Source organism: Streptomyces sp. NPDC056486 (assembly GCF_042795295.1).
Classification (GTDB): domain Bacteria; phylum Actinomycetota; class Actinomycetes; order Streptomycetales; family Streptomycetaceae; genus Streptomyces.
In genome coordinates, this window is record NZ_JBHTSF010000034.1 from 1 (window position 1) to 57093 (window position 57093).

The following is a 57093-nucleotide window of genomic DNA, read 5'->3' on the forward strand; positions in this document are numbered from 1 at the left end:
AGTGCAGCCTCTCGGCTCAACCGCCCCTCCCGCCCCGCAATAACAGGAATACAAAATCAGCATGACTCGCTATGAAACAGGGCGAAACGCTCAGTCAGTTTGAGTGCGGTGAGGTGCTCGGTCAGTGAGGGCCGCGGCCGGTGGTCCATGCCGACCGGCTCGCCGAGGAACAACAGGTCGGGCCGCAGGTCGGCTTCGGTGTGCCCGACGGGCTCTGCCTTCATGGAGGCCAGGGCCCGCCGGGGCGGCACTCCGCATTGGATATGGGCATCCACCCGCCGGAGTCGACCTGATGGCCACTGACCGAACGGTGCCGGTCCCTTGTGGTGGTGATGAGTCTCCTCATCAATCGGTCGACTGATCAACAGCCGCATCCCCCGCCTCTCTGCGCCAGTGGGCCAGGTGGTGGCGGGCGGTCAGGGTGTCGGGGTGGCCCTTGCCCAGTACCCGCACCTTGTCCGCCAGGAGTTCAGCGAGTGCGGCTGCGGCACCGGCCGCATCCCCCGCCTTCCCTCGCCAGTAGGCCAAGTTGTGGCGGGCGGCCAGGGTGTCGGGGTGGTCGGGGCCCGACACTCGCAGTCTGTCGGGCAGGAGTTCGGCGAGTGCGGTCGCGGCACCGGCCGCATCCCCCGCCTCCCCCCGCCAGTAGGCCAGACTGTGGCGGGTAGCCAGGGTGTCGGGATGGCCTTCGCCCAGTACCCGCCCCCTGTCCGCCACGAGCTCGGCGAGTGCGGCTGCGGCACCGGACGCGTCCCCTGACCGCCCTCGCCAGTAAGCCAGGTGGTGGCGGGCGGTCAGGGTGCCGGGATGGTCCTCGCCCAGTACGCGCACCTTGTCCGCCAGGAGTTCGGCGAGTGCGGCCACGGCACCGGCCCGGTCCCCTGCCCGCCCTCGCCAGTGGGTCAGATGGTGGCGGGCGGCCAAGGTATCGGGGTGGTTGAGGCCCAGCATCCGCACCCTGTCTGCGAGCAGCTCGGCGAACGCGGCCACGGCACCGGTCGCATCCCCCGCCTCCCCCCGCCACCGGGCCAGACTGTGGCGGATGGCCAGGGCATCAGGATGGTTGGGGCTCAGTATCCGCACCCTGTCCGCCAGGAGTTCAGCGAGTGCGGCTGCGGCACCGGCCGCATCCCCTGCCCGCCCTCGCCAGTAGGCCAGGTGGTGGCGGGCGGCCAGGGTGTCGGGGTGGTCGGGCCCCCACACTCGCAGTCTGTCGGGCAGGAGTTCGGCAAGTGCGGCTGCGGCACCGGCCGCGTCCCCTGACCGACCTCGCCAGTAGGCCAGGTGGTGGCGGGCGGCCAGGGTGTCGGGGTGGTCGGGGCCCAGATGGCGGGTCGTGATCTCCACCAGCTGCTGCAAGTGGGCCGTGGCGGCGCTGGCCTGGCCGCTGTCGCCGAGGCTATGGCCGAGGCGGTACAGGACCACATGGGCGTCTGGCCGGTACAGGGCGTCGTGGGCGTGGCGGGTGAGGGCGTCGGTGTTGGCGCGCAGGGTCGGGGTGAGGGCGGTGTCGCGTTCGAACTCGGGCCAGGCGGCCATGAGGGCATCGGCGGCGGTGCGGGCGTACTGGTCTTGCTGGTCGGGGGTGAGGGTGTCGCGGGTGGCCCGTTGGATGAGCTGGTGGACGCGGACAGCCTGGTGGGGTGTGTCAGGGGTGTGGTCGATCAGGCTGAGCCGGTGAAGGGCGCGCAGGGCGCGTACCGCGTCCGGACGCGAGACGGGGCCTGGTCCGGCGGTCGGATCGGGGACGGGTGTGGTGCGGTGTGCGGCGAGGTGGGCGCGGGCCACCTCGCCGGTGAGCACGTCCTGGGGAATGCCGTTGGCGTCCAGCAGGGCGGCCAGGTGGAGCAGGGGCCGGGCCAGGCCGGCGGGGCGCAGTGTGTCGGCACGGGCGATGGACAGGGACCAGACGGCAGCGAGGGCGAGGGCCTGCTCGTCGGGCAGTGCGTCCGGGGCGAGGTCGGTGAGTTTCGTGGCGCGGTCGGCCAGCAGGTCGCGGTAGGCGGCCGCGCTCTCGCCGGAGTCGACGAGGTAGGCAGCGGCCTGCGCCAGGGCCAGGGCCAGATATCCGAGATCGGCGGCCAGGGCGCTGAGCTGATCGGCGGGCTCGTGGCGGTCGTGCGCGGCCAGGGAAGTGGTGAGGTAGGAGAGGGCTTCGGCCTGGGAGAACAGGCCGACCTCTACCAGGTGGCAGCCTTCCCCCTTCAGAGCGGCGTCGCGGCGGCGGGTGGTGACCAGGGTCCGGCCGTACGGGCCGGGCGGCGGCCACAGGCCGTGCAGGTCCGCTGGGTCGGCGACATCGTCCAAAACGATCAGCCACCGGCACGGCAGAGCGCCGGACTTGGGGGTCAGCCAGGCCAGGAAGGAGCGGGCGGCCTGCTCGGGGTCGTCGGGGTCGGCCCGGCACAACTCGATGCCGGCCTGCGCGTATCCGCTCACGACCGGCGAGCGGCCGCCGGCGGTGACCCAGAGCAGGACATCGAGGCCGCCGGCCTCCCACGCGGTACGGGCGTAGTCGGCGGCCAGCTGGGTCTTGCCCACCCCGCCCATCCCGGTCAGCACCTGGCGCAGCACCACGGTGCCACCGCCGTCAACCGCCGCCCGCAGCCGGTCCGCCTCGGCGCGCTGCTGGAAAGACTGCGCCCGGGAGGGGATGACACCGACCTGGTGCGGCCACCCCGCGGGCACCCGTGGTGCGGCATGCCGATGCTGGTGCATTCCCCCGACGACGGTGCCTGCGGCCTGGGCGCCGCTGGTCGCGGTGATGATGCTGGCACCGTCTCCGCCGGGGTGGGGCGGGATGTCGGGCGGGCTGGCGCCGGCCGGTCCGCTCAGCCCTGCGGCGGATCCGGCAGGGAAGGGGGGCCGATGTGCGCCCCTCCATGGATCACACCGCCGGCGATCGAGCCATGGTCGGCGTGGATGTCCACTGTGTTCGCAGCCAGCCCGCCTGCTCCGGCCATCACGCCGGACTGTGGGGCGTGATGGGCGAGCAGGCTGCGCAACTGCTCGGCAGCCCGCTCCCGCTCGGCAGCGTCCAGGCTTTCCAGCAGGGTCTCCATACGGGTCTGCCAGACGACCTCCTGGCGGTTGCGGGTCCGCTCCGCCTCGCCCGGATCGCTGGCCTGCACGCAGGCCGCGGTCTGGTCCAGGCGGTCCAGTTCGGCCTGCTCACGGTGCGCATCGCCCCGGCCGAACCAGTGCGCCACTGCCTGCCGCAGTCCCGTCCACGCATCCGTCCCCGCCGCTGACACCAGTGCCGTGCCCCCGGACGCGGCCAGCGCGATCAATGCCTGATCAAGCATTCCCGGGCCCCCTTCGCCCATGCCGTCACCGCGAGCGTAGCGCCCGGACAACCGCCGCACAGCCTCTGCAACAAGGACGGTGCGTCGAGGGATGCCCTGGTTCAGGCTTGCCGTTTGCGGTTGGAGATCGGAGACGCGGGAGGCTTTGGCAAGACCACGCTCGCCGAAATGATCTGTGCCAGCCCTCGGGTACTCAGCGGAGATCACGTCCGTCTTCGTGACGAAAGTGCTGTTGACCGCAATCGTGTTCGCGGTGTTCTGGGTGCCCGCGTGCTCGATAACCAGGTTCTCAATCAGAAACTGGACGTCGTAGATGAACCCGGGGTCGAGCTGATTCAGCACCGTACGGTAGGCGTCGGCGGCGAGATTGGCCTTGTTCAGTGGCCACATGACGATGTGCGGGCCGTGTACTGCAGGTGACCCGGGAGTCCATCCGTAGGCGCGGATATCCGCCGTCCCTGCAGGAGATCGGCGCGTCCGCCGATCTCACCAGTACCTCCTCGGGTATCCCGCCGGTGGGCTGACGAGCATGTCTCTCGTCTGCCGTGTTTCTATGCCGGTCAGCTGGTTGGGTATCCAGCAGCCGTCTGCAACGGCGGTGTTGCCCACCTGAAGCGGACCAAGAGGATCGCTTACGTGGTGCTGTCCCGTCGCGGACGGCTCGCTTGACGGGGACTCCCTGTAGCTACGCCGCGATCTAGCCCCGCGTTCTCGCCGGTCCTCAGCTGCCAAGTAGCTTCTTGACTCTCACACCGTGTCAGGCGGTCAGCTCGGAGACATCATGTTCACCATTGGAGACTTCGCCCGGCACGGCCGCGTCTCAGTCCGGATGCTGCGTCACTACGACGCGACCGGCCTGCTGCGCCCGGCCCATGTCGACCCTGCCAGCGGATACCGCTACTACACCGCTGCCCAGCTCGCCCGCCTCAACCGGATCATCGCGCTCAAGGACCTCGGATTCACCCTCCAGCAGGTCCAGGACATCGTGGACGAGAAGGTCGCCGCCGAGGAACTGCGCGGCATGCTGCGGCTGCGACAGGCCGAACTGGAGACCGCCATGGCTGTCGCGCGAGCACGGCTGGTGCAGGTCGAGGCGAGGCTCCAAGCGATCGAGAGCGAGGGCCACATGCCCACGAACGACGTTGTCATCAAGAGCGTCCCCACCGTCCGGGTGGCGGAGCTGACCGCGACCGCCGCCAGTTACCAACCCGAAGACATCAGCCCGGTCATCGCGCCGCTCTACGACGAGCTGTTCCGGTGCCTGGGGTCTGCGGGCATCACCCCTACGGGCCCAGGTGTCGCCTACTACGAAGACGCCCCGGAGGGTGGCGGCAGGATCAGGGTCCACGCCGCCGTCCAGGTCTCCGCCCCTCTCCAGGACGGCGCCTTCCGCATTCTCGACTTGCCGCCCCTCGTCCAGGCCGCGACCATCGTGCACCGCGGTTCGATGGACACCGTGCTCCCCACCGCCCAGACCCTGGCCCATTGGACCGATGCCAACGGCTACCGGGCCAATGGCTACCCCCGCGAGGTCAACCTTGAGTGCCCCGAGAACCGTGACCACTGGGTGACGGAACTGCAGGCACCGGTGACCCAGACATGATCCATCGCACCCGAGCCTGACCTGTGATCACCTTCGGGCGGCGGCGAGACCGGTGAGGTCTCCCGCTGCCCGACCTCAGCCTTGACCTTCTGGTAGCAGGTCAGGGCGGCGAGGAAGCGTGAACCGGTTCGCTCGTATCACGCTTCCCGCACCCGATCGGCCACCGGTCAGCAGCCACGACGCCTGACGTCCGAGGCGGGGGTGGGTACTTGCAGAACGCTCCAGATCGTCGGTAACGCTACTGAGGACGACGCCAGGCCCTTGCACAACTGGCACCTGCTGGACCGAAATACACGCAGCGCAGGACGCATTGCTCTGGCGTCCTCGGTACCACCTCTGCCCGGCGAGCAGGGAAGTGTGCTCGACTGGTCTCGCCGGCGTTGAGTAGTAGCTTCAGCGTCGCTTCGGCGGGCGTGGCCGTCGCGTCGTGGCGGCCTACGCGGCCTACGCGGCCTCAGAGGAGCCGACCGTCACGGTGGAGCTCGAGAATGGCCGCCAGGTGACGATCGCCGGTGTATCGCCCGATGAGGCGCAGCGGTTGGTGGAGCAATTGCTCGACAGGCGGTAGGGGTTCTGATGTCCAGGCTCCCTGTGCCCGAGCGGTCTCAAGCGCCATTCATCGGCGTGGACAGTTTCGCTTCCCTGGAAAATCTGCCGGCCGTGGGCAGGGACCTGTCCACTCTCGCCGGTCTCTTCCCGGTGACGCGCGGGGCCTGGGTGCCTCCCGCTGCCACCAGTTGCTCAATCCCGCCTCGATGCAGGAGGTGGACGAGGTAAGGGAGTGAGGTCGGTCGGACGGCCGTTGGTTGCGTGCCTGTTCGGGCATTTCGGGCGGGTGTCAGTGGGTTCTGCGATCGTGTACGTCGTGGATGAACTCGTGGAACGCGTTGATGCGCAGGATCGTGCGCTGGGGGCAGTCAGTCGACGGGACGCTGTTCGGGAGGGCTGGCTGCACCGGGTTGGCGTGGTGGTGTGCCGCGATGGGCAAGGTCGCTTTCTCGTCCATCGGCGTGCCGAGCAGCTGTCTCGTTTCCCGGGGCACTACGAACTCGGTGTCGGGGGCGCTGCGGGAGTCGGCGAGTCCTACGAGCAGGCGGCTGCCCGTGAGCTCAGTGAGGAGCTGGGGGTGCGGGCGGCAGTGTGCTTTCGGTTCAAGTTCCTCAACCGGGGTGGGCTCAGCCCTTACTGGCTTGGAGTGTGCGATGCCGTGCTTCCGGAGATCGGCGCCCCCGATCCGGGAGAGGTGGCCTGGCACGGATGGCTGACCGAGACCGAGCTACGGCGGACTCTGCAGCAGTGGACCTTCACTCCTGATAGTCAGGAGGTTTTCGGTCGGTATCTCGCCTGTCGTGCTGAGTCGGCGCTTTCGCAGCAGCGGTGCTCATGAGCTGAGTGAGAGGGACGAAGGCGCTGGTCGTTCCGAGCTCCCTGGGGGTTGGGCCGGCGGGGCGGATGCTGTAGACGCCGCCCGACGGCCGTGCGACCGCGTCGCCCTCGCCGTCGGACTCCAGCGCGTCCCCGAAGCCGGGCTCCGCTCACGGCCCGCGCCAGAGATTGGCGAAGGCCGCGTTCTCGATGGTCCGCCTCTGGCGTACGGCCTCCAGCTCCATCACCGCGTCGTGGACGGCGGCCAGCACGGTCGTCACCGCCTCGTCATCGAGGTCGGGCTCATCGTCGGATCGTTCGTCGTCGATGCCCACGAACGAGGCGAGGGCGGCCAGGACGGGTTCCTTCTCTTCCCAGCGGCCGACTGCACGGCGGCGCGCGGGCGTATCGACCGGCTCCACGCGTTGCGAGCCGAAGGGCAAACGGCCGCTTCGCTGCGGCTTCAGCTCATCGTTCTCCTCCAGGGCTGCCTGGTACGCGGCCGAGAGGTCTCGGCCCCGGCGCCACAGCCAGTCCTCGATCCGCTCATAGGGCGCCTGCCGAGTGAGCCCTGCCGCAGCCTCGCCCATGAACCGATCGTCCAGCATCGGCTGTCCACCCGGCACGATGCGGTCGCCGTCCACGGCGACCGCCCCCGCACCGATGAGATCGATCAGCTCGGCTCCCGCCAGTGCGAGGGACAGGTCGCCCTGTCCCACGGAATGCTTCAGGTCCATGGCGATGATGAACAGGTCTTTCGCCGTGGTCATGAACGGCTCCCCTCAAAGACATCGACAAAGGTGCGCCCCCACCAACAGGGCCCGCGTCCGAGGCCGGCCCGGCGGCGGGGCGACTGCCACCACCAGTATCGCCCCGCCCGCGCGGCCGAAGCCTTGCCGAAACCTTTTCGCAAGGCGGCGGGAGTCAAGGACTCCTGTCGAAAGTGGTGGGCTTGACCTGGCCAGAAGTCAGGGTCGTGCACGAGGCCACCGGGTAGCGGAGCGCGGTGAGCCGCGTAATCGCATGCGATAAACCTGGCGACGTCGGCGATCATTCCCGGGATACTGGTCGCCCATGGATGAGGTCAAAGTCGTCGTCGCCCATTCCGAGCGCGCGACCCTGCGCGTCGGTGACGTGTTTCTGAAAGTGGACGCCGATCAGGCGCGCATCGACGTCGAGGTCGAGGCGATGTCCCTCGCGCCGGTCCCGGCCCCGGAGGTCCTGTGGCGCAAGCCGCCCGTGCTCGCGATCGCCGCACTCCCGGGGACGACGCTTGGCCGCCTCGGCGGGCCGTCGACCGGGTCACCGGCGGCGTGGGCCGCGGCGGGCGCCATCATCCGGAAGCTGCACGACGCGCCGCTGCCGTCCCAGCCCGGCAGGGCCGGACGGAGCATCGTCGCGCTGGCGGCGGAACTCGACGACGAGTGCGAGTTGCTCGTGACGCATGGCGTCCTGCCCGCCGACCTGGTCACCCACAACCGCCAGGTCGCCCAGGCCGCACTCCGGCCGTGGACTCCGGCCTTCACGCACGGCGACCTGCAGATCGCGCACGTCTTCGTCCACGGCGACGAGGTCACCGGCATCATCGACTGGTCCGAGGCGGGCCGGGGTGATGCCCTGTACGACCTCGCCACCTTCACGCTCGGACACGAGGAGCACCTCGACGACGTCCTCGCCGGCTATGGCACCGACATCGACCTCGACGTGATCCACGCATGGTGGTCGTTGCGAAGCCTGCTGGCAGTTCGCTGGCTGATCGAGCACGGCTTCGACCCCTTCGCGCCGGGCTGTGAGGTCGACGTGCTGAGATCCCGGATGTGAGGCTGCTCGGGCCCGACTGCCGTGAGTGCGTTCTGACGCATCGAGCAGGCCATCCCCTAGGCCGCACCGCCTGCGCTTACTCCCGACAGAGTGCGGTGCGGAGCCGACGCCGCCAGATGACGGCGTAGCCGAGGGGGACAAACGCGTGGTGGATGCGTCGCGGATCTCCCAGCGGATGCGCAAGCGGCGGAACCAGTGCAGCAGCGCGACCGCTCCTTCCATGACGCAGCGGAACACGCCCAGGCTGGAGCCCTGCCCGGTGCCGCGCCGGGCAGGGTGCGGGGTGATCTGGAACCGGCAGGCGAGTGCGAGCACCGGGACGGACGACTGCTCGTCCTCACCGCCCTCCCTCCCCCTTGGCGACAGGGTTCTAGATCACGGCCCGGCCGGGACGATCGCTTAGGCACTTAGGCGTTCCACTCGCTCTCGCCGTGGCGGAGGAGCATCAGCTTGTACGGTGCGTCGGCCGTGCCCTGGGTCCCGGGGCCTGCTGCGACCGCGTACCACTCCCGAGACCGGCACTTGGGTGTCGGGACGCATGAGTTGCGCGCGAGATCGAGCCGCCCTTGAGCCTTGACTCGACAGTTGAGGTGTCTTGGACACGCAGCGGGCGCTCGCAATCTGCTATTCCGCTGTCCACTGCACCATCCAGCTGTCGTTCAGCACGGAGATGACGTGCTCGCAGTGGGCGACGAAGGCATCGTCGTTTTCTGCACCGGGCCCATCCACCAGGAGCCATCGCTCCAGGGCACGGCGCAGCGTATCGGCCGTGACAGCGAATTCCGTCTGCTGGTAGGCGTACCTGGCGGCTAAGCCATGGGCGCCGACAGCGATGGTGGCCGCACCCGCGACGGCCACCCAGGCTGCCGCCTGATCCACTCCGAATGCTCCTGCGAGGGCGCCCAACAGCGCACCTGTCGCACCGAGCGTGAGCTCCGCGGCGCGGACCGCCGTGACGCGGCGACTCATCTGTCGGGCCTTGGGCGTGTAGTACGTGCGGATCTGCTGTTTCAGACGGAACTCGGTGTACGACGGAACGTCCGTCACAGCGGGGAGTGTGCGCGCGGCGGGCTCGATACCCACGGTGTACGGGAGCAGGTGGGCCGCCGCTTCGCGCAGTTGTTCCACACGCTCGTGGAGCACGCGGCCAGCATCCGGGCCCCGATAGGGTGTCACGCCTGCCAAGCATATGTAGGCCTCGCTCTTGAGCGCCTCGCTCACGGAGCGCAGCAAGGTCCAGTCCCGGACCCGCGCAGGTCCGGCATTCCGGGAGCTGACCGGAACCAGGCCTGTCGCAAGTGCCGCGCCGAAGGCAAGTGATCTCCCCAACGTCGCGTTCCAGGCCACGGTCTGGGATGCAGCCGTGCCGAGGACGGCCCCGGCCAGAACCAGAATCAGGGAGGCGATTCTGGCTCGGCTGATGACAGCTTTGAGTCGGTCCGCCGCCTGGGACCACACACTTTGCTCGTCCCACAGGGACGCTACGGTCGCCATGGCGGCGTTCTCTCCCGTAGCGGCGTGACCACCTCAGTCGGGGGCGCCCTGTCCGGACGGCAGGTCTGGGCACGTGCGCTCGTAGCCGGTTCCCGGCACATACTGCCTCCACTCGGCCACGGTGAGATTCCGTTTGACCAACCGGCACCCGAACTCACGCCATGCCGTGAAGGTGCGATCCCAGATCCGTGCGACGTCATCGGCTCCCGCGGAGGCGATCCGCCTGCCGTCCGGACTGAACGCGACCGCGTAGACCTCCCCTCGGTGTCCTGCCAGCACCGGGCCCGCGGGCCGGCGCGTCGCCACCTTCCACGTGCGCACCGAACCATCGTCACCTGCCGCGGCAAGCAGGGTGCCGTCCCGGCTGAACGCCAGGGCTTCCACCCCACCGGTGTGCCCGGTCAGCGTGGTGCCGTGCGGCTTCCCCGAAGCCACGTCCCACAGGCGGACGAGGCGGTCGGCGCTCGCGGTGGCCAGCAGCCTGCCGTCCGGGCTGAACTCGACGTCGGTGACCGCGTTGGCATGCCCCGCCACCGGCTTTCCGTGGGGCCGGTGCGTGGCCACATCCCACAGTCGAAGGGTCTGGTCGCTGCTCACGCTTGCCAGCAACCTGCTGTCCGGGCTGAATGCCACCCCGTTGACCGATTCGCCGTGCCCGACGAGCGGCTTCCCGATGCGTCGGCCGGTGGCGACTGACCACAGGCGCACCTTTGTATCGCCGGCCGCGGTGGCGAGCATCCGGCCGTTCCGGCTGAACGCCACGTCCATGACCCCATCCTGATGGCCTCTCAACGGTTGCCCGTGCTGTTTCCCCGAGGCCACGTCCCACAAGCGCACCGTGTTGTCCAAGCTCGCACTGGCCAGAAGCCTTCCGTCAGAGCTGAATGCCATCCGGTACACGGGACCGCCGTGGCCCCGCAACACCCGCGCCTGCGCGGGGGCGGCGGCGCGCGTTCGCCAAAGGCGCACCGTCGCGTCGTCGCCGGCGGTGGCGAGCAGAGCTCCGAGGGGGCTGAACGCGACACCGTTCACATCGCCCCGATGGCCGCTGAGGGGCCTGCTCACCGAGTACGCCGGGGCGACATCCCACAGCCGTGCGGTCCGGTCCCAGCTGGTCGTGACGAGCCTTCTGCTGTCGGGGCTGAAGACCACCTGATTCACCAGATGGGTGTGCCCGATGAGCGGCTGGTCCAGTGCCTTTCCGGACGCCGGGTCCCACAACCGGACCTTCGCGTCTCCTCCGGCCGTCGCAAGCCGCCGCCCGTCGGGACTGAATGCCGCGGCCCAGATATCGCTGCCACCGTGACCGCTCAGCCACCGTTTGTGGTTGCCGGTCCTGACATCCCACAGGCCGGCCCTACCGTCGGCACTCGCCGTGACGACCGTCCGGCTGTCGGGGCTGAACTCCACTCGGCGCAGCCAGTCGCGATGACCGGTGAACACCCGCGCCTGGCGCGGGCGGTCCTCCCCCAGCTGCCACAGGCGCGCAGTCTTGTCCCAGCTCGCGGTGGCGAGCCACCGGCCGTTCGGGCTGAATGCCACTCCAGTAACCACGTCCCGGTGCCCTCGGAGCGGTGCGCCGCGCGGCTTCCCCGTAGCGACGTCCCACAGTCGGACGGTGCCGTCCATGCTCGCCGACGCGAGCAGCTCCCCCTCGGGGTCGAACGCCAGGTCCTGCAAGGCACCTTGGTGCCCTCGGAGCGGCGCACCATGCGCTTTCCCTGTGGCAACGTCCCACAGCCGGACGGTGCCGTCCCGGCTCGCTGTCGCCAGCAGGCTTCCGTGAGGCTGGAAGGCCACGTCCATGACTGCGCCCGTATGTCCGACCAGCGGCTTGCCGTGCCGCGTCCCCGACGCGGTGTTCCACAGGTGTACGGACTTGTCCCAGCCGCATGTCGCGAACAATGTGCCGTCCGGGCTGAACGCGGCTCCCTGCACCTGATGAGAGTGGACCATCAGCCGGGAGGCGTGCGTTACGCGCGCGAGGCCGGTGATCAACCCGGCTGGCAGCTGTGGCTGGGCCCGGTCCCCTTGTGCTACGTCCAGACTCTGCAGCCCCAGCAGAATGGCCAGGTCGGGCTGGCCGTCCACGAGGATGTTCGCCTCGGTGCCGAGCTTGTCCGACAGTGCCAGCCGCGCGCGGGAATCGGCGCGCTGATCGCTCAGGTAGGCGAGGCCGCCGGCGAGGAGGGTGAGGGCCAGCAGGGCGGCGAGGCCGGCCAGCAGCCTGCGACGCCGACGTTTCGAGCGCTGCGCGATGGCGAGTTCGCGCGCCGCGAGAGCCTGCCCGGCGCCGACGAACTGCCCCTCCAGCGGGCCGAGTTCCGCCGGATGCCCGGTCGCCCAGTTCACGAAGGCGGCAAGTCGGCCCCCGCGCAGGAGATACGACTCGTCCTGGCCGCCGCGGTCCCAGTCGGCCGCCAGCCGCTCGAGTTCCGACCGCAGACGCAGCGAGTGGCGGGAGTCGTCGATAGCTTTGCGCAGCGGGGACCATTGGCGCAGCAGCGACTCGTGGGCGACCTCGACCGCGAGTTCCTCGCCGTCGGTGACACCGCGGACAAGCAGCCGGGCCTCGACGAAGATGTCCACGACGTCCTGTTCGTCGGCGGCCAGTGTGCTGTACGGCAGGCGTCTGCGCGTCGGCTCCTGATCACCCTCGACCGCGGCGAGCTTCAGAAGGGTCGGCAGAACGGCATCGCCCCGCCCGCGCCGTGTCAGCTCGTCGAGAAGCGAGTCGGCACGGCGTCGCAGGGCGCCCACCACCCCACCCACCGCCTCATAGTCGGCAACGGTCACCATCCCCCCGCCGCCACTGCGTATGTAGAGCTCACGCAGGGTGTACGCAAGCAGAGACAGGGCGTCTCCGCCCGCGGTCTCCTCGACCATGCGCGCGATCAGTCCAGGGGCGAAGTCCAAACCGGCCTGCCGCGCGGGGCGTTCGATGACTTCGGGCAGGCGGGGACGGCTGAGCGGTTCGACGGCGACTGTCTCGTCGATCGCCTCGGTCAGGCCGGCCCGCTCCGGGCTAGTGGTGAGGAACTCCGAGCGCACAGTCGCAACGATCCACAACGGACTCTCTTCGTGTAACGCGCCGCTCAGGAGTCGCAAGAAGTCGTGCTGCTCCGCGACACCACTGCGGGTGAGCAGTTCCTCGGCCTGGTCGAGGACCAGGAGCACGCTGCGTCCTTCGCCCCCGGTCTGCGCCAGCTCTGTCGCCAAATCCACCAGCGCCTCGGAGCCCTGCTGCAGCGCCCGCTCCAGGCCGGCGACGGAGCGGGCGAGGCCATGAGCGGCGAAGCCCTCCACCAGGCTGCCCGCCAGATTCCGAGTGGGATGCCGGCCGGGACGGAACGGATGCAGTACGTCCCATAGATGGTGCCGACGGTGCAGGCGTGGCAGTAACCCCGCGTGCAGCAAAGAGGACTTGCCGCTCCCAGAAGGGCCGATGACTGCCACGAAACGGCCGGCACCGTGTTGCAAGGTGGGCTGCAACAGTTCCAGCAGCCGCTCGGTCTCGCCGGTCCGCCCGAAAAAGACACCCGCGTCTTCGGGCGCAAAAGGCTCCAGTCCCGGATAAGGGGAACGGGTGACGTCCCAGGCGAAGGAGTCTGCTGCCTCGAATCCCGCCCGTCGTAGGTCTGCCACGAGGCGGTCCAGGGCAGAGTCGCCGTCCGCGAGATCCAGCCACTGGATCTCATCAAGGAGACGCAGCCGTGCGGTGCTGTCGACACGCAGTGGAAAGACCGGCCTGCCCAGCGAGCGGGCCAGACTCAGCTCAGCAAAGCACCAGTGCGAGGAGACGGAAGCGGTACTCGCCAAATAGACCACCGCGTCTGCTTTCCGCAACTGCACATACAGCTCACGTTCCCAGGAGCGGCCGACTGGAATTCCAAGGTCGGGATCAAAGCTGAGAAAGAGACCGGCAAATCCTTCACTGCTGAGCCGCGCGACAACCCACTCAGCCACAGCACGGTCTTGGCTGCTGTGGCTGATGAAAAGGGATACCATGCCCCCTCGATCGCTACTCGTTACTGTGCGCCGGGTACCACGCCGCGCCGCTGCCATCCTCGGGATCGGAGAGCGTCGTTTCACTCAGGCGGTACTTGTAACTGTGCTTCTGTCCATCCTCGTGCCGGTGCTCATATTCGCACCTGAAGGTATCGGTTTCCCGGGAGACCCCACCTTCCCACTTGCACTGGAATTGATCGGGGGCTGCCAGGTATTCCCAGCCCGAGTCGTCGGGAGGAAGCCGCATCTCGGTTTCCTCTGCAAGTATCGCACCAAGCCGAACCGGCTTCGCTTTGCCAGACTTACACATGTACGCCTCTACGACCTTGTTTTTCTCCTTTTCGACGTACTTGCACGTGAAGTGCTCAGGAGGTTTATACCCTTCGACAAACCGGGCACGTGATTGGTTGTTTTTTGGCTTTTTGGGCTTGGCCAACACATCTGACGCAGTGGACAGAACCCATGCACAGGCCAGAAAAGCAGCCAGAAGCAGCGCCAGACCGCGGATTTGTCCCGCAGTAAGTTTATGAAGCAACGATTCCCCCTCCCCCGAGAGGTCCAGTGGTCGAAGTGAAGACCTCATCCAATGCGTCGCGGAGTCGTTCCTTACGCCCCGTAAATTCGATAGCACCCTCAAGGCGCCGCAAGTGGACTGGACCCGTTTGAGAATTTCTGACACTAGCACTCGCCACTTGACCCGGTCAAGAAGTGAAATCAGAGAAACACTAGCGAAAATTGTGAAGATGAAGCGTGCCACGACACGGATGAAGCCTTCGAAGTTTCACTGACTTCGACTCGCAAGGGTGGTCTTTTCTGAATTTCCTGATGAGGCTGGGGTATTGGCTATATCCCGTGGGGCGTGAGATATACGGATAGGGGCGGGCCGACTGCCTCGGGACGTCATAGTCGGGAAGCCGTACGGTTACAGGCCTCTCGCCTCACATGGCCCGAGCGGATCACGGTGCCGTCTGTCGCCGCGCTGCCTGGCCAGGCTCGCCGCGGCCCCGGGGCGCGCCTCCCCAGGGCCGCGGTTTCCGTTGCCCGCAGCGGGCTCCCGCCAGTGGTGGCCCCCGTCAGCAGTGGCTCCCGTCAGTGGTCGGTCACAGATCCAGGACCAGGCGTGGGCAGGCTGCGCGCGAGACGCAGATGAACATCGTGTCGTTGCATGCCTGTTCAGCGGGGGTGAGGAGGGAGTCCCTGTGGTCCACCACCCCGTCGAGGACCGCGGTCTCGCAGGTGCCGCAGGTGCCCTCCTTGCACGAGGACAGCACTTGCACGCCGGCCTCCTCGACACTCTCCAGGACGCTCTTGTCCGGCGGGACCGTCACCGTGATGCCGGTGCGGGAGAGTTCCACCTCGAAGGAGGCCGAAGGGGCATCGTCCTCCCGCACCCTCGGTGTGAAGCGCTCGATGTGCAGTGTGCCCTCCGGCCAGGAGGCACACCGCTGTTCCACCGCGTCGAGCAGAGGCTCGGGGCCGCAGCAGTAGACGAGGGTGCCTGTAGCGGGGCTGCCGAGCAGCCCGTCCAGGTCGAGGTGGCCGGTCTCGTCCTGGGGGCACACTTCCACCCGGCGGGGATGGTCCTTGGCGAGCTGCTCGGCGAAGGCCATGGTGGCGCGGCTGCGCCCGCCGTACACCAGTCGCCAGTCAGCTCCCCGCCGGTCGGCGGCGGCGATCATCGGCAGGATCGGGGTGATACCGATGCCGCCCGCGATGAACACGTAGCGCTGGGAGCCGAGTAGTTGGAAGTGGTTGCGGGGGCCGATCACCCGGACCGTGTCGCCCACGGCCAGCACGTCGTGCACGTACTGGGAGCCGCCCCGGCTCTCCGGCTCGTGCAGCACGGCCACTTGAAGGAGGGAGGCGTCCCCAGGATCACCGCACAGCGAGTACTGCCGTACCAAATCGGGGCCCAGCACCAGGTCGATGTGGGCGCCCGGGCTCCACGCCGGCAGCCGCGCGCCGGATGGATGGGTCAGGCTGAGCCGGACGACGCCCTCGGCGAGGAACTCCCGGTGCACCAGGGCCAGGTCGAGTTCGCCCCCGGTGCGCGGAAGGCTCGTGCTGTTCATGGTGATGACTCTCTTTCCGGACCGGGGGGGGCGACTTCAGGCGAAGTCCGCCTGGCGAGGCTGAGGGGCGGGTGCGAGTGCGGGAGCGGGAGCGGGAGCGGACTCCGGGACAGAGCCGAGGTGGTGGTCCTCGGGATGGCCCAGCAGCCAGTCCCACAGCACCACCGGATCCTCGAACTCCCGTTGCGCACCGCAGTGACAGACGGCCAGCAACCGGTCGGTGCCGAGCACCCAGTGGATGCGGTAGACGCCATCGCCGGAGAGGGCGGGTGGGTGCAGCGGGATCATCGGGTCACCGCCGGGGCCTGTGTCACGGTCCCCTCCTGGGCCAGCCGGGCAAGGATGCGGCGGGCGGCGAGTCCGCCCGTGTCGATGTTGATGCTCAGCTCCTGGTAGCCGGCCTGCTCGGTGTCCAGGGATTTCTGCAGCACGTTGAGGGCGACGACATCCTGCATGACCACCGTGTGGTTGTTGCCGTGCAGGAATTCGGTGACGTTCTGGTCGTCGAGGGCGAAGTCGCGGGCCACGGCCCAGAAGTCGTACGTCGATTTCTCCGTCGACGGGGTGATGCCGTAGACCACCTCCACATGGAAGGCATGCGGGTCGCTGCCGTCCGGGTTCGGCCCGGGCGCGCCGACCGGCGCGATGCGCGAGTGGAGCAAGTAGAGACACGGCGCGTGGTACTCGATGTCCTGCCAACGGCTGATGCGGCCCTCGACACCCGTGGACTTGGCGTAGAACGGAGGGCATTCCGCGTCGTCCATGTGGCGGCTGACGCGGACAATGCCGGCTGTGTCGTCGACCTCGGTGGTGATGGGCGTCTCGGCCACCTCCGGTGTGCCGATGTAGCCGCCGTGCAGGTACGTCTCGTGCGACAGGTCCATGAGGTTGTCGACCAGCAGCCCGTAGTCGCCGTCGACCGGCTCCATGCCCGACACCACGGTGTACCCGGGCGAGTCCATCCACGGAGCGCGGGGCGGGAGGGTGTTGCCGGGTTCACGGTCGCCGATCCACACCCAGACGAAGGAGTCCTGCTCGATCACCGGGTACGTTTTCAGGCGCGCCGTGCGCGGGATGCGGTGCTGGCCGGGCACGAAGACGCAGCCGCCGTCGGTGCCGTAGGTGAAGCCGTGGTAGCCGCACACCACCCGGTCTCCGTCCAGCCTGCTCGGCGCCAGCGAGAGCGGGAAGCGCCGGTGCACACAGCGCTCGGACATCGCCACCGCCCGGCCGTCCTCCGTGCGGTACAGGAGGATCGGCTCGGCCAGCACGGTACGTCCGAGCAGCTCGCGCCCGACCTCGCGGCCGTAGGCAGCGACGTACCACTGATTGCGTACGAAAGCAGTCATGATCGTTTCCCTTCGGAGAACGGAGCGCTGCAGGATTCAAGGAGCGTGGTACCGATGGCCTGAGCGCGGGTTCCGGGTTTGCGGTCGGCAGCGGCTCATCGGCCCCTTGTTGCGGAGGGGGTCGGCCGGTGCGGACCATCGTGGGCTCGGCGCCCCCGGGTCACCAGGGCCCTTTCCGGATGCCGGGAAACATCTACGCAATCCCGGCCGTGCTGACGTGACGGGGCGGCGCAGTCCGGAGCTACGGCGTGGTCAAGGCGCGGGAGATCGCCCGGGCGCTCGTACAGACGAGCCGGGCCAACCCATGTGCGGAGGCGCTGCCATGACGGACCACCAGCGACACCGAGGCGATCACCGCGCCACCGCGGTGCACCGGCGCGGCGACCGACAGAGCGTCCATCGTGACCTGGCGGTCGCTGACGGCGTAGCCGTTGGTCCGCACATCGGCCAGCATGCGCCGCAACTCACGCGGATCAGTGACCGTGCCCGGCGTGAATCGCTCCAGCGGGCCCGCGAGCGCCTGCCCCTGCACCTCGGCAGGGGCGTGCGCGAGCAGGACAAGGCCCACGCCGGTGGCCGTGAGGGCGAAGCGCCCTCCCACGCGCGTCAGCACGGGCACCGCGCCTGACGCCGCGATGCGCTCGACGAAGACGACCTCCGTGCCCTCGCGCACCGCGAGCTGAACGTTCTCGCGGGTGACCTGGGAGAGGTCCTCAAGGAACGGTAGGGCCCGCTCGCGCAGGCCCTGTCCGCGCGGCGCGAGGGAGGCGACTTCCCACAGTCGCAGGCCGACGCGGTAGCACCCTTTGTCGCCGCGCTCCAGCGCTCCCCAGGCGATGAGCTCGCCGAGCATCCGGTGCACGGTCGACACCGGAAGCCCGGATCGCCGGGACAACTCGCTCAGCGTCATCTCCGGGTACTTCGCGCTGAACGCGCCGAGGATCTGCAGGGCACGCCCAAGTACGGGCCCCGTGCCCGACTCGGAGTTGCGGCGGCGGAGCGTCGGGGTGCCTCCCCCGTCAGCCGCCGGGGACGGCGACTCATGGGTCTGCTGCGGCCCACGTGCGAGCGAGTCTTCCAAAGCTCCCTCACCGATTCCCGACTGCGTGTTCCGGTCGGCCGTGGCACGGCCGCCCTCGGAGGCCTGGCGACGCGCGACCAGTTGTCCGAGGCTGTGGCGGTCAGTGTGCAAGAAGGTCGCTGCCACGTCGAGACGTCAGCACCCCCGCGACCGGGAACGCAGCTGATTGGCGAGCTGCTGCCGGTTCCACAGAGAGTATTGCTGAGCGCCGGCGAGGACGGCGATAGCGCGGCCGAGTTCAGAATCCCGGGCAGCGGAATCGGCAACCCCCGAACACTGCTGATGCCCCCTTATCGGGGCGCCGGTCGGGCCGCCGACAAGGCGCGTCAAGAATCAAAGGGTGCCCGGTGCGGTACCTGTCTGTTCGCGGGGCGCGACGCCCGTTGGGGCCTCCACGTAGAACAGGCCCGTGGCCACCGGCTGGCCGTGCTCCTCCGGGGCGAGATAGCGATCCTGCTCGTCTTCCGGCTTCGTCTCCTCGGCCTCCGGCCGGTGGCTGTTCGCCCAGGCGTCCTGCCGGACGCCGGTCACCTGCCACGACACCCGGACGTCTGGCTTGTCCGTGCGAATGCTGAAGCGGTTGTCCCTGAGCTCCTCGGCCACGATGGCCTGGGCGAACACCCCGATCACCGTCAGCTGGTATCGGAAATCACGATTGAGCGCCTCAAAATAGCTGGGTAAATCGACCACCGCGTTGCCTTCTGCGTCGGTGGTCACGTTCCCGTTGTAGATGTTCATCATGTCCGGGGACTCGACGAAGCTGTGATTCAGGTAGCTGCGCGCGGGATCCAGCGGGTGGTCGATCCGGAATCCGCCGCCGGACTTGCTCAACATGCCGTTCACGCGCACTGCTCCATTGAAGATTCCCGCGAAGCCGCCGGCGGTGTTGTCGCCGAGGACGGCCGCCCCGGCCGCAAGGGAGCGCGCATTCGACCGGCCGGCGACCCCGAATCCCCCGCCGCTCATGTTCTCGCCGTACACACCGCTCGCGGCCCGGCTCTCGGACGCCCCCTGCACCCCGTTGCGGCGTGTGCTGAACCCGTCCACGCCGTCGCCGCCGCTCCAGTTCCCGCCGTCGACTCCAGGACTCGCACCGCCGCTGTATCCCCCGACTCCGACACCGGGCGACCAGCCGCGGACACCGTAGCCCGTTCCGGTGTTCTCGCCGTACACGCCTGCGCCGTTGAAGCAGCCTTCGGGGAAGGAGCAGCCGTTGGAGTAGCCGGCGACGCCGTGGCCTTGATTGTTCCCCCTGCCCACTACCGCTGCATGGGAAAATGCAGTGTTCTCTGCGGCCAACGTATGTGGAGATGCGGCCGATGTCAGAGTCGTCGGGTCGTTGCCAGAGTTGTTTCCGGTGCCGTACTGCAGATTCCCAACCGTCATCGGGCATCATCCTTGCGTCAGTGTTGTCACCCGGGTGGGAGTGTTGTCCAAGAGGCGTGCAGGTTCTGTCCTCAACGTCCCTCGCGAATCAGCTTTCGGTCCTGTCGTCGCGGATCAGCCTTTGAGCTACTACGTCCACTTTGAGGTTGACGTCCGGGCTCACCGCCTCATCGAGTGACGTCTCGTCGACCACCAGGTAGTCGAGCTCGGCTGGGTGCCGCTGCCGCAAAGACTCTTCGAAGGAGGTCATCTCCTCGCGGATGCGCTGATCGTCGAATTCTTCCGCAGGCGCCGCTGCCAGCTGGTGCACATGGACGATGTCGCCCGAGTTCCGGTCGTAGTACACGCGGACCTGTAACACCCGCAGGTCCTGTCCTGACCCGCCCGGCTGTTGCGTCACGGGGTCCTCACTCCTCAGTCCCAGGGTGACAACTTGGCGATGGCGTATGCGTACTCGTTGATCACTCGCACGGTGAAGGTGGCCGACAGGCAATTCGCGATCCACTGCGCGCTCTGCGCGCCGTCCGGGTCAGGAGAGATCCCGGTGTATATCTGATCATCGCTCGGCTGATAGCGGATTGCTGAGATCCATGCGTAGGCGGCCCCGCTGCCCGATACTCGGGCCAGCGCGGTCTCGGCGAATGCCCACCCTCGGCCGCCGGCCCTGGCGATGGTCACGGAGATCTCGTGCGTGCCGCCGCTGACGGCCCATAATCCCCTGCTGTATACGTTACTTATCGGCATCCTTCCCCCTCCCTCTCTGGAAGAAGGTGCTGTCGCATCGTCAGCCTGTCAACCCGCGCCGGACGTACACCGGCAAGATTACGCCGATACGTCCTCCAGCCACTGCGCACGGGCCGCCTAGGGCGTGAACTCGGCTGGAGGTCCAGCGAGGTTCGCGGGCGGGGAGAGAACGGATGGGTGATCGCCTTCCCTGGGCGTCCGCCCAGAAGTGCCTGGAGTGACGTATGGGGATTCCAATGCGTCTCCCTATACACCTGCCAACTATGCACCTGCCAATCCACCTGCGGGTCAAGGAAGCAGGGGAATTTCAGCCCCCTCTGCAGGTCAATGAGGCACTAGCCCTTCTTATGCCAACTGCCACTTGTGGTGGAGATTCCTCTTCCCCGTAGTCATCTGGGGACCCGCGCGGGGCAGTTGCTACTCGGCGGTTATTTGCGGGCTTTCCTCATTATTCGATGGAACCGGTCTCGATTGACCAGCTTCATAGGGGCACCCTCCCCCTGCGGATGGAGCAACTGTCCGTCATCGGGATGCGGAGGTGACACACAAGTGCTGCGGGCTCTCTCACGCGGCGACCGCGAGTGCTCTCCCCCTGAACACCGCGTGCCACTCGGGCCCCGCAACCGCGCAGGCGTCAGGTGTGGCCGTCCTCGGTGACGGCGGAGGCAGCGGTGTTGTAGCGGGCGAGCAGGCCGCGCAGGGCCCTGACCTCCTCCGGGGGCCAGGCTTCGGTACGGGTGGACACCTCGTGGTGCATCAGGGCATCGGCGTGGGCGAGGAGTTCGCGGCCGTGGTCGCTGGGGTGCAGCAGCTGCATGCGGGCGTTGTCCGGGTCGGCCTCGCGTACCACCAGGCCTGCGTGCTGCAGAGCGGCGACCTGGCGGCTGATCGTGGACTTGTTGATGCCGTAGAGACCGACCAGGTCGCGCGCTCGGGCCCCGTTCCGTTCGGCCATCTCCGACAGCAGGGAGTACTCGACGAAGCTCAGGTCCGGGTGGAGCCGTTCGGCGTTGGTCCGGAAACGCCGGGAGAGGGTCACCAGCTCGCGGACGAGTGCCGGCAGCTCTCGGTCGTCATCAGCCACATGTATGCCCTTCCCTTGTTCACTCCCGCATCGTGAGTTGCATTTTGCATCATTGACAGTCCGGGATTACGCTCGTGTTGCAGAATACAACTCAACCTGGGCTGCGCCTCGCCCGAGAGCAACCCGGTGGGCCGCATGGGGCATTACACCCCTTTTCGTGACCTTGGGGATACCATCGGCGAACCCACCGCCGAACGCGAGCGCACGCACATCGCCCTGATACGCGTCCACGGCGAGACCTCCGACGCCCGAGCCGCCCTCCGGGGCGCGGCGTGCGACCGCTTCCCGCAGCGAGCCCGTCCCGACATCCTCACCCTGCACAGATGCAAAGGCAGCAGTGTCCATGAGCGCCGAAGAACTCACCGACCGCATCCAGAAGGCCATCGCCCACCCGCTCACCAGTGACGACGGCTTCGACATCCACCAGGCCCTGCGCGAGGTCCTCGCCTCGGTCGACCTCCACCCCGAGGACAGCGGCGGAGGGATCAGCTTCATCGGCAGCGACCCGGTCGTCCCGAGCATCATGCGTCTTGGCGCCGTGCCCGCCCTGGGCATGACCGCCAAGTCCGTCGCCCTGGCGGCACTTTGGCGCCAGCGCGGCGGCGAAGGCCAGGACATCACCATGGACCTGCGCAAGGCCCCGCACCGGCTCTGCCCCTTCTACGACAAGAAGTGGGAACTGCTCAACGGCTACCCGGGCGGCGCACCCTCGGACCCGGCCAACCCGCTCGGCTTCGACTTCTACCAAGCACGCGACGGACGCTGGGTCATGCCGCTCAATCCTTACCCAAAGATCAAGAACGCCGTCTACAAGCTCCTGCGCACCTGGCCCGAGAAGCAGGCCGTCGCGGATGCCGTTGCCACGTGGGACGCCGCCGACCTCGAGCAGGCCGGCGAAGAGATCGGCGTGGTGATGCCCGTGCTGCGCACCACCGAGGAGTTCCTCAGGGAACCGGCCTACGAACACATCGCCCGGGAACCGCTCATCAAGATCGAGAAGATCGGCGACAGCGAACCCGAACCCCTTGCCCCCGCCGCTGACCAGCCGCTCTCGGGCGTACGCGCCCTGGGTATGGGGCACATCATCGCGGGCGCCGGCGTCGGCCGCGACCTCGCCCAGCATGGTGCGGACGTGCTGAACATCTGGCGACCCAACGAGCTGGAGCACGACTCCACGTACAACAGCGCCAACGTCGGCGTCCGCTCCACCACCATCGACCCGTACGGCCACACGGGGCAGGCGCGGATCCGCCAACTGCTGCGTGACGCCGACATCTTCTACGCCAACCGCCGCCCCGGCTACCTGGAGAAGATCGGCCTGAGCGCCGAACAGGCCGCGGCGATCCGCCCCGGCATCATCCACGTCAGCCTCTCGCTAGCCGGGGAGGCCGGCCCGTGGGCCCACCGCGTCGGCTTCGACCAGACCGCCGGCGCGCTCAGCGGCATCATGCTGATGGAGGGCGAGGACGGTGTCGCGGCCGGGCCGACCAGCACGCCGGGCCTGCCCTACATCAGCGTCGTCAACGACTACGTCCTGTCCTGGCTGGCCACCACCGGCACGCTCGCCGCCCTGATGCGCCGCGCCACCGACGGCGGCAGCTACCGCGTCACCCTCAACCTCACCCGCATCGCCGCCTGGATCCTCAGCCTCGGTGTCTTCGACCGCGCCTACGCACGGGCAACCGCCCTCAATCCCGACCCCGACTCCCCCCACGCCTACCTCGACCCGGACACCTTCACCGCCGACACCCCCTGCGGCCACTACCAGGGCGTCACCGACCAGGTGCTCATGTCCCGGACCCCCGGCCGCTTCCGCGACATCCTGGTCCCACGCGGCAGCAGCGCCCCTGTCTGGCTCCCCCGCCACAGCTGACCGTTCACACGGGCCGCACTCGCGATCTGGGCGAACACCCAGGGGCGTAGGGCTCGGTCCCATCCGCCGGCGCGGCGGATGGAGTGGCGTCCGGCATGAAGGTCCCGCTATGTGTGGTGGCGTCTGGGCGTCCAGCGGGTGGTGCCGGGTTGTCGGAGGGTTACCTGCGGGGCACGGCACGCTTGGCGGCAACCTCGCTTCACCCGGCGGGAGTTGCCCGAGGCCAGGGCGCCGGACGCCCCTGGTGGGGTTCAGCCCGGGGGCGTCCGCGGGGCATGATTGGAGCGCTGAACCAATTTGGTACAACGCTCCAAATGTGTCACGCTGGAGGAATGGCAACGAGAACCCCCCGCCCTCAGCGGCGTAACCAGGTGCTCTCCCGGGAGCAGATCATCGAGACTGCGATCGAGCTGCTCGATGCGGGCGGCGAGGGCGCGCTGACCACTCGGGCGCTGACCGAGCGTCTGTCCACCGGGGCCGGGGCGATCTACTACCGGGTGGGCAGTCGGGACGAACTGCTGGACACAGCGACGGAAACCGTCGTCACGGCCGCACTGGCGGCCCAGCCCGTAAAGGCCACGGCCACACCCGAGGACGAGATCCGCACCGTCGCGCTGGCACTGTTCGACGCGATCACCGAGCACCAGTGGCTCGCGACACACCTGACCTTGCAGCTCGTCCGGAAGCCGTTCGGCCCGGTGACGGTGGGGATCTTCGAAAGGATCGGTCGGCAGGTGGGCGCGCTGGGTGTGCCGCAGGCTTCCTGGTTCGACGCCGCCTCGACGCTGGTGCACTACATCCTCGGGGCCGTCAGTCAGAACGCCCGGATCGACGGTGACACCTCGACCGTCGCGTCCGACCGCGCCGAGTTCCTCGACGCGACGGCGGCCGCCTGGCAGGAGCTCGATGCCGAGGACTATCCGTTCATGCACGCCATCGTCGGCCAGATGAATGAGCACGACGACCGTGAGCAGTTCCTGACCGGCATCGCCGTCGTCCTCGACGGTCTCACCCGACTCGGTTGAGCTGACCCGTCCTGTCAGACCGTTTCCTCCCCGGCGTGCGTTTCAGAAAGGAATCTCCCATGCGTGACGTAGTGATTGCAGGCGGCGGACCGGTCGGCCTGTTTCTGGCAACTGAGCTCGCCCTGGGCGGCTGTTCCGTCCTGGTCCTGGAGGGAGGCGAGGAGGCCACCTCGCCGTGGAAGGCGCTCCCGCTGGGATTGCGCGGCCTGAGCGCCGGGTCGGCCGAGATGTTCCACCGCCGCGGCCTGCTCGAAGCAGTGATCAGCGCCTCTGGCACCGACGCAGCGAAGGTCGGCGCGGCCCCAGACGCAGTCGAGGCGCCGGATCCCCGCGATGTGAGCCACTTCGCGGGCATGGGCCTGGACGCGGCCGGCATCGACGTGACCGCCCTCCCCTTCAGGCTGCCCAGCCCGGCGATGGAAGGCTTCATGACCAGCCTCGAAGCGGTCGGCTCGGTCATGACCGAACGCGCCACCGCGCTCGGCGTGGAGATCCTGCGTGGCGTGCCCGTCACGGCGGTCACGCAGGACGACGAGTCCGTCACCGTTACGGCCGGCGGACAGGAGTACCAGGCGCGTTACCTGGTGGGGTGCGACGGCGGGCGCAGCACGGTGCGCGGCCTCACGGGCTTCGACTTCGTCGGCACGGATCCGCTGTTCACCGGCTACGTCGCCAAGGTCACCTTCGCCGACCCCGGGCAGCTGTCGTTCGGCTTCAACCTGACGCCGAACGGCATGTACCTCCGCACGCCCCTCGAGGGGCACCTGGGCATGATGGACTTCGACGGCGGCTCGTTCGACCGTTCCAAGCCGCTGACGCGTGAGCACCTCCAGGAGGTCCTGCGCCGCATCACCGGGACCGACGTGACGCTGACCGATGTGCATCTGGCGTCGAGTTTCACCGACCGTGCGATGCAGGCGACGACCTACCGCAAGGGGCGCGTGCTGCTCGCCGGGGATGCCGCGCACATCCACTCCCCCCTCGGCGGCCAGGGACTCAACCTCGGCATCGGTGATGCCGCCAACCTCGGCTGGAAGCTCGCGGCGACCGTGCACGGCACCGCACCCGAGGGCCTGCTCGACACCTACACCAGTGAGCGCCACCCCGTGGGCGCCTCGGTGCTCGACTGGTCACGCGCCCAGGTGGCGACCATGAAGCCGGGCCCCAACGCCCCCGCGCTGCGGCGCCTGGTCCACGAACTGCTGAGCACCACCGACGGAACGACCTTCGCCTACCGAAGGACGACGGGACTGTTCAACCGCTACGACCTGGGCAGCGCCCACCCGCTCGTCGGCAGCAGCTCCCCCGACTTCCGCTTCGAGGACGGCACCTGCCTCGGCGACCTGTTGCGCCAGGGCCAAGGCGTCCTGCTCGACTTCCGCGCCGACCACGCGCTGCAGCGTGCGGCCAAGGACTGGAAGGACTGGCAGGACCGCATCCAGTACGCGGCCGGCCCGGCGCACAACGACCTCGGGTTCAGTGCCGTGCTCGTGCGCCCCGACGGCGTCGTGGCCTGGGCAAGTGGAGAGACCTTGGACCTCGAAACGTTCGAGCAGGCCGCCGCCCACTGGTTCGCCAGCCCGCAGAACTAACAAGCTCCACGCCCAGATCAGCGCGCTCCCCGCCACTCACGCGGGGACGAACAGCCCGTTCGGCACCGACGTGGGCGCACCGCCCGATGGACCGGCTCCGAGGAGATCGCCGCACGCCACGGCCCGGCAACTGCGTGACCCCGCGTGTCAGTTGAGTCTCTGCTTGACGGCGTCCTTGATTCCGTAGGCCGCTCCGATCACTGAGCCCCGGGTTTGGTGAAGGACAGTTCTCAGAGTCCCGCTCGGGCCGTGCCGCCCAGTCAGTTGCGCGCAGGTATCGGCGAAGCGGTCCGCGACGAGTGCCGGCTCGTATCGCGCTGAGGCGGCTCGTGCCGCCTCAGCCATCCGCTGGCGGAGCTCATCGCTGTTGATGAGCTCCAGTAGGTTTTGGGCAAGGGCCTTCTCATTGCCCATGGGAACAAGGCGCCCGTCAACTCCGTCGGAGATAATTTCTCTCGGTCCCAGTGGGCAGTCGGTGGAGACAACGGGCACGCCGCACCGCATCGCTTCGACGATCGTCATGCCGAACGACTCGTGGTCGGAGGCACTTGCGGCCAACCCCGCTTTGAGCCACTCGGATTCCAGGGGTGCAACCGCGCCCATCAGAAACGCGTGCTTTTCCATGCCCCGTTCCTCGATGAGCCGCTGGAGTTGCAGTCCGTGGCCTCCCGCGATCCCCGGGCCGAAGATGCGAAGACTCCAGTCAGGACGCACGGAGCGCACTCTGTCGAATGCCCGGATGAGGAGGTCGTACCGTTTTGACGGGACGAGTCTCCCTGCGGCGACCACTACTTTCTCCCTGTCGCCCGACGGGGCGCTTCGCGGCGCCGGGACAGGGTTGGGGAATGCTTCGATGCGTACTCCCGGAAGCATCATGCGCCTGCGATAGGTGTTCGCATCAGCCAAGGTCGTGGTCGTCAGCATGTCCAGCTGCGGATACAGGCGGCGCAGGGAAAGCCGTAGCGATCGCGCGTGATTGCGGAAGGTCAGGTGCTCCTGCCCCACGCGCAGCGGACCCCGCTTGGCCTGCAGGCAGATATGCGCGTTCAGGCCTGGTCGAGTTCCCACAATGACGTCGCTCGTCAAAGTGCTCAAGTACTGGGCAATTCGCTGATCGGTCAGTCTGCTGTAGTGCGGGTATTGCGTCTCGTTTCTGGGAAAGACAGCAGCGGGCCTCCGGGATTCAGGCAGGTCCCCCTCATACCCAGGTGTTCCCTTCCTCAGGTCCACGAGATGCCGAAGCCGGATGTGAGGATGAACGGGAAACGCGGGTGAATCCCTGTGGCGGTAGACCGACACGATCTCCACGTCATGCTGCTCGACGAGGGCATTGGCGAGGTTGGTAGTGGCACGGATCGTGCCACCGAAACCAAATGAATTATGGATCAGAAATGAGATGTGCAAGGTGCCGACGCTCCAGTAGCCGCAGTCCATGCGGATAGTCGCCGAGGCCCAATACAACAGACGCTGCGAAATCGGGGCCACTCACCGTCCCAACGAGAAGATCGACTGAAGGTTGCGAGTTTGGCGAGTTTGTACGTGAGCGGTCGAACCGTTGACAGACTCTGTAGATCAGATAAGAGCCGTCCCTTTCAAGCTGCGCTTTCCGGCGCCTTGTTCGGGGTGTCGATTTCGTGCCGGGATGTTCGGCTTTCCTTCGGCAGTCGGTGTTCCAGGTGCAGCATCAGCACTGCGCCCAAAGCGGAGAGCAGGCCCACGGCGAGCCAGGGCAGCAGGCGGCCGTGGCTGAAGAGCAGACCGAACAGGGTGGGCGCGATGATGTTCGCGCACGCGAAGGAGTACTGGAACGCCGCCAGGTAAGTACCCCGCGAACCGGGTGGCGCCGCGTCCGCGGCGAGCGCGTTCGACGCGGGCCCATAAGTCATTTCCGCGAGGGTGTAGCACACCACCACGGCCACCAGGAACGGCACCAGCGCCCGGGACGGCAGCAGGGCCGCCGCTGCGGAAGCGGCGCACCACAGGGCCCACAGGCCGCCGGCCCACGCCATGGCGCGGGCGCGGGTGCAGTGGCGTCGCACGAAGCGGGTCAGGGCAGCCGTGCAGGTGGCCAGCAGCAGTGTGTTCAGGGCCAGGAGGGGGCCCGGCGCCCAGCTTGGTCCTGACAGGCCCTGGACGACGTAGACGGGCAGCGACAGGGCCAGGAACGAGCTGCACAGGGCGAAGATCGTGCAGGTTCCGATCAGCGCGAGGTAGGGCCGATCCCGCAGCAGTGCCCGGTAGCCGAAGTGGCCCTCGGCCGGGGGCGGTGCGTGTGGGACGGAGGGCACCGCGAGGACGACCACCAGCGCGGCGGCGAAGAAGGCCAGCGCGCTGGCGAGGATCAGCCCGTCGTACACGCGCGTGGAGTCGACGGCGAGCACCGCTCCCGCGAGCAGCGCCCCACCGCCGGCGCCCGCCTCCCGGAACATCCCGGTCCGGGCGAACCAGTGGTCCATGGCGCCTGCGTGCTCGGCGTCCGCCTGGTCGGCGATGAGCGTGAAGACCGATGACCAGTAGACCCGCAGGCCGATCGAAGTCACCAGGACGGCGGTGACCAGCGAACTCACGCCGGAGACCGCCAGGTAGAGCAGGAAACCGAGCCCCTGTACGGCCTGCCCGCCGGCGACCACCAGACGCGGCCCGACCCGGTCGACCAACCGCCCGACGAGCAACGGCACCGGCAGGGTCAGCGCGGTACCTACGCTGACGAGCACACCGATCGCGGCCAGGTCCAGGTCGGTGACCCGCAGGAAGTACAGCATCGACAGCGGGAGATACAGGCCCGTGCCCAGCGAGTCGACCGCCACCGCCGCCAAGAGCGGCCAGCGCCTCAAGCCGCTGTGCCCCGTGCCGTCGCCTGTCGTTGCCCGTGCCACACCACGCACCGCCCTCGTCCCGCCCGGCCACCTGATGGCCAGCCCTCGTTTGTACCAGCGATGTTGGAGGCCCTCAACTCCATATGGCTGCGTCAGCCGGGCGTCGGCGTTCGTGTCGCACGGGTAAGCGTCGGTGAGTACCGACAGTCGATTGCCCAGATGCAATTGGCGCCATTTTCATATCGCAGGCGTCCCTCGCACGAGTGAAATCTTCCGACAAGCAGACGGGAACTCACGCATATGTACTGTCACGACTGCCGCGCATGGTGCTGTCGTCTCTGATCCGTTCGCCGTCGCGAGGCCGTCGTGACGTGGGTGATGAGAGGCCGGGGACCATTCATGCGCAGCAGCAATCGGCAGTACCTCGTGTCCGTGGATCACTTGCGTGCCTACGCTGCCGTGCTGGTGCTCCTCTGTCACGGAACACTGATGATCTCTCCGTATCTCAGGGAGATCCCGAACAGTGACCCGCACGGCTGGCTGTATACGGAGAATCCGCTGGCCACCATGGTGCTGGAGGGCCATACCGGGGTGGCCCTCTTCATGGTTCTGTCCGGATTCATCTTCACCATCGGCACCCTGGGCAAGGACGTTCACTACGGCCGGTTCCTGGGCAATCGGGTTCTGCGGATCTTCCCGCTCTACATTGCGCTGATCATCCTGGGGGTCGGCGCGCACAAGGAGGGTGCAGGCCTGCTGTCCGTGCTCCAGTCCCTGGCCGGTCTCGGCAACCTGCCCGGGTCCCTCAACCTGGGGGCCGTGTCGAGCATGTGGTGGGCCATCGCGGTCGAGTTGCAGTTCTATCTGCTGTTCCCGCTGTTCAGCAGGCTCCTCACCAAGCACGGCCCGCTGGCTCTGCTCAAGGTTCTGGCCGCCGTTGCCGTGATCCGAACGCTGGTGTGGGCTTCGGCCGACGGCAGCATCAACGTGAACTCGATGCTCTATTACAGTCTCGCCGGCAGAATCGACCAATTCCTGATGGGCATGGTGGCCGCCTGGTTCTTCGTGCACCATCGGGAACGGTTCCAGGGACTGCTGAAGGTCGGCATCGCCACCGCCTTGGTCACCGGCGCGGTCTGGGCCTTCAACCAGACCCACTCCTTCCACGAAGGGCACGCCACACGTCTGCTCTGGGTCGACGTCGAAGGAACCCTTTGGTCCCTGGTGGTGCTGACCTACGTGGCCACCTTCACCTCAACGGGGCTCGTGTCGAGGGCTGTCGCCAAAGTCGGAGAGATGAGCTTCTCCGTCTATCTGCTCCACTACATGGTCGTCACGGTGATCATCTCCCACCGCTGGTGGATCGAGCTGACCGGGCGCCCGGTGGTGGATGCCTTCATCACTGCGACGGCGGCAGTCCTTCCCATCACATTGGTTGCAGCCGTCGTCACGTTCCATGGCATCGAACGGCCTTTCCTCGGATGGCGTCGCGCCTACCTCCTCACAGACCGCCCCAAGGCCGCGGCGCATCCCCCTGCCCCCAAGGCCGCACTCGTATCGCCCAGGTAGCCGGAAGTCCTCTGCGCCCGCTCACCGGTAAAGGCCCCGGCGCTCGGCTGCCCTGATGGCCCGGTGGTCTCTGTCGACGTCCGCACGGCTGTCGGCGGCCAGGACCAGCTCTCCCGGGGAGCTGGACCGGTCCACGGTGCGCCGCACCCGGGCTCCGGGGCGCAAGTCGCCCACCGTTTGCCTGACAGTGGGCAGCGTGCTGATCGTGCGCAGTAACTCCCGGTCGAGCACTGCGTCCTGCGGAGCGATCAGGGAGACGCGTGCGACGTGCGGCCGGGGCGAGTCACCGGTCGGGGCGTGGGGGCGGTCGGGTAACGCGGCCCGCACCGCGTCCTGCACGAAGTTGTTCCCGGTCAGTTCGCGCAGGACGAGGTCGGCGGCATCCATCGGCGGCACCGGCTCGGCGCGCACCAGGACCGGGCCCTGCCCGTCCACGAGTACGAGTCGGCTGCGCAGTACGCCCGTGGTCACTTGGAGGATGTCCAGGACCCGCAGCATGTAGAGGGTCAGCAGCCGGGGCACAAGGCCGCGCGGATCGACCAGGTCCGACCGGTCATGCAGTCCGGCGGGGGTTTGGGTCTCGGCCCAGATGCGGGTGACGCGGTGCTCCACCGTGTCGTACGGGCCGCGCCCGGTGACGGTGTCCAGGTGGTAGACGGTGCCGGACAGGTGTTCTTGGAGGACCAAGTTCGGACCGGGGCACTGCTGGTGGGTTGTCCGGCGCAGCGCGCGCCAGGCCAGGGCGAGGTCGTAGCCGGACCGGCAGCGCCAGACGGGAGCATCGAGCGCCGTGTCTGCCGCGGCGACGACATATTCGGGCAGGTCATGGAACGCGGCCCAGTCGAGTGCGGCCGCCAGGCTCTTCGTACGGATGCCACGCGGGGCCGCCACGCCCGCGGCCTCCAGCATCTCGGCCTGGAGCCCGATGTCGTGGCGCAGCAGCGAACTGGAGGGATCGTTGCCCGTGCGCCGAAGCCGCTTCGCCAGCTGGTCGGCGAGGTCGACGCCGAGTGAGCTGCCGGCGACCACCGCACCCACCCGGTGAGGCGCCAGTAACTCAGCGGTCTCGCCCACGGAACCGGTGTGCACGATCCGGTGGCGGTACTCCCCGCTGACCACGGAGGTCGCGAGCTCCGGCGGGAGGGCCTCGGGGGCCAGCTCGACCGCCACGCTGGGCCAGCCGCGGGCGGTGAACTCACCGGCGTACGCGCCGTCATCGCCGTAGGGCGCCACGACCACGGCCACGTGGTCGGGGAGCGAACCGGTCTGAAGGGCAGCGGGCGCGACCGGCTGGAGGGCCATGACGGACGTGCTCCTTTTCGGCGAGAAGGGGCGGCCATGGCCATGTCGAAGGCTTCGAGGGCGGAGTCGACAGGTCGACCGACGCCAGCGTCGGGTAGATCCTTATGCACGCCGAGCACGCTGTCAACAATTGGGGAAATCGCTGACGATCGTCGAGGCCTGCCCGGCACGGTGCGCTACGTACGTACGTCGCGGTACGTACGCCAGGAGCAGCGCCGCCGGCTCATTCGTCGCCGGACGGCCCCGCCGACGCCCGGCGTTGCGCAGCCAGCATGTCGAGGGCCGGAAGGATGTCCCGCAGAACGTCGATATCGCCTGCGCTGCGCAGCGCGAGACCCTCGGCCCCGAGCCGCTTGAGTGCCAACTCCGTTGCCAGCTTGGGCAGGTCGACCTGGACCATGCGCCGCAGGAGTTCGGCGAGTGCCTCGCCCTCGCTGCGGTAGCAGAAGCCGAGAGGGGCCCGGAAGAAACTTTCCAGGGTGCCGACCATGTCGTGCCGCGGCTTGCGCTTGCCGTTGAACACATTCCAGACCGTTTGCCGCGTGAGGCCGGTCTGGGCAGCGATGGCGACATCCGTGTACGTCTTCTGCGTCGCCGGGTTGGGGCGTGTCTCCCTGAGGAAGGTCAGACGTGGCAAGAGCAGGTCGAGGCGGAAACCTTCCCGCGCCTCGACCGCCTTGGGCTCCTCCTCGGTGAGAGGTGCGCCGTCGAGCAGTTCCTGTGCGCGCGCAGGGGAAATCCCCGTCATGAAGGAGACGTGCCGGGGAGGCAGGAGACTCTCCCGGCTTACCTCCAACCGCCTTGCGTAGCCATCGACATCGTCCAGGAGACAGTTGATGACGTACCTCAGGAGCTGCTCCCTCCGCATCCCTTCCTGGTGGGCGTTCGCGTAGGCGTCAGCCAGCAGTCGGTCGATGTCACCCCCTCTGGGGCCTGCGTCGTCTGCGTTCACCTGTAGGTCTCCAAGGGCCACGGAAGGATGGGCGATCCGAGGATAGCCATGGGCGTAGCGCTCTCAGCGCACCCACCTACGCATACTTCCCCGATTGTTGACACCCTCTCACCGAGTGCAGGAAGATCGCAGCCCCTATCAGGGCCGCATCCAGGTTGCGCCTGCGGCCGTACGCTGCGGCGTTCTCGACGGAATGGGTGCCATGACTTCATATCCCGATTTTCTGGCCGGTGCCACCACCTCCTTAGCCCCTGCCTCCTTAGCCCCCGCCGGCTGCCCCGCCCATGGCGCGGCACTGTCGGTGGCGGAGATCGACACTCACCCGGATCCGCGGGAGATGTATCACAAGGCCCGGGCCGAGTACGGCGGCGTCGTCCCCGTCACCCTGGACGGGGTCTTCGCCTGGCTGGTCATCGGCTACCAGGAAGCGAAGACGGTGATGCGCCAGGACGTGCTCTACAGCCGCAGTTCGCAGCACTGGCGGCCCCGCGCTCCGATACCCGGTGACTGGTCGCTCGCGCTGCACACACAGGAGCGCCCCAACGCGTTGTTCGCCACCGGGGAGCGGCATACACGGCTGCGCGGGGCCCTCACCCGCAGTCTGGGCAGGACCCGTCTCGGCACGGTGCGCCGCTACACCCGTGACCGTGGGAACCGTCTGATCGACCAGTTCTGCGAGACCGGGCGCGCCAACCTGGTCGCCGACTACGCCGCACAGCTGCCCCTGATGGTCCTCATGCGTATTTTCGGGCTCTCGGAACAGGCGGCGCAGCAGCTCGTCACGGCCCTCCCCGCCCTGCTGGACGGCGGGGAGGAAGCCCAGCGGGCCAACCAGCAGATCATGGACATTCTTGAGGCCCATATCGCCTACCGTCGCCAGGAGCTCGGCGCCGACGCGATCGCCTGGCTGATCGAAGAGGACGGCGCCCGGACCGAGGAAGAGATCGCGCGCAGCAATACGGAGATCCGTGAGCAGGTCTGGCTCACGCTCGCCTCCGCCATGGGGGCCATGGGCAACTGGATCAGCAACGGCCTCGAACGGCAGGTGAGCGACGCGCGGATGCGCGACGACCTGAACCACGGCCTCGCCGACATCCAGGGGAGCATGCGGGCCACGCTGTGGGAGCAGCCTCCGCTGCAGCGGGTCATCGGCCGTTGGTCCACGCGGTCGACCCCGCTCGGCGGAACGGACGTCGCGGCCGGCGACATGCTCGTGCTCGACCTGGCTGCCGTCAATCTCGATCCGTGCATGGGGTCGGCCGCCGATCGCGCCGACAGCGAGGCGAACATGTCGTTCGGCGCGGGCCCGCACGAGTGCCCCTTCCCCGACCTGGCGCAGGCGATCGCGGAGGTGTCCGTCGACCTGTTGCTGCAGCGGCTGCCCGACGTACGCCTTGCCGACGAGGCCACCTTGCGGCGGCGCCCGTCGGTCATCGTGAACGCCCTGGAGTCTCTGCCCGTCCAGTTCACCCCGACCGCTCGCTCAGCTTCGGAGGATCCCCTTGACGCTTGACCTGACGCCGCCTCAAGCCCTCCTGCTCGACCCGCGCGATCTCGTCGTACCGGAAGGCCACGGCCTCCGGAACCAGGGCCCGCTGGTGCGGGTCGTACTCGACGGCGGGGTGGAGGTGTGGGGAACCGGGGACTACGCCACCGCGCGCACTGTCCTCACCCACCCTGATTTCCGCAAGAGCCCGTCACATTGGAGGGCCTACTCCGACGGTGAAGTCCCCGCCGACTGGGGCCTGCTGAAGTTGATCACGCTCGCGGGCATGCTGAACGCCGACGGGACGGACCACACTCGACTGCGGAGCCTGGTGGGCAAGGCGTTCACGCCGCGCCGGATCGAGGAGCTACGGCCCTACGTCGAGGAGACCGTGCGGGGCCTGATCAGCGGCCTGGCAGCCGAGCGCGGTCCCGTGGACCTGCGGGAGTCCTTCGCCCTGCCGCTGCCGATGACCCTCATCTGCCGTCTGTTCGGGCTCGATCCGGCCAGGAGCGAGCAACTGGCCGAGGACTTCGCAGCGCTGCACGACAGTCGGCGTACGCCGTCGCAGGTGGAGGCAGCCGGTGCGGGGCTCTTGTCCGTGATCAGTGAGCTGATCACGGCGAAGACTGCCGCGCCCGATGACGATCTGACCTCGGCGCTCATCGCGGCCCACAGCGACGGACAGGGCAGTCTCAGCGAGAAGGAGCTGGTGGAAACCCTGCTCCTGTTCCTCTTCGCGGGCCATGAGACCACCGCCAACCTGATCGGGAACGCGGTGGTGAACCTGGTCGGCCACCCCGAACAGCTCGCCCGCGCACGCGAGGTGAGCGCATGGCCCGCCGTCGTGAACGAGACACTGCGCCGCGACAGCCCGGTGCGCACCGTGATGTTCTACTACGCCGCGAAGGACGTAGACCTGTCGGGCGTAGAGATCAAAGCCGGTGAGGCCGTGGTGATCCATGTGGCTGCCACCGGCCGCGACTCCCGGCAGTTCGGCTCCGACGCCGACGAGTTCGACATCCTGCGGGAGGCCGCGGCGCAGCATCTCGGCTTCTCCCACGGCGTCCACTACTGCATCGGGGCACCGCTGGCACGGATGATGGCCACGACCGCGCTTCAGGCGCTCTTCGACCGGTTCGACGTGGATCTGGCCGGTGATCTTGAGCCGGTCCCGTCGTACTCGTCCAACGCGGCCCAGAGGCTTCCTGTCGTGCTGCGGAGCCGAACAGGCGTGTAGCCGACGGTGCCATGAGCATCTCCGACAGGGCGTATCACCACAGAATGCCGTGCGAACTATGCCCCTCGAACCCACAGTTGACCGGCTGGTAGTGTCCCCGCGCAGGCCATCGGACACGGCCTGTCACGAACGGGGAGCGTGAAGCAGGGCGCCACCTGCACCTTCAATACCCATGTCTCTCCAGATGACCGTCGCACGCCGGGCAGCCGACACCCGGCGCGCGACACGTTGGGAGGGCTGACCCCTGCATGCCACCGGCACCCCGGAGTCTGAGCGGCGAAGCGACAGGCGCCTGGTCCCTGGGCGGGTATCGACGGTCCTTCGCGAACGCCTCGCCTGGAGCATGGAAGAACGGCGCGCCGCTCGCATCATCCACAAGGAGCTCGGACTGCCCGCAGGCGCCGGTCTGATGGACCTGGTCGGCGCCGTCGGAGAGAAGCGGGGCCGCCCCATCGAGATAGTCCCGCTCCCCCTCAGCCCACAGGCGACGGGCATGTGTCTGCCGGGCGAGGAGGCAGACCGTCTCATCATCACCACCAACACGTCGCCGCATCACGCGCGCTTCATCCTCGGCCATGAGCTCTTCCACCTGTACGAGGGCGGCGACGACTGCGTCAGCGGGCACCACTTCCTTGGGCCTGACGCCCTGGAGAGTGAGGTTTCCTCCCTGCCGCAGGGCCTTGTGGACGAAGTGATGAGCCGCCCCGCCTTCTTCCGTACGACATTCGAGCGCAAGGTGGAGTGGCGCGCCGAGGCGTTCGGGACGGTCGCCGCGTTGCAGCTGACAGGGCGGGGCGGGGATGCGGGGTCGCTCACTTCCGCCTTCGCCAACCGGCGGTTTCGCTGATGTGGCAGCTGATCCTCGCCACGGTCAACCTGGCCATCGCGGGATTCTCCCTGACCTTGGGGTTCGTCAAAGCGCATGCCGCCCGGGGCAATCCGGATCTCACTCTCAAACTGACGGCCTCGGTACTGATCCACTGCGGCGTGATCTTCCTGCTCTGCACTCCCGCCGTCTACCGGGCCGTGGGCGCGGCCGCAGGCTCCTCGAACCTTCCGGCGCTCATCGTCAACTCCGCCACCTTGCTGTGCATCGGCCATGCCCACCTGATGACCCAGCTCTGGCACCCGGCACGCAAAGAGCCGGCAGTTCTGCGACGCACGATCGCGACCTGGGCCCCGGTGTACGGCATCGCCGTGCTCCTGATGACCGTCTTCTACGTCTGGGCCGACGTGCGGGGCCCTGCCCGCCCTCTTCGGTACGCCGCGGCCTACGCGAACACCTGGCAGGTCGTGGCCTTCCAGGTCGTCTACTCGGTCGGCATCGTCGCCACCGCGTTGGTCACCATGCGGCAGTGCCGTGGCGTCGTCATGCCGGGGCGCCCCGACCTCGATCAAGCCCTGCAGCAGAGCCTGCGGGCGTTCGCGACGGCCGTCGCCCTGGACATCGCCAACATCGCGCTCACCCTCACCGCGGTGATCTCGGCCGTCGGCACGGGAACGCACCGCTGGGATTTCCTCGCCGAGGGAGCATGGCTGGCCACCATCGCCAGCGGCGTGGCCGCCAGTTTCGCGCTTGCCCGGCTGGTGTTCAGCTCCCGCCGCGCGGAGCGCCGGGACTTCCGGACGATGGAACAGTTGTGGAAAGTGGCGACGCAGTTGCGCGATGCCAACGGGCAGCTCGTCCTCGCTCCGCAGCCCCTGTTCTGGTGGCGGAACACCCAGGTGGATCTGCTCCGTCGGCTCGCTGAGATCCGCGAGGGTGAGCGAGTCCTCAGTCCGTGGTGGAGCAGCGCACCGGCTGAGGCGGTGGCCGGCCTGGCCGACCAGGAGGCGGACCTACCCGTCTACTTCGACCTTGTCGCGGCCCAGGCGGCCGCCGTAGTCCTGCATGCAGCCCACGCGCACCGCCAAGGCCTGGCGCGTCTGCCGGACCGCACACGCCTGACGGCCATGCCCGGTGGCAGAGTCCCGGAGGATGAGGAGCGGGCCCATCTCGTCCTGGTGGCACGCCACTTGAACCTCCCGCTCGTCCTTGAAGCCGCCGCCCCCTCCAGCCGCCGAGCGGAAGCGACACCGTGATGCGGGAAGCTCACCCGTCCTCCTGCAGCTCTCTCTCCCACTCGCCCCACCAGCTGTACGAGGGGCGTCCCTCCCGGCCGCTGGTGCGGAACGGCTTGCCCTGGTCATCGATGCGCAGCACGTCGTGCCGCTTGCCGCTCGACCACTCCAGTTCCAGGTACCAGCGCACATCGTGCAGGTCGGCATTGGCCGCGATGTAGAAGACCTCGGAATCGTTCTCGCTGACCTTGTACGGGAAGTCGCGCCGGTCGTCCTTCTGCGTGACACTCGGCGTCGCGGCGTCGAGGTCGACAGTGAAGGCCTTGGTGTCCGCCTTGCCGCCGCAGCCGGATCCCATCTGGAAGTTGTTCCAGGCCAGGGGCGCGCCACTGCTCTGCACGCGGACGTTCATGCCCTGCAGGACGACGGTGTCCTTCCCCATGCCCTGCACGGTGACCTCGATGTACTGGTTGCGGGCCGAGACGGCACCGAGGTCGCCGACCCAGCCGGGCGCGTCCTGCGCCGTGGGCCGCTCCGGCACCTCGTCGGGCCTGCGGTTCACCAGGAACTCCTGCATGCAGTCGTCTTTGTAGGCGTACGGCCTGGTGCGCGCCGTCAGCGGCGTGCCGGAGTCCTCGCCGCGCGCACCATCGGGCCTGGCCTTGCCGGGCCGGTCGGACGGCGAGGCGCTCGGGTCCGCCGGGGCGGTGGAGCCGAGGCTCTGCTCGTGCTGGTCACCGTCACCGCTGCCGTTCACGGCGAGAGCGAGGGAGCCGATCCCGACGACCGCGGCGAAGGCAGCGGCGAGGACGAGGGTCCGCCGCCTGTGCGAAGACGACCGCGAGCGCGAGGGGGACAGCGACGTCGAGGCGGTGGCGCGGGCCGGGCCTGCCCCCGTCGCAGGCTCGGAATCGGAATCGGAATCGGGCTCCGGCTCGGGCTCCGGGGCGCTGGAAGCCGCGAGCTCCGCCTTCCGCCCTCGATCCGCGTCCGCCAGGATCCATCGCCGGTGGACCTCGACCAGCTCCTCCGGGCTCGCCTTGCAGAGCCGGGCGAGCCTCTCCACCGGCGCGAACTCGGCGGGCACCGCATTCCCGTTGCAGTACCGGTGCAACGTGGACGTACTCATGTGAAGCCTCTTGGCCAGTACTCCATAACTGAGCCCGGACCGCTCCTTGAGCTCCCGAAGAAGCTCCGCGAGCGACGCCATTCCCCACCTGCCCCATTCCCTCTGTATGTTCCAGGGCGGTGCCGTTCCCCTGGTCAGAGCCCATACGACCGTTCCGGCGTCCCCCACTCCCCCGCCCCCGTGGGGATCAGCCATCTTCCGAGGCCCAGACGCCGAGAGGCTCATTCACGGTTCCGGCTGATCAAACATCTCCCGCGCCGACCACGCTGCCGCCGCATCAACTCCGCGCCAGTTTTTCCTTATTGAGGACAAAGTATGGACGCTGTGAGGCCGGCTTCGTACGCTGGGCGTCGCTCTCGTACGGAAGTCTGCGTCAGGCGCGGCCGAAAGCCGCAGCCCGCACCACCGGTATGTGCATGAACTCCACTCCGCGGACGCGGGCCGAGGCGGCCCGGGCCGCTTCACAGCGCCCAGCAGGAGACAGAGTGAAGCCACACGAGCACACGACACACCCACGCCGCATCCGCCGACGCACGCGTCTGAGACCACGCAGAGCCGGCAGAACCACCGGGATACTCCTCGGGCTGCTGCTCGCCGGCGGGCTCACCGCGCCGGGCGCCGGCGCCGACGAGAAGCCTTTCGCCGACCTGCCGCCGCAGGAACCCGGCGTCACGCTGCGGGTGTTCGACATCCAGTCCCCGCTCAGCAAGCTCTGCGACCTCAAGCCCGCCCAGACCCCCAACGTCGACAAGCTGATCCCCACCGTCGACTGGTCCTCCACCGAAGGCTTCGGGTTCACCGACAACTTCGTGTCGCAGATCATCGGCAACATCAACGTGCCCGACGACGGGGCGTACACCTTCCGTCTGATCAGCGACGACGGCTCCCGCCTCTTCATCGGCGACAAGAAGGTCATCGACCACGACGGACTGCACGGCGCCGAGCCCAAGGACGGTGAGATCACCCTCGCCCCGGGCTACCACCCGCTGCGCATCGACCACTTCGACCGCGGCAACGACCAGCAGGTCACCCTGCAGTGGAAGCCGCCGGGTTCCGACGCCTTCACCCTCGTACCCAACTCCGTGCTCAGCACCGACGCGGGCGTCGTGCGGGTCACCGCGCCGGGCCGCAAGGAGTGCGAGGGCAGCTACGACACCCCCGGCGACGGCCTCCCCCTGACCTCGGTCAACCCCGGCTACAAGCTGACCGACCTGCGGCCCAAGGGATTTGAACCGCAGGTGTCCGCGATGGACTGGCTGCCTGACGGCCGGCTCGCGGTGACCACCTGGGGCGGCAGCGAGGAGACCAAGGGCGAGGCGTACGTCCTGGACAACGTCACCGGCGACACCGGCCCCGACAAGGTCACGTACAAGAAGATCGCCGACGGGCTCAAGGAGCCGATGGGCATCAAGTACGTGGACGGGAAGCTGTATGTCTCTCAGAAGCACCAGCTGACCGAGCTCGCCGACATCGACGGCGACAACGACGCGAGTGAGACCCGGAAGATCGCCGAGTGGCCCTACGGCGGCAACTTCCACGAGTTCGCCTTCGGGCTGCTCTACGAGAAGGGGAACTTCTATCTGAACCTGTCCGTCGCCATCAACTACGGCGGCGCGACGACCGATCCGCAGCCCGCCGCCAACCGTGGCACCACGATCAAGGTGAACAAGGCGAGCGGGAAGGTCAGTTACCTGGCCGGCGGTCTGCGCACCCCCAACGGCATCGGCCGCGGCCCGGACAACGAGCTCTTCGTCACCGACAACCAGGGCGGCTGGCTGCCCGCGTCGAAGCTCGTGCACGTCAAGCAGGACCGGTTCTTCAACCACTACACGAACCCCGAAGGCCCGTACGACGACAACGCTGTCACCAAGCCGGTGCTGTGGCTGCCGCAGAACGAGATAGCCAACTCCCCCAGCACCCCCATGACCGTGAAGAAGGGGACCTTCGCCGGACAGTTGATGTTCGGCGACGTCACCTACGGCGGGCTGCAGCGCGCCGACCTGGAGAAGGTCGACGGCGAGTTCCAGGGCGCGGTCTTCCGGCACACCCAGGGCCTCGAGTCCGGCATCACCCGCATCTCCACCGGTCCTGACGGGGCGATCTACACGGGCGGGCTCGGTGCGGACGGCAACTGGGGCCAGGAGGGCAAACTCCGCTTCGGCCTGCAGAAGCTCACCCCGAACGGCAAGACCGCCTTCGACATCAAGACCATGCGTGCCACCCGCGACGGCTTCAAACTCACCTACACCAAGCCGCTGTCGGACAAGACCATCGAGAAGCTGACCAGCGGCGCCTACTCCGTCGAGCAGTGGCGCTACGCCCCCACCCCCGCCTACGGCGGCCCCAAGATCGACGAGGAGACCCTGCCCGTCACCGGGGCCAGCGTCTCCGGCGACCGCCGCACCGTCCAGCTGACCATCCCCGGGCTCAAGAGCGACCGGGTGGTGCACGTACGCTCACCGCGCCCGTTCTCCTCGGCCGACGACGAGCAACTGTGGTCCACCGAGGCCTGGTACACGCTCAACGCGCGCCCCGGCCACGACGAGCCGGTCACGTCGTACGACGCCGAGTCGGCGCGGCTCTCCGGCGGCGCGGACATCGACACCGAGCACGCGGGCTACACCGGTGGCGGCTTCGTCGACAGCTTCAAGGACCCGGGCGCCACCGCCACCTTCGACGTCCAGGCCCCGGCCAAGGGCACCTACACCGTGGGCCTGCGCTACTCCAACGGCCCCAACCCCTCCGCCGGCACCAAGACCCTCGGCGTCAGCGTGAACGGCGGGCAGGCACGCCAGACGAAGCTCCCGTCGACCGAGACGTGGAAGCGCTGGTCGACCAAGACCGAGCAACTGGCCCTGCACAAAGGCCGCAACACCATCACTTACTCCTACCGGCCCGAGGACACCGGGCACGTCAATCTCGACATGATCGAGGTGCGCGAGCCGGGCGGCCGCATCGACCTGTTCTCCGGCGGCAGTACCTCCACCGCCTGGCAGCACACCGACGGCCGCAGCGTCGAATGGCCGCACACGGCCGACAAGTCGATCGAGGTGTGCTGCGGGGACATCCGCACCAAACAGGCCTTCGGCGACTTCAAGCTGCACGCCGAGTTCCGTGTGCCGAAGCTGCCTGACGACGTCACCGGGCAGGATCGCGGAAACAGCGGGATCTATCTCCAGGAACGGTACGAGGTGCAGATACTGGACTCGTACGGCGTGGAGAAACTCGCCGCGAACGAGGCCGGCGCCATCTACACCAAGAAGGCCGCCGATCTGAACGCCTCGACCGCGCCGGAGACGTGGCAGACGTACGACATCGTCTTCCGCGCCGCCCGATTCGACGCGGACGGAAAGAAGACCGCGGACGCGAGGATCAGCGTGGTGTGGAACGGCAAGAAGGTCCACGACAACGTCGCCGTCGACGGCCAGACCGGAGCGGGCGATCCCGAATCCGCGGCGGCGGGCGCCATCCGGCTCCAGGACCATGGCAACAAGGTCCGCTTCCGCAACGTATGGATCGAGCCCGTGGACTGATCGCCCAGGCGTCTCGCCCGCAGGTGTCACACCTGCTGCATGTGTCACACCTGCGGGGGACGCGAGGGATAGCCGATCACCGAACAGGGCAACGAGCCTGACGTGACAACAGCCCGCGCACCGCTGTGGCGGTGCGCGGGCCTCACGCGCTTACGGCCCCGAGAGCTTACGGGCCCTGAAAACTAAGGCGGACAACTATGCGCAAGGCAACCGCAATGAGAAAGCAGCTCTCCGTGCTCCTGGTGTCGGTGGCAGCCGCGGCCGCCACCATGGCGCCGCTCTCCACGGCCCACGCGGCCGACGGATACGACCGGTGTCCCGATGGTTCCTACTGCATGTTCTCGGGCCTCGACGGAACCGGCGACATGATCACGCTCAAGGGAAGCACCCCGGATCTCGCGGCCCTCGGCATGGCCGACCGGGCCAAGTCGGACTGGAACCGGACTCCCTCGACCATCTACCTCTGGTCCGACGCGAACTACACGGGCTGTACGGTCGTGACCTCTTCGGGCCCGACCGGAAAGGGAAACTTCTTCCCCACCTACCGGGACTTCTTGAGCTCGGTGCAATTCGACGGCCCGGGCGGTCCCAGCTGCGGCACACCGCCCGACGAGAACGGCTGAACGAGGCTCGACACCGGTCGCGCTCAGGGCCTGGGCGCGTCCTGTGCCCAGGTCTCCGGCTGCCAGATCCCGGCGCGCCGCAGTGACTGTGAGCAGTGCAGATAGATCTCGTCTATCTCGACGACGATCGCCAGGCGGGGGCGCTTCTCCTTCACGGTCATCAAGTCGAAGAACGGAGCGTCCGTCAGGATCCGCGCCCTGCCGTTGATGCGCAGGATGTCGGCGCTGCCCGGCACGAGGTGGAGCAGTCCCACGTGCGGGTTCTCCAGGATGTTGCGGAAGCTGTCGCCGCGCCGGTTGCCGGGGCGGTCGGGCAGGGCGACGGTGCGCGCGTCGAGGATGTGAATAAAGCCAGGCGCGTCGCCTCGCGGGGAGGTGTCGCAGTTGCCTTCCGCGTCCGATGTGGAGAGGAGGCAGAACGGGGAACGGGCCAGGATCCCCAGGTCTTGCGAAGTCAGCTCGTCGTGCACCTTGTCGATGACGATCGGGTGCGGCGCGCCCAGCAGCTCCGTCAGCTCTTCGCCCGAGCGGAGCTCTTGCCAGGCGTGCGGCGCCGTGGCACTGCCGCCGGGGGACGGGGCGGTTGCGGGTATCGCGGCGTCGGGCACGGGGAGGAACCTCACAGGTCGGCGAACAGGCAAGAAGGCGAACAGACTGGCGATTAAGTAATGTTAGGCTCACCTTACTGGAGCAAAAAATGGCAGGTGAGTGCGCCCCTGCCTGAACAAGGAGCAATTGATTCATGGCTGGGAGCAGCCGCACAGGGTGTGTGCCCCGAAGGTGACGGTCATGAAGGCAGCAGCCACTGTCGGCTCCTCGGGCAGCAGTAGGAGCACGGGGGCAACGACCCCCGCAGCACCCCGCGGCGCTCGTGGCGCCCCCGCCCTCGGCGCCGGACTCGTCCTGCTGGTGGCGTTCCTCCTTCTCATCATGTGGGCCAGCTTGATGGTCGGTTCCGGTGATGTGGGCGCCGGTGATCTGCTGCCCGGCATCTTCGACCCGGATCTGTCCGACAAGGGTCAGTTGATCTTGCAGGAAGTGCGGATCCCGCGTACTGCGGCCGGGCTGCTCGCCGGTGTCGCGCTCGGCCTGGCCGGCACGGTGATGCAGGGCGTGGCCCGCAATCCCCTCGCCGATCCGGGCGTCCTCGGCGTCAACTCCGGCGCCTCCGCCGCCGTCGTCTTCGCGATCAGCATTCTTGGCATGTCCGATCCCGGTCACTACATCTGGTTCGGCTTCCTCGGCGCCCTCGTCGCCTCCCTCGTCGTGTTCGGCATCAGTTCCATGGGCCGGGAGGGCGCCACGCCCATCAAGCTGGCCCTCGCCGGGGCGGCGACCGGTGCGGCGCTGCTCTCCCTCACCACGTCGATGCTGCTCACCGACTCGAAGTCGTACGACCAGTACCGCTTCTGGCAGGTCGGCTCACTCACCGGGCGCGACGCCCCCGTGCTGTGGCAGGCCCTGCCGTTCATCGCCGTCGGCACCGTCCTCGCACTGCTCCTCGGACCGCGCCTGAACGCCCTGTCCCTGGGCGACGACCTCGCGCGCGGCCTTGGCCAGCGCATCGGCCTGGCGCGTGCCGCCTGCGCGGTGGCCGTGGTGCTGCTCTGCGGTGCCGCGACGGTCGTCGCAGGGCCGATCGCTTTCCTCGGGCTCATCGTCCCGCATGCCGCCCGGTTGTTCACAGGGCCCGACTACCGATGGGTCCTGCCGTACAGCGCGTTGATCGCCCCGGCGCTGCTGCTGACCGCGGACATCGTGGGACGGGTGATCGCCCCGCCCTCAGAGGTGCAGGCGGGCATCGTGACCGCCGCGATCGGTGCGATTCCGTTCGTGCTCCTCGTGCGCCGCCGGAAGCTGTCCGAACTGTGAGCGGGGCGTGGGAGTAGTGGGCGAGCGCGTGGAGAAGGCGGGTGTGGCCGTGGCCGGTGCCCGGAGCGATGTGTCGCGGGCCGAGGCAGTGAGCCGTATTCATGCCGTGCGACGGGCCCGCCGCGCACGCCTGGTACTGGTCCAGTTGGTTCTTCTCGCGGCGACCGCGGCCGTGTTCGGTGCCGCGCTGAGCTTCGGCGACATGTCCGTGCCGCTCGGCGACGTGATCGGCGCACTGACCGGCGCCGGCGATCCCAGCACGCATTTCATCGTCGTGGAGCTACGGCTGCCGCGTGTGCTGCTCGGCCTGCTCGTCGGGGTCGCCTTCGGCCTCGGCGGGGCGATCTTCCAGGCGTTGCTGCGCAATCCGCTGGCCAGCCCTGACGTGATCGGCATCAGCCAGGGCGCGAGCGCCGCCGCCGTCCTTGCCTCGCTCGGCTTCGCGGTGAGCGGCATCGCCCTGTCCGCCGCCGCGCTCGGCGGCGCGCTCCTGAGTGCCGCCGTCATCTACGCCTTCGCCTGGCGCCGCAATGTGTCCGGTCAGCGATTCGTGCTTGTCGGCATCGGCATCGGCGCGGGGCTCTCCAGCGTCACTTCGTACCTGCTCACCAACTCCGAGGTGACCGAGGCGCAGAACGCGCTCGTGTGGCTCACCGGCAGCCTCAACGGCAGCACCCTGGAGCAGGTCTGGCCGCTGCTCGGCGCGCTCGTGGTCCTGCTGCCCCTGACCGCTGTCGCCGCGCGTGACCTCGGCCCGCTGCAACTCGGCGAAGAGACAGCGGCCGGGCTCGGTACCCGCGTGGGCCGCAGCCGACTCGCGCTGCTCGGCTGTGCGGTCGCACTGACAGGGGTCGCCACGGCGGCGGCGGGACCGGTCGCGTTCGTCGCGTTCGTGTCGGCGCCGGTGGCCCGGCGTCTTGTGCCGGGCTCGAGTGCCGCGCTTGTGCCCGCCGCGCTGACCGGCGCGCTGCTGGTGACGGCTGCCGACTTCGCCGCCCAACACCTGCTGTGGTCGAGCCAGTTCCCGGTCGGCGTGGTCACGAGTCTGATCGGGGCCCCCTACCTGCTGTGGTTGCTGGCCCGCGCCAATCGCACGGGAAGGGCCGGATGACGGTGGCAGACGAACAGAAGGACGAGAACATGGGCGCCGGCGGACACACCCTGGGCACACGGGACATCCACCTCGGCTACGACGGCCGCGAAGTGGTCCACGGCCTGAGCCTGGACATCCCGCCCGGCAGCATCACCATGATCGTCGGCCCCAATGCCTGCGGGAAGTCGACGCTGCTGCGCGCCATGGCCCGGCTGCTCACCCCGACGTCCGGCAGTGCGCTCCTTGACGGACGCAGCATTCACACGATGCCGACCCGCGAGGTCGCCGCGCGCCTCGGCATCCTGCCCCAGACGCCTGTGGCACCCGACGGCATCACCGTGAGCGACCTCGTGGGCCGCGGCAGGTATCCGCACCAGGGCTGGTTCAGGCACTGGACCGCCGAGGACGATGCGGCCGTCGCCGACGCGCTGCTCGCCACGGATGTCCTGGACCTGGCAGGGCGTCCGGTGGACGAGCTGTCGGGCGGCCAGCGCCAGCGCGTGTGGATCGCCATGGCGCTGGCCCAGCGCACGGACATCCTCCTGCTCGACGAACCGACCACCTATCTGGACGTGAGCCACCAGCTGGACGTGCTCGACCTCCTGGTCGACCTCAATCAGGAGCACGGCACCACGATCGTGGTGGTCCTGCACGACCTGAACCTGGCCTGCCGCTATGCCGACCACCTTGTCGCGATGCGGGACGGCCACGTCATCGCCGAGGGGACGCCGCGGGATGTCGTCACCGAGGAACTGGTCAACGAGGCTTTCGGGATGCGCTCTTCGCTGGTCGCCGACCCGGTCTCGGGCACGCCGCTCATCGTCCCCATCGGCCGTCACCGAGTGGGCTGACCGTACGCGACCTGTGACTGGTAGACCGGAATATTGCATTCCATTCACCGATCAACTTAGGGTACCCTAACTTCATGTCCCTACGTGTCAAGTCGCTGTTCACGCGGGCCTCGCGTGGCCCCCTCTCCGTTCGTTCCTCCCGTCGGAACTCCGCCGCCGCGCTCGTGGCGGCGCTCGCCCTCACCGGTGGTCTGACCGCGTGCTCGTCCTCCAAGGACGACGGGGGCGATGCAGCCGCCTCGACGGCGGGCTTCCCGGTGAAGGTCGCCACGAAGTTCGGCGAGATCTCCGTGAAGAAGAAGCCGCAGCGCGTAGTGGCGCTCGGTTGGGGAGACGCGGAGACCGCGCTCGCCCTCGGCGTCCAGCCCGTGGGCGCAAGCGACTGGCTCGCCTTCGGCGGTGACGGTGTCGGGCCGTGGGCGAAGGGCCTGTACAAGAAGAGCCCGACCAAGATCGGCACGCTGGAGCCTGAGTACGAGAAGATCGCCTCCCTCAAGCCCGATCTGATCCTGGACACCAAGTCCAGCGGCGACCAGAAGCGTTACGACACCCTGAGCAATCTCGCACCCACCATCGGCGTGCCCAAGGGCGGCGAGCAGTACCTGACCAACTGGGAGACGCAGACCAAGATGGTCGCGGACTCGCTCGGACTCCACGACAAGGGCAAAGAGCTGATTGCCAAGACGGAGAAGAAGTTCAAGGCCGCCACCGCGCAGCACCCCGAGTTCAAGGGCAGGACCGCCACCTCCGGCGCGCGCACCAGCGTCGGTTACGGCGCCTATGTGACGGGTGGCGGACGTGTCAACTTCCTGGAGCGGCTCGGCTTCAAGAACAACCCCAAGGTCGACGCCAAGGCGGGCAAGTCCTTCTCCGTCACGGTCTCCCGCGAGAGCCTCGACATGCTCGACTCCGACCTGGTGGTCATGTCGCCGATCGGCATCCCCAAGTCGAAGATCGAGAACGACCCGCTCTACAAGGAGATCCCTGCCGTCAAGGCCGGGCATGACGTCGTCTTCGACCCGAACTCGACGCTCAGCTCCGCCTTCGCCACCGACTCGGTCCTCTCCGTCTCCTACGCCCTGGACAAGGTCGTCCCCGAGTTCGCAAAGGCGCTGCGCTGATCACGCCGTACAACCTGGGCTGACATCTGATCGCGTCGAAGTAGGCAGGAATCCCCATGAGCTTGCCTACTTTTGACGTATGGAGAATGTGTCGCGTGATCCCGTCGTGCCGAACGGCACGAACCCGCTGAGCCGGCTCTCGCTGGAACAACTGCGATGTCGTACGAGCATGAAGTGGCGAACCTATCCGCACGACGTACTGCCGCTGTGGGTGGCCGAGATGGATGTCCCGCTCGCGGAGCCTGTCGCCGAGGCGATAACCGATGCCGTGGCGCTCGGTGACACCGGCTACCCCGCCGGGACGGCCTACGCCGAGGCGCTGGCCGAGTTTGCCCACAAGCGGTGGGGCTGGGACGGCCTTGCTGTCGAGCGCACGGCGATCGTGCCCGACGTGATGCTCGGCGTCGTCGAGATGCTCAAGCTGGTCTCCGCGCCGGGTGACTCCGTCATCGTCAACTGTCCTGTGTACCCGCCCTTCTATCAGTTCGTCGGGAACCTGGACCGGACCGTCGTCGAGTCACCCCTGGGTGCGGATCTGCGGATCGACTTCGCCGCGCTGGAGGACGCGTTCAGGCGTGCGGTACGGGGTTCGGCGCAGGGCGTGAACCGGCCGGTGTATCTGCTGTGCAGCCCGCACAACCCGACCGGGACCGTGCACACCGCCGCCGAGTTGACGCGGGTCGCGCACCTGGCGCGCGAGCATGGCGTACGCGTGGTGGTGGACGAGATACACGCCCCGATCGTGGCGACGGGCGCATCCTTCGTGCCCTTCCTGAGTGTGCCGGGAGCGGAGAACGGGCTGTCGCTGATGTCGGCGTCGAAAGCCTGGAACCTGGCCGGGCTCAAGGCCGCCCTCGCCATCGCGGGCCCCGAAGCCGCCGACGACCTCGCCCGCATGCCCGAAGAGGTCAGCCACGGCCCCAGTCATCTCGGCATCATCGCCCACACGGCGGCTCTGCGGGACGGAGGTGACTGGCTCGACGCACTGCTCCGCGGCCTCGACGACAACCGTCGGCTGCTGGCCGCTCTCCTGTGCGAACACCTGCCCGGCATCGGCTACACGCCCGCGCAGGGCACGTTCCTTTCCTGGCTGGACTGCCGGGAACTCGGCCTGGGAGACGACCCGGCCGAAGCTTTCCTGCAGCGCGGCCGCGTCGCTCTGAGCTCCGGGAAAGCCTTCGGAACCGGCGGCGAGGGCTTCGTCCGTCTCAACCTGGCCGCCTCGTCCGATGTGCTCACCGAGGCGGTCCTGCGCATGGCTTCGGCCGTCACCGAAAGGCCAACAAGCGGCAGCCGTTGGCGCTGACCAAGCCAAAATCTTCACCCAATGCATCCGCCCGCGGACGCCAGCACGTAACCTTCGCTAACCGCACATGAGTTACTGCTGTTGCAGGTTGGGCAGTCAGCATTCAGGGGTGCAAACAGATGCGCCCTCACCAGAAGTGCTCAGTCGTGAGCACGCCCCGCCATCCGCACGACTGCGTGCGCCCACGAAAAGGTCACCGCGATGTCAGACATCAAGACCGAAACTGCCGGAGTGCAGGCCCAGTACGCCGCTCAAGTAGCCGCGGACCTGGAAACCAACCGTAAGGAACAAGAACGCGTCGGGGTCGATGTGGCAGCGCTGCAGGAGCAGTTGCAGGCCCTGGAGAGCGACCACGCGGTGTTGCTGAGCATGCAGCAGGCACTGGGCTCCCCCGCCGCTCCGGCAGCCGCCGCCAAGAAGGCGTCACCTCGCAACAAGGCGGTACCCGCCCCACGGGCGAGTGCGAACAATTCAAGTGCCGCCCGAACAAAGAAGCCCACGGCCACCAAGACCAAGCCCACGGCCAAGGGCAAGGACAAGACCCAGGACAAGGCTGAGAACAAGGCGCAGGAAAAGGTGCAGGCCACGGCTCAGGACAAGCCGGCCAAGAGTGCGCCCAAGGCCGCCGCGAAGAAGGCGACCGCGCCGGCAGCCGGGCCGTCGCTGGTCGAACTGATCCACAGCCACCTCGGCCAGCAGAGCGAACCGCGCTCCGCCGCCGAGATCACCACCGCGCTCACCCAGGCCCGCCCCGAGCGCACCATCAAGACCACCGTCGTACGCACCACGGTGGAAGGCCTGGTCGCCAAGGGCCGCGCCCACCGCACCAAGCAGGGCTCCTCCGTCTTCTACACCACAACCGCCCCGGCCGAGTCGGCCGCCGCACCGCAGCCGGAGCCCGCCACCAGCTGAACCCCACCGCATCGGCGAGCACCTCGAACAGGTGCTCGCCGATGCTGCGCCGGTGCGGAGACGGTTCGTATGTCGGCGCAGTCGCAGAGGCGGCCGATATTCTGCGCGGCATGATCAACACACATGCGGGCCTTGGTGATGCCGGTGTCGCGATAGCGGCGGCACGTGCCGGCGCGGACGTGGTGCGCGACATGTACGGTCAGCGGCTGGCCCGCATCGACAAGGGCGCCGGGGACTTCGCGACCGACGCCGACGTGAAGGCCGAGAAGGCGATCGTCGGCGTCATTCGTGCCGCTCGGCCCGATGATGCCGTGCTCGGCGAGGAGGGCGGGCAGCAGGGGGGCGCGGAGGCCGCACGCCAGTGGCTGGTTGATCCCCTGTGCGGCACGCTGAACTACGCCGTCGGCAACATGTTGGTGGCCGTCAACGTAGCGCTGCGCGGCGGTGCGGCGGCGGTGGCCGACCCCTTCAGCGGCGAGGTCTTCTTCACCGACGGTGAGACCGCCTGGGTGCGGAGCGCAGGCGCCGATGCCCGGCTGGCACCCACATCGGCCACCCAACTCGTGGATGTCAATCTGGATCCGCCGTTCCCCGGCGCACCAGGCTTCCGGGCCGTGGACCTGCTGGCCCAGCAACGGTTCGTGGAACGGTTCCGGCCGCGTGTCGTGTCCACGACCCTGGCGTTGGCCTGGGTCGCCGCCGGCAAGCGCGCGGCCTACGTCACGGATGGCGGCGACCTATCAGGGAGCGTGCATTTCGCTGCGGGCATCGCTCTGTGCCGGGCCGCCGGCTGCGTGGTCACCGGGATCGACGGCGAACCGATCGGGCGTACGGGCCGCGGACTTGTAGTGGCCGCGGACGGTGAGACCCACCAGTCGCTGATGTCGTTGATCCGCAACTGACTTGTCGGTCGCCGACACTCAAGTCCGCCCCGGCCGTGATGGCTCACAAAGGGGTGGCGGCCGGGCTAGGGTCCTCGCGTGAACAGCAGGCATCCACACGAGTCCGACGGCCGCCGAGCGATCGTGGTGGTGGCCTCCTCCGCCGGAGGCGTCGAGGGCCTGCGAACGCTGTTGGGTGGCCTGGACGCCGGGCTCCCGGCATCCGTGCTGGTGGCCCAGCATCTGCGCCGCTCCCGCGAGACACGCATCGTCCCCATCCTGTCGCCCTGCACCGGTCTTCACGTCAAACTGGCCGAAGGCGGCGAGCGCCCGAGCGCGGGAAGTGTGTATATCGCACCGCCCGACCACCATCTGTGTGTGGAGACGGACGGCATGTTGTCCCTGTCCAAGGAAGATCCGGTCAACTACGCACGCCCGGCCGCCGACCCGCTCTTCGAGTCGGCCTCGCAGGTCTACGGGCCGCTGATCATCGCTTGTGTGCTCACCGGATCCGACGGCGACGGCGCCCGGGGAGTCGAAGTGGTCAAGAGTCGCGGCGGCATCGTCATTGTGGAAGACCCCGCGACAGCGGCATTCCAGGGGATGCCCAAATCCGCCATCGAGACCGGCCAGGTCGATTTCGTACGCCCCGCCGAGGGCATCGCACCCCTCATCCGTCAGCTCCTGCACCCGGACCCGGCCCGCAGCTCCTGAGCTCTCCGTCGAGTACCGGTGGGTGACTGCCCGTCAGGGGCGTACTGGCCCTGCACGACAGCCGCGAGCGGGCCCTGGAGCGGTCTGTACGACGAGTGCCTGGCCGCGGTGCGCGGCTAGCCCCTGGTCACGGCACAACCTGACCCGTCAGCGAGACCGGGGAGGGGCGTTGAGACGGGCTGCCTGGCGCGTCAGGTGGTCGCGCTCGGCGAGGTTGGGTGCCTTGGGTGCCGCCTCGGCGTACAGCCGTGCCGCCGTCGCGAGGTCGCCGTCCCGCTCGTGGAGATACGCCGCTACAGCGGTGTAGCGGGGCAGTGAGTCGTCAAGGGCGGCGAGTGCCGTGAGCCCGGCGCGCGGTCCGTCGGCCTCGCCCACGGCCACCGCGCGGTTGAGCCGGACGATCGGGCTTTCGGTGAGGCGCGTGAGTTCGTCGTACCACTCGACGATCTGCACCCAGTCGGTCTCCTCGGCGGTGGGCGCGTCGGCGTGGAGCGCCGCGATGGCGGCCTGGGCCTGGAACTCGCCGAGGCGGTCGCGGGCGAGAGCCGACTGGAGGATCCCGACGCCCTCGGCGATCGCCTGGGTGTCCCACCGGCCGCGGTCCTGCTCGGCGAGCGGCACCAGGCTGCCGTCGGGGGCGGTCCGGGCGGCGCGCCGGGCGTGGTGGAGCAGCATGAGGGCGAGCAGCCCCGCCACCTCGGGGTGGTCGGTCGCGGCCGCGAGCTGCCGGGTGAGCCGGATGGCCTCGGCGGCGAGGTCGACGTCGCCGGAGTAACCCTCGTTGAAGACCAGGTAGAGGACGCGCAGCACGGTGGCGACATCGCCGGGCTTGTCGAAGCGCACGCCGGAGACGGTGCGCTTGGCCCGGCTGATGCGCTGCGCCATCGTCGCCTCGGGGACCAGGTATGCCTGGGCGATCTGGCGGGTGGTGAGACCACCGACGGCGCGCAGCGTGAGCGCGACCGCGGACGACGGCGTCAGCGAAGGGTGGGTGCACAGGAAGTAGAGCTGGAGCGTGTCGTCCGCCGAGGGCGCGGGCCCGGGCGCCGGCTCCTCGTCGACACGGTCCTCGCGTCGGCGACGGGCGGTGTCCGCGCGGGTCGCGTCGAGGAACTTGCGCCAGGCCACGGTGACCAGCCAGCCCTTCGGGTCCCGCGGCTGGTCGGCCGGCCAGACGCGGACCGCCTCGATCAGCGCGTCCTGTACGGCGTCCTCGGCCGCCGCGAAGTCAGCTCCGCGGCGGACGAGGATCCCGAGCACTCCCGGAGTGAGGCTTCGGAGCAGGGCGTCGTTCATGGATGAGGTCACACTCCGTGATGGTGGGCGTCGCCGCCAGGAACGGGCGCAGTTCGAGCCACTCGTGGATGGGCTTGCCGCCAGCCCCAGGTGCGGCCGAGAGTTCCCCGGCCAGCTCGACGGCGCGCTCGTAAGTGTCGACGTCGATCACCATCCAGCCGGCGATGAGGTCCTTGGTCTCGGCGAACGGGCCGTCGGTGACTGGCGGGCGCCCCTCGCCGTCGTATTGGACGAACGTCCCTTCGGGGGCGAGTCCCTGACTGTCGATGAACTCTCCGGTCTCCACGAGCCGGTCCGCGAAGTCGCTCATGTACTGCACGTGGGCCGAGATCTCCTCCGGCGTCCACTGGTCCATGGGGACGTCGTTCACCGGAGCGGGGGCGCCGCGGTAGTGCTTGAGCAGCAGGTACTTGGCCATCGTGTCTCTCCTCCGTGCTGGTGCGACCCATTGTGGTCGCATTCATCGCAGGGACGGAGCCGGTCACAGGTTCTCGATCGCCGTCCGCCTCGCGATGAGTTCCTGCCGTGCTTCGGGTCTCCCCTGTCAGATGTCGGACACTGGGATCGAGCAAAGGAACAGCCGTGAACGATGATGTCTGGTCGCTGGTGCACGCGGAGCGCGCGGCGCTGATCGAGGACCTCACGCGTCTGGACGACCAGCAGTGGGATCAGGCGTCGCTGTGTGGCGCGTGGACGGTGCACGACGTGGTGGCCCATCTGGTCGACACCGCTCGCACGACACGTCTCGGTTTCGTGAGTGCCATGGTCCGCGCACGTTTCGACTTCGACCGTCAGAACGCGCGCGGGGTGGAGCGCGAACGCGGTGCCTCACCGCAGGAGACCTTGGAGCGACTGCGTCAGGTGGCGTCGCGCAGGTCGGGTCCTCCGGCGCCCCTCGACACCCGGCTCGTCGAGGAGGTTGTCCACGGTGAGGACATCCGGCGGCCCCTGGGGATCACCCACGCCTACCGGCCGGAGGCTGTTGTCAGATCGCTGCGGCTACAGGTTCGTACCGCGGCGTCCTTCGGCGGGGCCAAGGAGCGGGTGGCCGGTCTCCGGCTTGCCGCGACGGACGTCGACCTGTCGATCGGGGAAGGTCCGGAGGTGCGCGGGACCGCGCTCTCCCTGCTTCTGGCCGTGTCCGGGCGACGGGAAGCACTGGATGAGCTCGACGGGCCGGGAGTGGCCGCGTTGAGGACGGCCGCCTGACTCACAAGACCGGCGGGCCTTGCTCGACGCGGCGCAGCACCGGTGTGAGCCGGTCAAGGCCTTCGCTCGTCTGGATCTGCCGCTCGTCCCACCACGTGGCTCCCGCCTCGGCCGCCGGGCCGATCAGGTCACGGGTCCTGGCGGCGTCGTCGCCCGGTGTGGCACCGCCGAGGACGATGTCGAAGGGGGCGTCTGACCGGTCTTCGCGTTGCTTGTGCACGTATGCCACCAGGTCGCGGACCTGATCGATGGGTGGCAGGTGGCCGTGCTTGGCGTCGGCGAACAGGGGGACCGCGCCGTCCCAGCGGGCCGCCCGGCGCATCGGCGGGCGGTTCGGCCAGAATCCCGCGACCCAGATCGGCGGCCGGGGGCGCTGCACCGTGGCCGGCAGCAACGTGACGTCCCGTGCCTGGTAATGCCGTCCCTCGTGGTTCACCGGCTCGCCCGACCAGTAGCGCTGGAGCAGGTCCAGGCCCTCGTCAAGGCGCTCGGCAAGGACCTTCGGGTCCGAGGTGTCACCGAAGCTCGCGTACTCGTCCTCGACGGGCCCGCCGAGGCCCGCGCCGAAGGTGACCCGGCCGCCGCTGAGGACGTCCAGGGTCGCCACCTGGCGGGCGAGTTGTTGCGGGCGCCGCCGGGCGACCGGGGTGACCAGCGTGCCGAGCCTGATCCGGGAGGTCGCGAGGGCGGCGGCGGTCAGCAGCATCCAGGGATCCCCGAAGGGCCTGCCCGCGTGCTTGCGATGCAGCACGTGGTCCCAGACGAACAGCCCGTCCCACCCGGCCTGTTCCGCCGCCACGGCCACCTTCGCCACGGTCCTGGGATCGGCGAAGTCGCCGAAGTTCGGAATGTTGACCGAGAAGCGCATCCCCGCATCCTGCTGCACGCGGCCGGGACCGGCAACCGGTTACCGGAGCAACGGCGGTACGGCCGGTACCTCGATCGCGTTCTCGATGTCGGCGACCGTCATCCTGAACTGCTCGGGATAGGCGTCGCGTCGAGTGCGGCGGGCGGGCTCGGTGGTGCGCCAGCTGTAGAGGCACTGACGGCACTGCAGGACGTCCCAGACGCCGGGCACGGGCGAGGTCGCGAGCCGGTCGATCGTCTCGAAGGCGCAGCGCGGGCAGATGGTCGGGGGGTCGGTCTCGGTCATGGCCGGGTTTCCTTCCGGAGGCGGGAGCAGGGGGTCAGTGGCGGGCCGCGATGAGCTGCTGGAGTTTCGTCGCCCACTCCTTCGTCTCGGGCAGGTCCTTCGCCGGGGTGGAGAAGTTGCCGCGTACGTCGGGAGCGACCGGGGTCGTCGCATCGATGATCATCTTGCTGGTGATGCCGGCCGGCTGGGCCGCGGGTGCGAGCTCCAGGACGGACAGGTTGGGGATGACGACGACGTCGTCCTTGGGGTTGACCTTGGCGGACATGGCCCACATGACCTGCGGCAGGTTGAAGGGGTCGACGTCCTCGTCGACGAGGATCACCTGGGCCACGTATCCCAGGCCGTGGGGCGTGGTCATCGCCCGCATGCCGACGGCCTTGGCGAAGCCGCCGTAGCGCTTGGCCGTCGAGATGATGACCATCAGGCCGTGCGTGTACATGGCGTTGACCGCCTGCACCTCGGGGTATTCGGCGCGCAGTTGCTTGAGCAGGGGGACGCAGGTGTTGGGGCCCACCAGGTAGTCGACCTCGGTCCACGGCATGCCCAGGTAGAGCGACTCGAAGACCGGGTTCGTACGGTAGGAGACACGGTCGACGCGGATGACGGGCATGCGGCGGCCGCCGGAGTAGTGGCCGGTGAACTCGCCGAAGGGGCCCTCGATCTGGCGCTTGCGGGACTCGATGACACCCTCGATGACGACCTCGCTCCCCCACGGCACGTCGAAGCCGGTCAGCGGCGCGGTGGCGATGGGCGCGGGCGCACCGCGCAGGGCGCCGGCCATCTCGTACTCGCTCTGGTCGTACGCCATCGGCATCCCGGCCACGATCGTCATCACGGGGTCGTTGCCGAGCGTGATGGCGACGGGCAGGTCCTCGCCCGACTCCTCGGCCTTGCGCAGGTGTTGGGCGATGTCGTGCATGGGGACGGGCTGGAAGGCGAGGCGGTCGGTGCCGATGACCTCGATGCGGTACGTGCCGACGTTCTGCTTGCCGAAGTTCTCCGGGTCCTCGGGGTCGCGGGAGACGACGGCGGCCTTGTCGAGGTAGAAGCCGCCGTCGCCGTCGTTGAGGCGGAAGAGGGGCAGGACGGAGAAGAGGTCGACGTCCTCTCCCTCCTGGGTGTTCTCGCGCCAAGGGGCGTCCTCGCGGCGTTCGGGAGCGACGGGGAAGGCGTCCCAGCGGGCGGCGAAGGCCTCCACCTGCTCCTTGACCGGGGTGTTCCTGGGCAGGCCGAGGGCCAGGGCGTGGTTGGCCCAGGAGCCGTGCACGTTCATGGCGATACGGGCGTCGGTGAAGCCCTTGACGTTGTCGAAGTACAGGGCGGGCGCGTTCTCGCCGATGCGGCCCGTGGCGTTGGCGGCCGCGGCCAGGTCCGGCTCGGGCAGCACCTCTTCGGTGAGGTGCAGGAGCTGGCCCTCCTTCTTGAGGGTGTCGAGAAAACTGCGCAGATCGTCGTGGGCCATGAGTAACTCCTTGGAGGGTGCGGGGACTTCAGGGGGGCCGCGAGGTTCAGGAGGCGGTCCGCAACTGGGCGGCGCGGGCGGCGCGCATGCCTTCCCAGCGCTTGGCGGCGGGCGCGGGCAGGTCGAACTGGTCGAGGACGCGGGCGGTGATGTGATCGACGATGTCGTCGACGGTCGCCGGGTGGTTGTAGAAGGCGGGCATCGGCGGCACCATCTGCACGCCCTGCCGGGCCAGAGCGAGCATGTTCTCCAGGTGGATCTCGCTCAGCGGCGTCTCACGCGGCACGAGGACGAGCCTGCGACGCTCCTTGAGTACGACGTCGGCGGCGCGGGCCACCAGACCCTCCGCGTATCCGGCGCGGATCCCGGCAAGCGTCTTCATCGAGCAGGGCACGATCACCATGCCGTCGGTGCGGAACGAACCGGAGGAGATGGTGGCGCCCTGGTCGTCGGGATGGTGGGTGACATCGGCGAGCGCGCTCACCTCGGCGACCGAGAGGCCCGTCTCGAGCTCGATGGTGGTGCGGGCCCAGCGGGACAGGACGAGATGGGTCTCGACGTCCGGCAGCTGGGCCAAATTCTCCAGGAGCCGCACGCCGATGGCTGCTCCGGTCGCCCCGGTCATTCCCACGATCAGCCGCACTCGCCCACTCCTAGCACCCAGATAACACCAACATGACCTGCGCTTTTACTCCTGCGCACCCGTTGTT

Annotated in this window: 50 protein-coding genes and 2 pseudogenes; 24 read left to right on the forward strand and 28 right to left on the reverse strand. The window is 68.5% G+C overall.

Features of this window, described 5'->3' with window-relative positions; all coding sequences use genetic code 11:
* Positions 1–56: 56 nt before the first annotated feature.
* From ACFQ7F_RS16190 to ACFQ7F_RS16200, 3 genes are all read right to left on the reverse strand, one after another.
* Positions 57–224: a hypothetical protein gene (locus ACFQ7F_RS16190; protein WP_383270821.1), complete on the reverse strand. Its 168-nt coding sequence runs from the start codon at positions 222–224 to the stop codon at positions 57–59.
* A 121-nt stretch (positions 225–345) separates the two neighbouring features.
* A complete protein-coding gene (locus ACFQ7F_RS16195; RefSeq protein ID WP_383270823.1) occupies positions 346–2718 on the reverse strand; it encodes a tetratricopeptide repeat protein in 2373 nt (790 codons plus the stop codon).
* 113 nt (positions 2719–2831) lie between these two features.
* On the reverse strand, positions 2832–3695 hold the full coding sequence (locus ACFQ7F_RS16200) for a hypothetical protein (RefSeq protein ID WP_383270824.1): 864 nt from the start codon (positions 3693–3695) through the stop codon (positions 2832–2834).
* Positions 3696–3721: 26 nt separating this feature from the next.
* Here ACFQ7F_RS16200 and ACFQ7F_RS16205 point away from each other — a divergent pair, with 26 nt between their 5' ends.
* The 4 genes from ACFQ7F_RS16205 to ACFQ7F_RS16220 all read left to right on the forward strand — a co-directional run bounded on the left by ACFQ7F_RS16205 (position 3722) and on the right by ACFQ7F_RS16220 (position 6295).
* Entirely contained in the window at positions 3722–3829 is a 108-nt protein-coding gene (locus ACFQ7F_RS16205) for a hypothetical protein (RefSeq protein ID WP_383270826.1), read from the forward strand.
* A 257-nt stretch (positions 3830–4086) separates the two neighbouring features.
* The gene (locus ACFQ7F_RS16210; RefSeq protein ID WP_383270827.1) at positions 4087–4908 is read left to right on the forward strand and encodes a MerR family transcriptional regulator; all 822 of its coding nucleotides are present in this window, start codon (positions 4087–4089) and stop codon (positions 4906–4908) included.
* 427 nt (positions 4909–5335) lie between these two features.
* Positions 5336–5476 carry a hypothetical protein gene (locus ACFQ7F_RS16215; protein WP_383270828.1) on the forward strand — a complete coding sequence of 47 codons (141 nt, stop codon included), beginning with the start codon at positions 5336–5338 and terminating at the stop codon, positions 5474–5476.
* 297 nt (positions 5477–5773) lie between these two features.
* Positions 5774–6295: an NUDIX domain-containing protein gene (locus ACFQ7F_RS16220; protein ID WP_383270829.1), complete on the forward strand. Its 522-nt coding sequence runs from the start codon at positions 5774–5776 to the stop codon at positions 6293–6295.
* A 148-nt stretch (positions 6296–6443) separates the two neighbouring features.
* On the opposite strand, the gene ACFQ7F_RS16225 is transcribed toward ACFQ7F_RS16220, so the two are convergent.
* Positions 6444–7043 carry a GPP34 family phosphoprotein gene (locus tag ACFQ7F_RS16225; RefSeq protein ID WP_383270831.1) on the reverse strand — a complete coding sequence of 200 codons (600 nt, stop codon included), beginning with the start codon at positions 7041–7043 and terminating at the stop codon, positions 6444–6446.
* A 304-nt stretch (positions 7044–7347) separates the two neighbouring features.
* On the opposite strand from ACFQ7F_RS16225, the gene ACFQ7F_RS16230 reads away from it, so the two are divergent.
* Positions 7348–8094: a phosphotransferase family protein gene (locus ACFQ7F_RS16230; protein ID WP_383270832.1), complete on the forward strand. Its 747-nt coding sequence runs from the start codon at positions 7348–7350 to the stop codon at positions 8092–8094.
* 624 nt (positions 8095–8718) lie between these two features.
* Here the strand turns inward: ACFQ7F_RS16230 and ACFQ7F_RS16235 are convergent.
* The 12 genes and pseudogenes from ACFQ7F_RS16235 to ACFQ7F_RS16290 form a co-directional block, all read right to left on the reverse strand.
* Entirely contained in the window at positions 8719–9237 is a 519-nt protein-coding gene (locus tag ACFQ7F_RS16235; protein ID WP_383270911.1) for an SLATT domain-containing protein, read from the reverse strand.
* Between the two features lie 21 nt (positions 9238–9258).
* A pseudogene (locus tag ACFQ7F_RS16240) lies at positions 9259–9588 on the reverse strand (DUF4231 domain-containing protein); the annotation flags it as partial.
* 33 nt (positions 9589–9621) lie between these two features.
* Complete coding sequence (locus tag ACFQ7F_RS16245; protein WP_383270833.1) at positions 9622–13653, reverse strand: TIR domain-containing protein; 4032 nt, start codon at positions 13651–13653, stop codon at positions 9622–9624.
* Positions 13610–14131, reverse strand: a complete 522-nt coding sequence (locus ACFQ7F_RS16250) for a hypothetical protein (protein WP_383270835.1) — start codon at positions 14129–14131, stop codon at positions 13610–13612. The genes ACFQ7F_RS16245 and ACFQ7F_RS16250 overlap by 44 nt, the downstream gene beginning before the upstream one ends.
* Before the next feature lie 565 nt (positions 14132–14696).
* Positions 14697–15668, reverse strand: a complete 972-nt coding sequence (locus tag ACFQ7F_RS16255; RefSeq protein ID WP_383270837.1) for a PDR/VanB family oxidoreductase — start codon at positions 15666–15668, stop codon at positions 14697–14699.
* 36 nt (positions 15669–15704) lie between these two features.
* On the reverse strand, positions 15705–15956 hold the full coding sequence (locus ACFQ7F_RS16260; protein ID WP_383270838.1) for a hypothetical protein: 252 nt from the start codon (positions 15954–15956) through the stop codon (positions 15705–15707).
* Positions 15953–17017: a Rieske 2Fe-2S domain-containing protein gene (locus tag ACFQ7F_RS16265; protein WP_383270840.1), complete on the reverse strand. Its 1065-nt coding sequence runs from the start codon at positions 17015–17017 to the stop codon at positions 15953–15955. The genes ACFQ7F_RS16260 and ACFQ7F_RS16265 overlap by 4 nt, the downstream gene beginning before the upstream one ends.
* A gap of 241 nt (positions 17018–17258) precedes the next feature.
* Positions 17259–18224 (reverse strand): IclR family transcriptional regulator, encoded by a 966-nt coding sequence (locus ACFQ7F_RS16270; RefSeq protein ID WP_383270842.1) that lies wholly within the window; start codon positions 18222–18224, stop codon positions 17259–17261.
* Between the two features lie 207 nt (positions 18225–18431).
* The gene (locus ACFQ7F_RS16275; protein ID WP_383270844.1) at positions 18432–19484 is read right to left on the reverse strand and encodes a hypothetical protein; all 1053 of its coding nucleotides are present in this window, start codon (positions 19482–19484) and stop codon (positions 18432–18434) included.
* An 88-nt stretch (positions 19485–19572) separates the two neighbouring features.
* On the reverse strand, positions 19573–19884 hold the full coding sequence (locus ACFQ7F_RS16280; protein ID WP_383270846.1) for a hypothetical protein: 312 nt from the start codon (positions 19882–19884) through the stop codon (positions 19573–19575).
* 14 nt (positions 19885–19898) lie between these two features.
* On the reverse strand, positions 19899–20162 hold the full coding sequence (locus tag ACFQ7F_RS16285; RefSeq protein ID WP_383270848.1) for a hypothetical protein: 264 nt from the start codon (positions 20160–20162) through the stop codon (positions 19899–19901).
* Between the two features lie 700 nt (positions 20163–20862).
* Positions 20863–21312, reverse strand: coding sequence for a MarR family winged helix-turn-helix transcriptional regulator (locus ACFQ7F_RS16290; RefSeq protein ID WP_383270849.1), 450 nt, complete (start codon positions 21310–21312; stop codon positions 20863–20865).
* A 343-nt stretch (positions 21313–21655) separates the two neighbouring features.
* Between ACFQ7F_RS16290 and ACFQ7F_RS16295 the strand changes: the two genes are divergently transcribed.
* From ACFQ7F_RS16295 to ACFQ7F_RS16305, 3 genes are all read left to right on the forward strand, one after another.
* Positions 21656–23185 (forward strand): CoA transferase, encoded by a 1530-nt coding sequence (locus ACFQ7F_RS16295; protein WP_383270850.1) that lies wholly within the window; start codon positions 21656–21658, stop codon positions 23183–23185.
* 332 nt (positions 23186–23517) lie between these two features.
* Positions 23518–24210 (forward strand): TetR/AcrR family transcriptional regulator, encoded by a 693-nt coding sequence (locus ACFQ7F_RS16300; RefSeq protein WP_383270852.1) that lies wholly within the window; start codon positions 23518–23520, stop codon positions 24208–24210.
* A 59-nt stretch (positions 24211–24269) separates the two neighbouring features.
* Positions 24270–25802 carry an FAD-dependent monooxygenase gene (locus ACFQ7F_RS16305; RefSeq protein ID WP_383270854.1) on the forward strand — a complete coding sequence of 511 codons (1533 nt, stop codon included), beginning with the start codon at positions 24270–24272 and terminating at the stop codon, positions 25800–25802.
* A gap of 147 nt (positions 25803–25949) precedes the next feature.
* On the opposite strand, the gene ACFQ7F_RS16310 is transcribed toward ACFQ7F_RS16305, so the two are convergent.
* Positions 25950–27206: a glycosyltransferase gene (locus ACFQ7F_RS16310; RefSeq protein ID WP_383270912.1), complete on the reverse strand. Its 1257-nt coding sequence runs from the start codon at positions 27204–27206 to the stop codon at positions 25950–25952.
* A 188-nt stretch (positions 27207–27394) separates the two neighbouring features.
* Entirely contained in the window at positions 27395–28678 is a 1284-nt protein-coding gene (locus tag ACFQ7F_RS16315; RefSeq protein ID WP_383270855.1) for an MFS transporter, read from the reverse strand.
* Positions 28679–29017: 339 nt separating this feature from the next.
* Between ACFQ7F_RS16315 and ACFQ7F_RS16320 the strand changes: the two genes are divergently transcribed.
* Positions 29018–30187 carry an acyltransferase family protein gene (locus ACFQ7F_RS16320; protein WP_383270856.1) on the forward strand — a complete coding sequence of 390 codons (1170 nt, stop codon included), beginning with the start codon at positions 29018–29020 and terminating at the stop codon, positions 30185–30187.
* A 21-nt stretch (positions 30188–30208) separates the two neighbouring features.
* Here ACFQ7F_RS16320 and ACFQ7F_RS16325 read toward each other — a convergent pair whose 3' ends face one another.
* A complete protein-coding gene (locus tag ACFQ7F_RS16325; RefSeq protein WP_383270857.1) occupies positions 30209–31489 on the reverse strand; it encodes a hypothetical protein in 1281 nt (426 codons plus the stop codon).
* A 223-nt stretch (positions 31490–31712) separates the two neighbouring features.
* A complete protein-coding gene (locus tag ACFQ7F_RS16330; protein WP_383270858.1) occupies positions 31713–32441 on the reverse strand; it encodes a hypothetical protein in 729 nt (242 codons plus the stop codon).
* A gap of 202 nt (positions 32442–32643) precedes the next feature.
* Between ACFQ7F_RS16330 and ACFQ7F_RS16335 the strand changes: the two genes are divergently transcribed.
* The 4 genes from ACFQ7F_RS16335 (at position 32644) to ACFQ7F_RS16350 (ending at position 37249) form a co-directional block, all read left to right on the forward strand.
* Positions 32644–33954, forward strand: coding sequence for a hypothetical protein (locus ACFQ7F_RS16335; RefSeq protein ID WP_383270859.1), 1311 nt, complete (start codon positions 32644–32646; stop codon positions 33952–33954).
* Entirely contained in the window at positions 33944–35167 is a 1224-nt protein-coding gene (locus ACFQ7F_RS16340) for a cytochrome P450 (protein ID WP_383270860.1), read from the forward strand. Before ACFQ7F_RS16335 ends, ACFQ7F_RS16340 begins: the two co-directional genes overlap by 11 nt.
* A gap of 343 nt (positions 35168–35510) precedes the next feature.
* The gene (locus ACFQ7F_RS16345; protein ID WP_383270862.1) at positions 35511–36014 is read left to right on the forward strand and encodes a hypothetical protein; all 504 of its coding nucleotides are present in this window, start codon (positions 35511–35513) and stop codon (positions 36012–36014) included.
* Positions 36014–37249, forward strand: coding sequence for a DUF6545 domain-containing protein (locus tag ACFQ7F_RS16350; protein ID WP_383270864.1), 1236 nt, complete (start codon positions 36014–36016; stop codon positions 37247–37249). Before ACFQ7F_RS16345 ends, ACFQ7F_RS16350 begins: the two co-directional genes overlap by 1 nt.
* 10 nt (positions 37250–37259) lie before the next feature.
* On the opposite strand, the gene ACFQ7F_RS16355 is transcribed toward ACFQ7F_RS16350, so the two are convergent.
* The gene (locus tag ACFQ7F_RS16355) at positions 37260–38438 is read right to left on the reverse strand and encodes a helix-turn-helix domain-containing protein (RefSeq protein WP_383270865.1); all 1179 of its coding nucleotides are present in this window, start codon (positions 38436–38438) and stop codon (positions 37260–37262) included.
* 404 nt (positions 38439–38842) lie between these two features.
* Here ACFQ7F_RS16355 and ACFQ7F_RS16360 point away from each other — a divergent pair, with 404 nt between their 5' ends.
* Both ACFQ7F_RS16360 and ACFQ7F_RS16365 read left to right on the forward strand, forming a co-directional pair.
* The gene (locus ACFQ7F_RS16360; RefSeq protein ID WP_383270867.1) at positions 38843–41890 is read left to right on the forward strand and encodes a family 16 glycoside hydrolase; all 3048 of its coding nucleotides are present in this window, start codon (positions 38843–38845) and stop codon (positions 41888–41890) included.
* A 215-nt stretch (positions 41891–42105) separates the two neighbouring features.
* Entirely contained in the window at positions 42106–42513 is a 408-nt protein-coding gene (locus ACFQ7F_RS16365; protein ID WP_383270869.1) for a peptidase inhibitor family I36 protein, read from the forward strand.
* A 23-nt stretch (positions 42514–42536) separates the two neighbouring features.
* On the opposite strand, the gene ACFQ7F_RS16370 is transcribed toward ACFQ7F_RS16365, so the two are convergent.
* Positions 42537–43121: an MSMEG_1061 family FMN-dependent PPOX-type flavoprotein gene (locus tag ACFQ7F_RS16370; protein ID WP_383270870.1), complete on the reverse strand. Its 585-nt coding sequence runs from the start codon at positions 43119–43121 to the stop codon at positions 42537–42539.
* A gap of 181 nt (positions 43122–43302) precedes the next feature.
* On the opposite strand from ACFQ7F_RS16370, the gene ACFQ7F_RS16375 reads away from it, so the two are divergent.
* The 8 genes from ACFQ7F_RS16375 (at position 43303) to ACFQ7F_RS16410 (ending at position 51263) form a co-directional block, all read left to right on the forward strand.
* Positions 43303–44385, forward strand: a complete 1083-nt coding sequence (locus ACFQ7F_RS16375; protein ID WP_383270872.1) for a FecCD family ABC transporter permease — start codon at positions 43303–43305, stop codon at positions 44383–44385.
* 43 nt (positions 44386–44428) lie between these two features.
* A complete protein-coding gene (locus tag ACFQ7F_RS16380; protein WP_383270914.1) occupies positions 44429–45496 on the forward strand; it encodes a FecCD family ABC transporter permease in 1068 nt (355 codons plus the stop codon).
* Between the two features lie 29 nt (positions 45497–45525).
* Positions 45526–46329, forward strand: coding sequence for an ABC transporter ATP-binding protein (locus ACFQ7F_RS16385; protein WP_383270915.1), 804 nt, complete (start codon positions 45526–45528; stop codon positions 46327–46329).
* 74 nt (positions 46330–46403) lie between these two features.
* Positions 46404–47450, forward strand: a complete 1047-nt coding sequence (locus ACFQ7F_RS16390; protein WP_383270873.1) for an iron-siderophore ABC transporter substrate-binding protein — start codon at positions 46404–46406, stop codon at positions 47448–47450.
* Positions 47451–47529: 79 nt separating this feature from the next.
* Positions 47530–48756: a MalY/PatB family protein gene (locus ACFQ7F_RS16395; RefSeq protein WP_383270874.1), complete on the forward strand. Its 1227-nt coding sequence runs from the start codon at positions 47530–47532 to the stop codon at positions 48754–48756.
* Between the two features lie 201 nt (positions 48757–48957).
* Positions 48958–49668, forward strand: coding sequence for a hypothetical protein (locus tag ACFQ7F_RS16400; RefSeq protein ID WP_383270875.1), 711 nt, complete (start codon positions 48958–48960; stop codon positions 49666–49668).
* 110 nt (positions 49669–49778) lie between these two features.
* Positions 49779–50570 (forward strand): inositol monophosphatase family protein, encoded by a 792-nt coding sequence (locus tag ACFQ7F_RS16405; RefSeq protein WP_383270877.1) that lies wholly within the window; start codon positions 49779–49781, stop codon positions 50568–50570.
* Positions 50571–50648: 78 nt separating this feature from the next.
* A complete protein-coding gene (locus tag ACFQ7F_RS16410) occupies positions 50649–51263 on the forward strand; it encodes a chemotaxis protein CheB (RefSeq protein WP_383270879.1) in 615 nt (204 codons plus the stop codon).
* A 147-nt stretch (positions 51264–51410) separates the two neighbouring features.
* Here ACFQ7F_RS16410 and ACFQ7F_RS16415 read toward each other — a convergent pair whose 3' ends face one another.
* Both ACFQ7F_RS16415 and ACFQ7F_RS16420 read right to left on the reverse strand, forming a co-directional pair.
* A complete protein-coding gene (locus ACFQ7F_RS16415; RefSeq protein ID WP_383270881.1) occupies positions 51411–52559 on the reverse strand; it encodes an RNA polymerase sigma factor in 1149 nt (382 codons plus the stop codon).
* Between the two features lie 10 nt (positions 52560–52569).
* Positions 52570–52977: pseudogene (locus tag ACFQ7F_RS16420) on the reverse strand (YciI family protein); the annotation flags it as partial.
* 164 nt (positions 52978–53141) lie between these two features.
* Here ACFQ7F_RS16420 and ACFQ7F_RS16425 point away from each other — a divergent pair.
* On the forward strand, positions 53142–53768 hold the full coding sequence (locus ACFQ7F_RS16425) for a maleylpyruvate isomerase family mycothiol-dependent enzyme (RefSeq protein ID WP_383270882.1): 627 nt from the start codon (positions 53142–53144) through the stop codon (positions 53766–53768).
* Between the two features lies 1 nt (position 53769).
* Here the strand turns inward: ACFQ7F_RS16425 and ACFQ7F_RS16430 are convergent, their stop codons facing one another.
* Genes ACFQ7F_RS16430 through ACFQ7F_RS16445 form a run of 4 tightly spaced genes read right to left on the reverse strand, consistent with a single transcriptional unit; the run spans position 53770 to position 57026 of the window.
* Positions 53770–54636: an LLM class flavin-dependent oxidoreductase gene (locus ACFQ7F_RS16430; protein WP_383270884.1), complete on the reverse strand. Its 867-nt coding sequence runs from the start codon at positions 54634–54636 to the stop codon at positions 53770–53772.
* A gap of 39 nt (positions 54637–54675) precedes the next feature.
* Positions 54676–54921, reverse strand: coding sequence for a non-oxidative hydroxyarylic acid decarboxylases subunit D (locus tag ACFQ7F_RS16435; protein ID WP_383270886.1), 246 nt, complete (start codon positions 54919–54921; stop codon positions 54676–54678).
* Between the two features lie 34 nt (positions 54922–54955).
* A complete protein-coding gene (locus tag ACFQ7F_RS16440; protein ID WP_383270888.1) occupies positions 54956–56383 on the reverse strand; it encodes a non-oxidative hydroxyarylic acid decarboxylases subunit C in 1428 nt (475 codons plus the stop codon).
* Between the two features lie 46 nt (positions 56384–56429).
* Positions 56430–57026 carry a non-oxidative hydroxyarylic acid decarboxylases subunit B gene (locus ACFQ7F_RS16445; RefSeq protein WP_383270890.1) on the reverse strand — a complete coding sequence of 199 codons (597 nt, stop codon included), beginning with the start codon at positions 57024–57026 and terminating at the stop codon, positions 56430–56432.
* Positions 57027–57093: the final 67 nt, after the last annotated feature.

Coding starts and splice junctions, on each gene's coding strand:
- ACFQ7F_RS16190 (WP_383270821.1), bottom strand. CDS start 224: ATGAAGGCAGAGCCCGTCGGGCACACCGAAGCCGACCTGCGGCCCGAC.
- ACFQ7F_RS16195 (WP_383270823.1), bottom strand. CDS start 2,718: ATGCACCAGCATCGGCATGCCGCACCACGGGTGCCCGCGGGGTGGCCG.
- ACFQ7F_RS16200 (WP_383270824.1), bottom strand. CDS start 3,695: ATGTGGCCACTGAACAAGGCCAATCTCGCCGCCGACGCCTACCGTACG.
- ACFQ7F_RS16210 (WP_383270827.1), top strand. CDS start 4,087: ATGTTCACCATTGGAGACTTCGCCCGGCACGGCCGCGTCTCAGTCCGG.
- ACFQ7F_RS16225 (WP_383270831.1), bottom strand. CDS start 7,043: ATGACCACGGCGAAAGACCTGTTCATCATCGCCATGGACCTGAAGCAT.
- ACFQ7F_RS16230 (WP_383270832.1), top strand. CDS start 7,348: ATGGATGAGGTCAAAGTCGTCGTCGCCCATTCCGAGCGCGCGACCCTG.
- ACFQ7F_RS16245 (WP_383270833.1), bottom strand. CDS start 13,653: ATGGCAGCGGCGCGGCGTGGTACCCGGCGCACAGTAACGAGTAGCGAT.
- ACFQ7F_RS16255 (WP_383270837.1), bottom strand. CDS start 15,668: ATGAACAGCACGAGCCTTCCGCGCACCGGGGGCGAACTCGACCTGGCC.
- ACFQ7F_RS16260 (WP_383270838.1), bottom strand. CDS start 15,956: ATGATCCCGCTGCACCCACCCGCCCTCTCCGGCGATGGCGTCTACCGC.
- ACFQ7F_RS16265 (WP_383270840.1), bottom strand. CDS start 17,017: ATGACTGCTTTCGTACGCAATCAGTGGTACGTCGCTGCCTACGGCCGC.
- ACFQ7F_RS16275 (WP_383270844.1), bottom strand. CDS start 19,484: ATGACGGTTGGGAATCTGCAGTACGGCACCGGAAACAACTCTGGCAAC.
- ACFQ7F_RS16295 (WP_383270850.1), top strand. CDS start 21,656: ATGAGCGCCGAAGAACTCACCGACCGCATCCAGAAGGCCATCGCCCAC.
- ACFQ7F_RS16300 (WP_383270852.1), top strand. CDS start 23,518: ATGGCAACGAGAACCCCCCGCCCTCAGCGGCGTAACCAGGTGCTCTCC.
- ACFQ7F_RS16305 (WP_383270854.1), top strand. CDS start 24,270: ATGCGTGACGTAGTGATTGCAGGCGGCGGACCGGTCGGCCTGTTTCTG.
- ACFQ7F_RS16320 (WP_383270856.1), top strand. CDS start 29,018: ATGCGCAGCAGCAATCGGCAGTACCTCGTGTCCGTGGATCACTTGCGT.
- ACFQ7F_RS16325 (WP_383270857.1), bottom strand. CDS start 31,489: ATGGCCCTCCAGCCGGTCGCGCCCGCTGCCCTTCAGACCGGTTCGCTC.
- ACFQ7F_RS16335 (WP_383270859.1), top strand. CDS start 32,644: ATGACTTCATATCCCGATTTTCTGGCCGGTGCCACCACCTCCTTAGCC.
- ACFQ7F_RS16345 (WP_383270862.1), top strand. CDS start 35,511: ATGGAAGAACGGCGCGCCGCTCGCATCATCCACAAGGAGCTCGGACTG.
- ACFQ7F_RS16350 (WP_383270864.1), top strand. CDS start 36,014: ATGTGGCAGCTGATCCTCGCCACGGTCAACCTGGCCATCGCGGGATTC.
- ACFQ7F_RS16355 (WP_383270865.1), bottom strand. CDS start 38,438: ATGGCGTCGCTCGCGGAGCTTCTTCGGGAGCTCAAGGAGCGGTCCGGG.
- ACFQ7F_RS16365 (WP_383270869.1), top strand. CDS start 42,106: ATGAGAAAGCAGCTCTCCGTGCTCCTGGTGTCGGTGGCAGCCGCGGCC.
- ACFQ7F_RS16375 (WP_383270872.1), top strand. CDS start 43,303: ATGAAGGCAGCAGCCACTGTCGGCTCCTCGGGCAGCAGTAGGAGCACG.
- ACFQ7F_RS16385 (WP_383270915.1), top strand. CDS start 45,526: ATGGGCGCCGGCGGACACACCCTGGGCACACGGGACATCCACCTCGGC.
- ACFQ7F_RS16390 (WP_383270873.1), top strand. CDS start 46,404: ATGTCCCTACGTGTCAAGTCGCTGTTCACGCGGGCCTCGCGTGGCCCC.
- ACFQ7F_RS16395 (WP_383270874.1), top strand. CDS start 47,530: ATGGAGAATGTGTCGCGTGATCCCGTCGTGCCGAACGGCACGAACCCG.
- ACFQ7F_RS16400 (WP_383270875.1), top strand. CDS start 48,958: ATGTCAGACATCAAGACCGAAACTGCCGGAGTGCAGGCCCAGTACGCC.
- ACFQ7F_RS16405 (WP_383270877.1), top strand. CDS start 49,779: ATGATCAACACACATGCGGGCCTTGGTGATGCCGGTGTCGCGATAGCG.
- ACFQ7F_RS16415 (WP_383270881.1), bottom strand. CDS start 52,559: ATGAACGACGCCCTGCTCCGAAGCCTCACTCCGGGAGTGCTCGGGATC.
- ACFQ7F_RS16430 (WP_383270884.1), bottom strand. CDS start 54,636: ATGCGCTTCTCGGTCAACATTCCGAACTTCGGCGACTTCGCCGATCCC.
- ACFQ7F_RS16435 (WP_383270886.1), bottom strand. CDS start 54,921: ATGACCGAGACCGACCCCCCGACCATCTGCCCGCGCTGCGCCTTCGAG.
- ACFQ7F_RS16440 (WP_383270888.1), bottom strand. CDS start 56,383: ATGGCCCACGACGATCTGCGCAGTTTTCTCGACACCCTCAAGAAGGAG.